The following is a 55312-nucleotide window of genomic DNA, read 5'->3' on the forward strand; positions in this document are numbered from 1 at the left end:
CAACAACACGCCCCGCCAGATCAACATCTACAAGGCGCTGGGCGCGCCGGTGCCGGAGTTCGCGCACCTGCCGATGATCCTGGACAAGGAAGGCAAGAAGCTGTCCAAGCGCACAAGCGCGGTCAGCGTGATGGACTATCGCGCCGACGGCTTCCTGCCGCACGCGATCCTCAACTACCTGGTGCGGCTGGGCTGGTCGCATGGCGACCAGGAAATCTTCTCGCGCGAGGAGATGATCGCGCTGTTCGACATCGGCGACTGCAACAAGGCCGCCTCGCGTTTCGACACCGAGAAACTGGCCTGGCTCAACCAGCATTATCTGAAGACCGACCAGCCGCAGTCGCTGGCAACCGAGTTCGAATGGCACCTGCAGCGCGCCGGCATCGATTTCAGCCAGGGTCCCGCGCCGGTCGACGTTATCGTGGCCTTGCGCGATCGGGTGCACACGCTGAAGGAGATGACAGAGCGCGCGGCGATCTGGTATGGCCCGATCACCGAGTGGGACGACAAGGCCGTCGCCAAGCACCTGAAGAACGACAGCGCGCCGGCCGTGCTGGAAGCGGCGAAGTCGCTGCTGGCCGAATGCGAATGGCAGCCCGGGCCGATCCATCAGGTGATCGAGCAGGTGGCGGCGCAGCTGGAACTGGGCATGGGCAAGATCGCCCAGCCGTTGCGGGTGGCGATCACCGGCACCCAGGTGTCGCCGTCGATCGATCAGACCTTGTACTTGGCCGGTCGCGCCGAAGCACTCAAGCGAATCGACGCCGCCATCGCGATGGCCCGCGGCTGATGCGACTTCCGTCGATGGCGCACTGAGCGCGGCATGGACGAATGGCTGGCCAGGGCCACCCAGGGCGTCGATCCCGACGCACCGGGCGCGTTCTGGCACGTCTTCTTCAACCTGTTGAATATGCTGCCGTGGGCAGCCATGTTCTGGTGGAACCTGTTGTTTGTCGCGGTGGGAGCTTTGCTGGGCTGGTGGCGCGGGCGATTGCTGGAAAGCATCGTCTGGGCCTGGGTGCTGGGGCCGATCGGCTGGATCGTGATCCTGCGCAAGCCCCGCCGGCTGCCACCGGCGAAGCCACCACCGCTGCCACAGGGCCGCCGTCCGGTACCGCGCAGGTAGCGGTGTATGATCCCCACGAGGTGACATCTTGAGCCACGACGCCGCCAGCAACCCGCATCCGCACCACGCGCATCACCACGATGATGCGAAGGGTTTTGTGCGCGCCGTGGAGCATGCCAGCGAAGAACGCGGCCTGCGCCTCACCCCGCTGCGCAAGGAAGTGCTGGAGCTGATCGCCGCCGCGCACAAGCCGGTGAAGGCCTACGACCTGCTCGACCAGTTGCGCGAGAAGCACGGCAATGCGGCGCCGCCCACCGTCTATCGCGCGCTCGACTTCCTGCTCGAGAACGGCTTCATCCACAAGCTGGAATCGATCAATGCCTTCGTTTCCTGCCATCACCCGGCCGAGGCGCACCAGGTACCGTTCCTGATCTGCGACATCTGCTCCAGCGCCCAGGAAGTCTGCGACGAGCGCGTGGCCGAACTGATCGAAGCACAGGCGAAGGCGCTGGGTTTCCGGCCGCAGGCGCAGACCCTGGAAGTGCACGGCACCTGCCGGAACTGCCGCAAGGGCTGAGGTGGGTCCACGGGGCTGGCGGGCCGTAGTGTTATAAAGTAACATGTTGCCACCGGACATGGAGTCGCCCCGTCGGGCGGCGCCGGGTCAATCGATGAATCCCGAGCAGTCGAACAAATCCCGCTGGTGGCACCTGGCTGATCGCGTTGGCGCGATGGCATCGTTCCTGTGCGCGATCCACTGTGCGCTGCTGCCGTTCGTGCTGGCCCTGCTGCCGCTGATCGGCATGGAATTCCTGGCCGACCATCGCTTCGAACGCATCTTCGTGTTGTGCGCCTGCGTGCTGGCATCGCTGGTGCTGGTGCGCGGCTATCGCAGGCACCGGCGCCGCCTGCCGCTGCGCCTGGCCGTGCCGGGACTGTCGCTGCTGCTGCTCGGCATCGCCTTCATCGACCTGGGCTCGCCGATCCTGCACAGCGTGCTGGTGACTTGCGGCGGCATGCTGCTGGCGGCGGCGCACTTCGTCAACCTGCGGCTGGACAGCCATCGTGATGGCGTCCACGTGCACGGTCCGCAGTGCGCGCATTGAGCCGCGGTGATTGTGTAACGGCCATGCCGATTCCTAGCATGCCCGCATGAATACGCCGCACCATCACCACCAGCCTCACGGCTGCGAACATGCCACGGGGCAGGCGCATGACGGCGCCCACGAGCACGTGGCGGGTGGAAGCAGCCGCAAACTGCTGCTGGCGCTGGTTCTGACCGGCATCATGATGATCGTCGAGGTGATCGGCGGCCTGTGGTCCGGTTCGCTGGCCCTGCTGGCCGATGCGGCACACATGATGGTCGACACGCTGGCCCTGTTGCTGGCCGTGGTCGGTGCGTGGATGGCCACCCGCCCGGCCGATGCCAGGCGCAGCTACGGTTATGGCCGGATGGAAGTGCTGGCGGGTTTCGTCAATGCGCTGAGCCAGTTCGTGCTGGTGGCGTGGATCGCGTGGGAGGCGGTGATGCGCCTGCGCCATCCGGGCCTGATCCTTTCCGGCGTGATGCTGGCGGTCGCCGTCGCCGGTCTGCTGGTCAATGCGCTGGTGCTGCGCACCCTGCACGGGCATGCGCATGACGACGTCAACCTCGCCGGCGCCAGCCTGCATGTGCTTGGCGACCTGCTCGGTTCGCTGGCGGCGGTGCTGGCGGCGCTGGCGATCCGCTGGTTCGGCTGGCTGTGGGCCGATCCGCTGCTGTCGCTGCTGGTCTCGCTGCTGATCCTGAACAGTGCGTGGCGCTTGCTGCGGAAGTCCGCGCACATCCTGCTGGAAGGCGTGCCCGACGGCCTGGACACGACCGAGATGGAAAGCTCGTTGCGCACGGCGGCGCCGGGCATCCGCGACATCCATCACCTGCACGTGTGGCAGCTTGCCTCGGGGTCACGCATGGCGACCGTGCATGCCGAACTGGACGAGCAGGCGGACGGCGCCCTGGTGCTGCAGTCGATCAAGCGCCTGCTGCTGGAGCGTTTCGAGGTCCGCCACGTGACCGTGCAGATCGATCCCGGGGCGTGTCCCGACCCGTCCGGGGACTGTGCGGGACATGCTCGTCGCTGACTATCCCGCCATGCCGGGACGCTGCTATGATGGCAGGCCGTTCATCCAATAAATCAAGGAGTTCCCATGGGTAAGGGCGATCGCAAGACCCGTCGCGGCAAGACCTACCGCGGCAGCTACGGCAATACCCGTGCACACGGCGCGCTGCCGGCCGTGGTCGGTGCCAAGCCGACCGTGACCAAGCCGGCTGCGGCCAAGAAGGCGGCGCCGAAGAAGAAGTCGGCCTGAGCCAGCTTCGCCCGGCATTGCTGCAAGAAAACCCCCGCCTTGGCGGGGGTTTTTGCTTTTGGGGAATCGGGAGTCGGTGTGAGACCGGCCGCTGGCTGAACCGCCAGGGCAGGGGTTCGACGAGGGTTTGCTGCATGGCCGCCTGCCATGTATGATGCGCTCCACTGTGTTAACGCGTTAGTACATTATGAAGCGTCGATCGCTCGATCCCGAATCCCCGCCAGGCTCCGCCGAGCAGAGTCTCTGCGAGGCCTTGCTGTCCCTGCGCAACAGCGAGGAGATGGGCGCCTTTCTCAGCGACCTGTGCACGCCTGCGGAACTTGAAGTGCTGGTCGATCGCTGGCGGGTAGTGCCGTACCTGCTCGAAGGCGTGCCTTACCGCGAGATCCACGAGCGCACCGCGGTCAGCATCACCACCATTGGCCGGGTCGCGCGCTACCTCACCCAGGGCAGCGGCGGCTATCTGGCCGCGGCGGCCCGGGCGGCAAGGAAACAGGCTCAGGCGGCAAGGAAGAAGGCATGAAGCCGCGCGATCGCCTGCGCATCGCGATGCAGAAATCCGGCCGGCTGACCGAACCGGCGCTGGACCTGCTGACCCGTTGCGGACTGACCTTCCGGCAAAGCCGCGACAAGCTGTTCTGCTTCGGCGAAGGCGAGCCGGTGGATCTGCTGCTGGTGCGGGATGACGATATCCCGGGGCTGATCGCCCAGGGCGTGTGCGACCTGGGCATCGTCGGGCGCAACGTGCTGGGCGAGTTCCAGCTCACCGCCGGGCGTGACGGCGAGCCGCTCGACGAATTGCGGCCGCTCGGTTTCGGCCGCTGCCGCCTGTCGATCGCGGTACCCCAGGACATGGCTTACGGGGAGCCGAAGGATCTGGCCGGCACCCGCATCGCCACCTCGTACCCCGGCCTGCTCGGCGAATGGCTGCGCAGCCGCGGCATCGATGCGGGCGTGGTGACCCTGGCCGGTTCGGTCGAGATCGCTCCCAAGCTGGGCACCGCCGACGCGATCTGCGACCTGGTGCAGAGCGGCGGCACCCTGGTGGCGAACCAGTTGCGCGAAACCGACGTGTTGCTGGAAAGCGAAGCGGTGCTGGCCGGCCCGCTGACCCTGCCGGTGGACGAACGCGGCGACATGCTGGAGCTGCTGCTGAAGCGGATGGACGGCGTGATCCAGGTGCGCGAATCGCGCCTGTTGCTGCTGCAGACCTCGCGCCACACGCTGGACGCGGTGACCCGCCTGTTGCCCGGTGGCCCGCAGCCGACCCTGCTACCGGTGGCGGGCCAGCCCGACCAGCTGATGCTGCAGGCGCTGTGCGCCGGCGAGGTGAGCTGGCGGCAGCTGGAGGAGATCAAGAAGGCCGGCGCGCGCGAGATGTTCGTGTTGCCGGTGGAGAAAATGCTGGCATGAAGAGCAGATTCGCATGAAGCGTCTGGACTGGAACGCACTGGATGAAGTCGCCCGTCGCGAGGCGCTCGCGCGACCGGCGCAGTCGCGGGCGGAGGCCTTGCGTCACGGCGTCGGGCAGATCATCGCTGCCGTGCGCGCGCGTGGCGATGCCGCGTTGCGCGAGTTCAGCGCGCAATACGATCGCTGCGCGCTGGAAGCGATCGCCGTGGACGAGGCTGAGTTCGCCGTCGCCGAGGCCGTGCTCGATCCCGCGTTGAAGGCGGCGATACGCGAGGCGGCCGAACGCATCGAGCTGTTCCATCGCGCCAGCGCACTCCAGCCGGTGGCCGTCGATACCGCGCCGGGCGTGCGGGTGGAACGGATGCTGCGCCCGATCGGCCGGGTCGGCCTGTACGTGCCGGCCGGTAGCGCGCCGTTGCCGTCGACCGCGCTGATGCTGGGCGTGCCGGCGCAGATCGCTGGCTGTCGCGAGGTGGTGTTGTGCTCGCCGGCACGCGCCGACGGCCGTTGCGACGAGGCGGTGCTGTACGCGGCCCGGCTCACCGGCGTGCACAAGGTATTCAAGCTCGGTGGCGCCCAGGCGATCGCCGCGATGGCCTACGGTACCGACAGCGTGCCCCGATGCGACAAGCTGTTCGGGCCGGGCAATGCGTGGGTGACCGAGGCGAAGTTGCAGGTGTCGATCGATCCCGACGGTGCGGCGATCGACATGCCGGCCGGTCCGTCCGAGGTGCTGGTGATTGCCGACGCGGCGGCCAACCCGGCGTTCGTCGCCGCCGACCTGTTGTCGCAGGCCGAGCACGGGCCGGATTCGCAGGTGATCCTGCTCAGCCCGTCGGCCGATCTGCTGGCCAGGGCGGCGGCGGAAGTCGAGCGGCAATGCGCCGACTTGCCGCGCGCCGACATTGCGCGACAGGCGCTGGCGCAGAGCCGGCTGGTCCTGGTCGAATCGCTGGTGCAGGCGGTCGAGGTCAGCAACCGCTACGCACCCGAACACCTGATCCTGCAGGTCGCCGAGCCGCGCGAACTGCTCGAAGGCGTCGACAGCGCCGGCTCGATCTTCCTCGGCCAGTGGACGCCCGAGTCCGTCGGCGACTACTGCAGCGGCAGCAACCACGTGCTGCCCACGTACGGCCACGCGCGCAGCTACAGCGGCGTGTCGGTGGCCAGTTTCCAGAAGCAGATCAGCGTGCAGGAAGTGTCTGCCGACGGCCTGCGCCAGATCGGCCCGTGCACCGCGACGCTGGCGGCGGCCGAGCAACTGGAGGCGCACCGCCGCGCCGTGACCCTGCGACTGGAGGCCTTGGCATGAGCGTGCTCGAGCTGGCCCGGCCGGAGATCCGCGCGATGCAGCCGTATTCCTCGGCGCGCATGGAGGCCAGCGGCGGACAGGTTTTCCTCAACGCGAATGAATCGGCCTGGCCGCCGCCGGGCGACGATGGCCTGGGCTGCAATCGCTACCCGGAACCGCAGCCGGCGGCGCTGGTCGCGACCCTGGCCGCCCTGTACGGCGTGCGCCACGAGCAACTGCTGGTCGGCCGGGGCAGCGACGAAGCCATCGACCTGCTGATTCGCGGGTTCTGCCGTGCAGGCGAGGACGCGATCCTGATCCAGCCGCCCACTTTCGGCATGTACGGTGTCTGCGCCCGCATCCAGAACGCGGCAGTGATCGAGGTGGCGCTGGCGGATGACTTCACGCTGGACGTGGATGCGGTGCTCGCTGCCGTCACACCCGCGGTGAAGCTGATTTTCGTCTGCACGCCGAACAATCCCAGTGGCCAGTGCGTGCCACGCGAGGATGTCGAGCGTCTGCTGCAGCAGCTCGACGGGCGCGCCTTGCTGGTGGTGGACGAGGCGTACATCGAATTTGCCTTCGAGCGCAGCGTGGCCGATCTCATCGATCGTTACGAAGGCCTCGCCGTGCTGCGCACCTTGTCCAAGGCCTGGGCGCTGGCCGGTGCACGCATCGGCTGCCTGCTGGCCAATCCCGAAGTGATCGCGCTGCTGCGCCGGATCATGCCGCCATACCCGCTGCCGCTGCCGTGCGTGGCTGCCGCGATGGCGGCGCTTTCCGAAGCGGGGCAGGCGCAGGCGCGCGAACACCTGGCCGTGCTGCGCAACGAACACGAACGGGTGCGCGGCACGCTGGCCGCGCTGCCCTGCGTGCGCGGCGTGCTGCCGTCACAGGCGAACTTCCTCGCCGTGCGCTTCGACGACGCCGGCGCGATCTACCAGCGCCTGCTGGCCGCCGGTGTGGTGGTGCGCGACGTGCGGCGCTATCCGAAGCTGGGTGACGCCTTGCGCATCACCATCGGCACGCCGGCCGAGAACGACCGGATGCTCGCCGTCCTGGAGGGTGCGGCGACGCAAGGCCGGGATCTTTCCGGGGGAGCGGCATGAAGCAGACAAAGTTCCTCTTCGTCGACCGTGACGGCTGCCTGATCGAGGAGCCAGCCGACGAGCAGATCGACAGCTACGCGAAGCTGGCCTTGCTGCCGGGCGTGATCGCCGCGTTGCAGCGTTTCGTGGCCGCCGGCTACGAATTGGTGATGGTCACCAACCAGGATGGTCTGGGCACCGACAGTTTCCCCGAAGCCGATTTCAACGGGCCGCATGACTTGCTGCTGGGCATCCTCGCCTCGCAAGGCATCCGCTTCCGCGAGGTGCTGATCGACCGCAGTTTCCCGCACGAAGGCCTGGACACGCGCAAGCCCGGCATCGGCCTGGCCCGGCATTACCTGGCCGATGACAGCTGGAGCCGGGCCGCCTCGGCGATGGTTGGCGATCGCGAGACCGACCTGCAGTTCGCCGCCAATCTCGGCGTGCGCGGTTGTCGCGTGGGGCCGCTCGGAGTGAGCTGGGAAGCGCTGGCCCACGAACTGCTCGACGCGCCGCGTACCGCCACGGTGGTGCGCAACACGAAGGAAACCCGCATCACGGTCAGCGTGGATCTCGATCGCGTGGCCGAACCGAAGGCACATACCGGCCTGGGCTTCTTCGACCACATGCTGGAACAGATCGGCAAGCACGGCGGCTTCGCGCTGGAGCTGGCCTGCGCTGGCGACACCCACATTGACGAACACCACACCATTGAGGACTGCGCACTGGCGCTGGGCCAGACGCTGAAGCAGGCGCTGGGCGACAAGCGCGGCATCGGCCGTTACGGCTTCACCCTGCCGATGGACGAAGCGCAAGCCAGCGCGGCGCTGGATCTGTCCGGCCGTCCCTATTTCGTGTTTGAAGGCAGTTTCCCCCGCGAGCGCGTGGGCGAGGTGCCGACCGAGCTGGTGCCGCATTTCTTCCGCTCGCTGTGCGAAACGCTGGGCGCAAACCTGCACCTGAGCGTGCGCGGCGACAACGCGCATCACATGGTCGAGGCCTGCTTCAAGGTGGTGGCGCGCAGCTTGCGCCAGGCGCTGCGCCGCGAAGGCAGCGAGCTGCCCAGCACCAAGGGTGCGCTGTAATGAGCGTGGTGCTGGTCGACGCGGGCGGCACCAATATCGGTTCGGTGCGCTATGCGTTGCAGCGGCTCGGCGTGGACGCCGCGCTGACTTCCGACGCGGCGACGATCCGCTCCGCCGACAAGGTGATCCTGCCCGGCGTCGGCGCGGCTGGCCCCGGCATGGCGCGGTTGCGCGAGCTGGGCCTGGTCGAGGTTTTGCGCGGGTTGACCCAGCCGGTGCTCGGCGTGTGCCTGGGCATGCAGTTGCTGTGCGCGCATTCGGAGGAGGGCGATACCGCATGCCTCGGGGTGATTCCCGCGCCGGTTCGACGCTTCGTCGAAGCGCCCGGCCTGCGCGTGCCGCACATGGGCTGGAACGCGTTGTCGATCCGGCGGAAACATCCGCTGCTGGCCGGGCTCGACGACGGCGAGCAGGCCTACTTCGTGCACAGCTACGCCGTGCCGACGGGGGAATGGACGCTGGCCGACAGTGATTACGGCGAGCCGTTCTCCGCAGTGATCGCCCGCGACAATTTCCACGGCATGCAATTCCACCCCGAGCGCTCCGCCGCCGTCGGCGCGAAGCTCCTGCAGAATTTCCTCGACCTATGAGTTTCGACATCATTCCCGCCATCGACCTGCGCGGCGGCCAGGTGGTGCGCCTGAAGCAGGGCGACTATGCGCAGCAGACGACTTACGCGGCCGATCCGCGCGAGCTGGCAAAGCGCTACGCGCAGGCCGGCGCAGCATGGCTGCACCTGGTCGACCTGGACGGCGCGCGCTCGGGCCGGCTCGACAATCTCGCGGTGATCGCGTCGATCGCTGCCGACGGCATGGCGATCCAGGCCGGCGGCGGCGCGCGCGAGGAAGCCGATCTGCAGCGACTGTTCGATGCCGGCGTGCAGCGCGTGGTGCTGGGCAGCGTGGCGATCCGCGATCCCGAACGCGTCGCCGGATGGCTGGCCAAATACGGCACGGAACGCCTGACCCTCGCGCTGGACACGCGCCATGTCGACGGACGCTGGGCGCTGCCCAGCGCGGGCTGGACCGAAGTCGAGGCGCGTACGCTGGACGAACTGGCGCCGTGGTATGCCGCCCGCGGTGCGCGCCACCTGCTGTGCACCGACATCGACCGCGACGGCATGCTGGCCGGTTTCAATCTCGATCTCTATCGCCATCTTGCCGAGTCCGTTCCGTCGCTGGCGGTGCAGGCTTCCGGCGGCGTGCGTTCGCTGGACGACATCCGCGCGGCGCGCGAAGCCGGCGCATGTGGCGTGATTCTCGGCCGCGCGCTGCTGGAAGGACGCTTCACGGTCGAGGAAGCACTCGCATGCTGAGTCGCCGCATCATCCCCTGCCTCGACGTGCGCGATGGCCAGGTGGTCAAGGGCGTGCGCTTCCGCGATCACGTGGTGATGGGTGAGATCGTGGATCTCGCGCTGCGCTATCGCGACGAAGGCGCCGACGAACTGGTGTTCTACGACATCACCGCCAGCCCCGAAGGGCGCAGCGTGGATCGCGGCTGGGTCGAGAAGGTTGCCCGCGTGATCGACATTCCGTTCTGCGTCGCCGGCGGCATCCGCTCGGTCGACGAGGCCCGCGCCGTGCTGCACGCGGGCGCCGACAAGATCTCGGTGAACTCGCCCGCGCTGGAACGCCCCGCGCTGATCGACGAACTGGCTGCCGCGTTCGGCGTGCAGTGTGTGGTGGTCGGCATCGACTCGTTGCGCGACGCCGATGGTGAATGGCGCGTGCGCCAGTACACCGGCGACCCCACGAAAACCCAGGCGCTGGCACGCCGCACGCTGGACTGGATGGTCGAGGCACAGCAGCGCGGTGCGGGCGAGATCGTGCTGAACTGCATGGGCAGCGACGGCGTGCGCGCGGGTTACGACCTCGAACAACTCTCCGTCGCCCGGGCAATCTGCCACGTGCCGCTGATCGCCTCCGGTGGCGCCGGCGCGCCGGAACATTTTCGCGATGCCTTCGTTGATGCCGACGTCGACGGCGCGCTGGCCGCCAGCGTGTTCCACTCCGGCGCCATCGCGATCCCCGCACTCAAGCACTACCTGCACGAATGTGGCGTAGTGGTGCGCCTGTGAGGAAGCAATGATGAGCGATAATACCGATACCAGCCGCCTCGACTGGGCCAAGGGCGATGGCCTGCTGCCGGCGATCGTGCAGCACTGGTTCACCGGCGAAGTGCTGATGCTGGGCTACATGACGGCCGCGGCGCTGGCCGAAACGCAGCGCAGCGGCCACGTCACCTTCCACAGCCGCAGCAAGCAGCGGCTGTGGACCAAGGGCGAAAGCTCGGGTCACGTGCTCGTGCTGAAATCCATCCGCATCGACTGCGACGCCGACACCTTGCTGATCCAGGCCGACCCACGCGGCCCCACCTGCCACACCGGCACCTCCAGCTGCTTCGGCGACAGCGCCGACGTGCGCCCGCCGCTGGGCTTTCTCGCCGAACTCGATGCATTGGTGGCGCAGAGGCACGCCGAGCGCCCCGAAGGCAGCTACACCACCAGGCTATTCGACGGCGGCATTCGCCGCATCGCGCAGAAGGTGGGCGAGGAGGGTGTCGAGACGGCGCTGGCCGCCGTGGCGCAGGGAGATGACGAGTTGCTGGGCGAAGCTGCGGACCTGGTGTTTCATCTCACCGTGGCGTTGCGGGCCCGCGGGTTATCACTGGCGGATATGGCGGACGTGCTTGCCAGGCGGCATCGGCAATCAACGTGATGCTGCGCCGGCCTCCCGGCTGGGTCGATATCGCTGCTGCAATCACCATGCACTCATGACTCGTTGAGTCCATGGATATCCGCAATGATGTCCTGCTTTCACGGTGGCAGGGCGTAGCGAGCATCGACAGGTTTCGTCGATCCGGTAGGATCATGACAGGGCGGCGACGCTGGCGGCCAGGGTCGGCTTGGCACGGTGCACCTCCAGTTCGATGCTGCAGAGGTCTAACGCCCGTATGCTGGTGGTCACGAAGTCGATGAATGCCCGGATCCGCTTGGGCAACTGCTGCCGGCTCAGGTAGCACAGGTAGTGCCCGCGGTCGTCAGGTGCGAGGTGTGCCAGACAGGCCACCAGTGTGCCGTCGCGCAGCGCTTCGCTCGCCTGGTATGCCGGCAGTTGGGCCAAGCCCTGGCCATCAAGCACCGCCCGCATGGCAAGTGACGAGTCATTGACAACGATGGCCCCGTTCGGCGTGATGCTGCGCTGCTGGCCGTCGATCTTGAAATCCCAGCTCTGCAGGCGGCCATTGGCAAGACGCTGGTTGATGCATGAGTGGGAGGCCACCTCATCGATCGAATGCGGCAAACCATGCTGGCGTGCGTACTTGGGCGACGCGCAGACATGTAGTTGCATCGGGATCAGTTGCTTGGCGATGATCTGGCTGTCGTCCAGACGGCCGTTACGGAAGGCGACATCGAAGCCGTCGCTCGCCAGGTCCACCATGCCATCTTCGAGCAGCAACTCAAGCGTCACTGCGGGGTAACGTGTGCGAAATTCGGCCATCAGCGGCGCGACAACCTTGCGGCCAAATCCGTGGGGAGCGCTGATCTTCAACCGTCCGCGCGGAGGGCCATCGCGCAGATCGCGCATCTCTTCGAGTGCCTGCAGGATTCGATCGACCCCGGGACGGCAGTTACGGTAGAACAGCTCGCCTTCGCGAGTGATCGATGTGGCGCGCGTGGTACGGCAGAACAGGCGGGTGCCGATCTGGCCCTCGAGCTTCTGCACGCTACGGCTCACCGCCGATCGGCCAATCCCCAGCCTGTCGGCAGCACGGGAAAAACTGCCTTCGTTGGCTACGGTGAGGAAGGCGATCACGCCGGCATAGCTGGCCGTAAGGCTGGATGCCAGGAGATCCTGGTGGTCGGATTCGGACAGCCACGGTGGCGACGGGATATTGGGCATGGCAAGACTCATTCTGGTCCGTGCGGTTGTGTCAGGCTGGCAGCAATGTCCCTTCTGCGATATCCCATGTCAGGTCAGTCGTCGGCCCCTCGATCCGGGGTGTGGGTCTTGATGTGGATGACTCGACGGCCGTAGCGCCGGGCATCGATCGAGAACGCGCCGGGGCCGATCAGCGCGATCGCCGCACAGCAGCCGACATGCCCGGCAAGGAGCAGTTGCTGAGTTGGACCGACCGCGGTCAGAACGACGGCAACACCCGAGCCGAGAAGCAGGGCGGCCCATGGTGTTGCCAGCCCGAGCAACAGGAGCAGGGCCACCAACGCGGCGGCCAGGTAAAGGATGCTGGTGTCGAGAAGGCCAATTGGCAGCATTGCCGCGATACCAAAAGCGACAAAGGCATAACCCGTGCGTACCAGCAGCAAGGCCAGCCCGGCGGCACCATCAGGGTAACGGCATGCGTAATTGCTCATGCCGCGAAGATATCGCCATATCGGTTGTTCGCGAGGCCCCTGTCGAGGGAGGTGTGATCCCCCCGATCGAGGGTAGGATATCCGTCGCCCATCAGGTGGATGGCAAGGCTGGCTCGCCGGGCGAGGCCGGGGATCGATCGAAGCGATGTGGCTATTCAAAACCTTTTTGTTCGCAGTCTTGGCCACGCTACCCCTGATGACGGCTGCGGAAGAGCCTCGCTCCCTTGCGCACTATTCTCACCAGCGCTGGATCGAGGGAAGCGAGGCGCCGGTACCCGTGCAGGCCATGGCGCAGGGAAGGGACGGCTTCCTTTGGCTTGCAACGGGCGAAGGGCTGTTCCGCTTCGACGGGATCCGCTTCGAACGGATCGAAGCGGAAGGCAGTGACCGGAAGAACGACCTGCCAAGCGCGCTGCTGGTGACGAAAAGCGGCGACGTCTGGACCAATTTCGAAACCTCGTACCGTTTCGGAGTCTATCGACTGGGCACGCTTCACATCCTGGATGGCCCACCTGCCCCGAGCCGGATCGTCGAGATGGTGGAAGGGTTAGATGGCTCGGTATGGGCGCTGACAGCGAATTTCAATGCGGAAGTGCTCCGTTACCGCGACGGGCGATGGAGAACGTTCAACGCGGCCGATGGTCTTCCGCTGAGCAATTCCGCGAACATGCTGGTGGCGGTCGATGGCGCGATCTGGATCGCATGCAGCGATGCAGTCGCGCGACTGGCACCGGGCGCCGAGCGGTTCGAGATCTATCGCCGGACGTCCCCAGCCATGCTGTCGCAGGACCCGGATGGGCGGATCTGGCTCACGGAGGGTGGCAAGAGTTATCCCATTACCGGACCGGGCGGGCAGGGCGCACCGGTATCGTTGCGCGCACCCTATCGCACTGGCGACGGAGATACCCGGGGAGCGCCGCTGTTCGACCGGGAAGGAAATCTCTGGATCGCGACCCGCCATAACGGCGTGCGGCGCTTCGCGGTGCCGGCAGCTACGCCCGGCGGTGGCGGCAATGAGCCCGAATCCTTCACCAGCCGGGACGGCTTGTCCTCGGATGTGACGAACCAGATTCTGGAGGACCGGGAGGGAAATGTATGGGTGGGAACCGAAGGTGGCCTCGACAAGTTCCGCCCCGCCACCCTGGTCGCCGAGCCGTCGCTCGGGTCTCCCGCGGTCTTTGGCGACAAACTGCTTGCTGCGTCCGATGGCAGCGTCTACATCGGCCAGGCGCGCACCGTCTATCGCGTCAAGCCCGGCGGAGTGCCCGAGCCGATCCTGCGCCATGTCGTGGAGCCCGAGAGTCTTTGCGAGGCCCCGGGCGGGGCGATCTGGATTGGTTTTTCGAAGCAGATCGTGGTGTGGGCCGACGGCGCTGTCCGCAAGACGATCGAACGCCCTGATCGGGACGCCAGTCACAACGTCATCTACGATTGTGCCTTTGATGGGAGCGGCGACTTCTGGATCTCCGCGGCCGGGGGAGGCGTGCACCGATACAGCAACGGCACATGGGAGGCAGTGCTGGCGCCAGGCGATCGTGCCGACTTCTATCCGACCTCCATGGTCCGAACGCCACAGGGAGGCGTCGTTGTCCAGACCGGAGACAGGCTGGTCTGGATCGATCATTCCGGCCGACACTTCACGCATCTCGACTTCGGGCTGGGCCCGATCAAGGTCCTCACGCTCTGCTCGAATGCAGACGATGTCCGTGCCGCCGGCGCCTTCGGACTGTCGCGGTTCCGCGCGGGGGAGGTTGAAACGCTCCGGGCGGAGCCGGTGTCGGCGAGGAGCCGCATCAACGGGATGGTGCGAACGGCGGAAGGTGATACCTGGCTCGCCTATCCCAAGTCGCTGGTCCGCTTTCGGTCCGGCGAGCTTGAGCGTGCGTTCCGCGACGGGAAATTCCCGACGCCGCAGCTGTCGCTCGGCTTTGGCGACGGTCTGAGAAGCCGCCCGCATTCGCATTCTCAACGTTCCATGGTGCGCGGCGGCGATGGGCGCCTGTGGGTCGCGACGGAGACGGGGACGCTGTGGATGGACCCCGCTCACATTGTCCGCAACGAGCTGCCTCCGGGGGTTGCGATCAAGTCGATCACCGTCGATGGGCACATGCACCGGGATCCCGGAGGGCTGGAATTGCCTGCGGCGGCGGCCAATGTCCAGCTGGATTTCGCAGCGCTGAGCTTCGCCGATCCTGGCCGTGTCAGTGTGCGGTACAAGCTTGAGGGTTTTGACCAGGACTGGGTCGACCCCGATGCGCGACGGCAGGCGTTCTATACCAACCTGCCGCCCGGCAAATACACGTTCCGCGTCATCGCCGCCAACAACAACGGCGTCTGGAACAGGGCTGGCGCATCGCTGGACTTCGAGATACCGCCCACCTTCATCCAGTCGACGTGGTTTCTGTTGTTCTGCTCCGTGCTGGCAGTCTTCGTACTATGGGTCCTGTATCGGCTGCGAGTGGCCCAGATCAGCCGCCGTATCCATGGCACGCTGAATGAGCGGGTCAAGGAGCGCGAGCGCATTGCACGCGAGCTGCATGACACTCTGCTGCAGGGCGTCCAGGGATTGATGCTTCGTTTTCAGGCAACTGCGGACCGGATTGCCGGTGACGAAAAATCGCGGGTGCAACTCGAGATGGCGCTGGCGGCGGCCGACGACGTCGTGGTCGATGCCAGAAACCGCGTGCGGGACCTGCGTGGCGCGGAAGACCCGAGTGACCTATGCATGCTGATCGAGCAGCTTGTCGCTGACGTACCGTTCGATCCGCCCATCCCCGTTCGCATCGTGGTCGAAGGAAAGCCGCGGCTGCTGCATCCACTGGTCGCTGCGGAAATCAAGAGAATAGTGCGCGAGGCGCTTCTCAACATCGCCAATCACGCTGGTGCCTCGTCTGCCGAAGTCGCGATTGGCTTCGAGCGCAGACACCTGGCCATACGCACACGGGATGACGGCATCGGCATCTCCCCCGAGGTACTGGCGCTCGGACACCGCGACGGGCACTTCGGCATGATCGGCATGCGCGAACGCGCCGAGAAGATCGGGGGAGTCATGACGATCAGCAGCAGACGCGGCATGGGCTCCGAGATCACGCTCACCCTCCCGGCAAGACTGGCTTTCGTGAGGCGCAGGCCACACCATCTGGTCTGGCTGCCGTGGCCAAGGCGAAGGAACCCGATCGATGAGTGACCAGAAGATCCGAATTCTCGTTGTCGATGACCATCCCGTCCTGCGGGACGGGGTGGCAGCCATCCTGGAGAACCAGCTCGACATGGAGTTGGCGGGTGAGGCGCGCAACGGGGAGGAGGCGGTCGAGCGTTTTCGCGCGCTGCGCCCGGACGTGACGCTGATGGATCTGCAGATGCCTGGAATGAATGGCGTTGACGCGATCGCCGCGATCCGGGCCGAATGTCCTGGCGCCAGAATCATTGTGCTGACCACCTACAGCGGTGACGCGCAGGCAGTGCGCGCATTGAAGGCGGGTGCGGTCGGGTATCTGCTCAAGAACAGCCTGCGGGTCGAACTGATGGATGCAATTCGTGACGTCCATCGCGGCCAGCGCCGGGTGCAGCGCGACATTGCCGACGAGATTGCGCTGCATGTGGTCGACGAAGCGCTTACCGAACGTGAAACCTCAATCCTGCGGCTGGTGGCGATCGGAAAGGCGAACAAACAGGTGGCGTCGGAGCTTGGCTTGTCCGAAGAGACGATCAAGGGGCACCTGAAGAACATCTTCTCCAAGCTTGATGTCGCGGATCGTACGCATGCGGTCACGGTGGCGGCGCGACGGGGCATCATCGAGCTGTGAACTTCGGCCGCAATAGTCGGGGCATGATCCACCTGTGGCGTGTGAACAGCGTGGTGCTGGAGTACGCCGGGTCAGTCTGCGACCGCGCGCATCACCGTACGACGCGAGGGGATGTCGGCGCAGGGATGGGTGATCCGGCTGCTTCCAGCGCGTGCAGGAAACCTCTCTGCCATTTGCCCGTGTCGTTCTCCCGCAATCGATTGATCAACACATGCCAGCGTTCCACGCGTTCACCGAGCGGCATGTCCGATGCAGTGGCGATGGCATCGGCGACGTCGTCCAGGTCCAGCGGGTTGACGATCAGTGACTCCTTCATTTCGCAGGCGGCTCCTGCAAAGGCCGATAGCACAAGTACCCCGGGATTCTTCCCGTCCTGAGCGGCGACAAATTCCTTCGCCACCAGGTTCATGCCATCACGCAGTGGCGTCACCAGGGCAACGCGTGCCATGCGGTAGAAGCCGGCCAAGGTGTCGTGGGTGAAGTTGCGATTGACGTAACGCAAAGGCGTCCAGTCGGGTTCCGCATGGCTGCCGTTGAGGTGGCCCGCAATCTGTTCCAGCTGGCTGCGCAGTGTCTGGTATTCGGTCACTTCGCAACGCGAGAGGGGAGCAATCTGTAGAAAGGTCAGCTTGCCCTTCCGCGTGGGGTGGCGTTCCAGGTAGCGCTGGAAGCTCTGGAAGCGCTCAGGCAATCCCTTGGAGTAGTCCAGGCGGTCAACGCCGATGGCCAGTTGCCGCGGCATCACGCTCTTGCCGAGGGCGCGTACGACGGGTTTGCGGGTGGCCTCGGCGGCTTGATGGGCGATCAGCTCGGTATCGATGCCGATTGGAAAGGCACCAATGCGAAAGCCGTGGCCATCGGCGGCCCGCAATTCGGTGGGGCCAGCTTCTGCGCACCCGCCAAACAGTAGTGCATAGGTCCGGAAGCGCTCGACATCACCCTGGGTCTGGAAGCCCACCAGATCGCACGCGTGGAGAAGGCAGATCAGCCGGCGGTGATCCGGCAAGGCCTGGACCAGGTCAGCCGACGGCATCGGTACGTGCAAAAAGAAGCCGATCCTGCAGCCGATGCCCAACTCGCGGAGCATCGATGCCAGCGGAATCAGGTGGTAGTCGTGGATCCACAACGTGTCGTTGTCGCGCAGCAACGGTGCCAGCTTCCCGGCGAACATCCGGTTCACGCGCAAATAGCCGTCGCGGCTTTTCCGATCGCAATCGACCAGGTCGACACGTGAGTGCAGCAACGGCCACAGCGTGCGATTGGAAAAGCCGTTGTAATAATCGTCATGATCGCACTGGGAAAGGTTCGTGGTCACGAAGCGGATGTTCCCGGTGCGCTGATGATGGAGTTCACCGTTTGGCTCCGACGTGATCTTTCCGCTCCAGCCGAACCACACGCCACCTCGTGCATGCAGCGCAGCGAGCAGACAGATGGCCATTCCGCCGGCGCGATTCTCGCCGGGAAGGGCCACCCGATTGGAAACCACGACCAGACGGCTCATGAGGTTCTCGCTCGCGTGCAGAGAGGTGGTGGGTACATGGCAGCCCGCCGCGAGCGCGGGTCAGGCCGATTCCCTAAGCGACAAGGCCTGTTCCGGCGATGCTTGTTGACTGGCGATCGACAACTTCAGTGCGAAGTCGGTCCTGTTGCCGATGGCACGGAACGGTTCGCTCAGAAGCTGGCCAGGATCCACCGTCTCCACGCTGGTGTCCTTCAGGAGCCGCCGATAAAGGCCTTGCGGCGTCCAGGCCCAGTACGACCTGCCGAGCAGAAAGGCCATCAGCACCGCGCAGTTCGACCATCCGCGCAGCTGCGTGCCCCGGCCCGGAATTGCCTCCCGTACCTTGAGGACATGACCGGTTGCGCCCCAGCGCAGGAACCTGCCCGCTTCCTCGAACGTGAGGACGTTGACCATCAGGCGGGTCCACCATGGCTCAACCAGCAACCAGCTGTTGTCGTCGAGTTTGCGGATGGCGAACACGTGCTTGTGCTTCTTGTGGGCGAAACGGTGCCACCACTGCGGATACAGGCCCGGGACAAAGCAGATCAGCCATTCGGCTGCCGGCAAAGTGACCGGGGAGCCGTTCTCATCGATATCGATGTTGGGCTGGTTGATCGCATCGGTCACATCGTCGGGATCACGAACGTCGAAAGCTGCGAATGTCGGCCTCAGCGTCATCGCTTTCAAACTGTTGAGCAGGGCGAACATGTTTGGCTCCTTTTTCGATTCCGTAACAGGGCCATTCGACGGACCGGGTGCAGCCCTGTTGAGATCACTTTAGGATTGCGGCCGCGGCGTCGGAAGCCATGGACGTGTGTTCGCCGTGTTCCATGCGCGGAACCAATACCCAAGACGTGCATCGTGGCGAAGCTTCGTCATGACTGCGGGAAGATGGCGCAGGGCCGATTGACGGACCGCGACAGGGTGCGGAACAATCCGGGCGATCCTCTTCGATGCGCCCTTCATGTCGCGATGAGTTGCCCGATCTCCTGCGCGACAAAGTCCGTGAGTAGCCTGACCCTGGAAGGCGTGAGCTTGCCGAAGGCGTGCAGTGACAGCAGCGGCAGCGAGGTCAGGCGCTGATTGCGCATGAGCTGGATCAGGTCGCCGCGATCGAGATCCGCCTGCACTGTGCACGTCATCAAATGGGCGACGCCCATGCCGCTGAGCGCGGCTGCGCGCAATCCGAAACCCGTGTCCAGGCCGATGCGGCCCCGCGGCGTGATCGTGCTGCCGTCCGCGAACGTGAGCGGCAGTGTCCTGCCGGCAAGCAGGTAGCGGACAAATGGCAGTTCGCGCAGTTCCCGGATGGAGCGTGGCATGCCTGTCTTCCGCAGCAATGCCGGAGCTGCCACCAGCGACATCTCCAGCCGGGCGAGCGTCCGCATCTTCAGCTCGCTCTCCACGGTGGTGCCCACGCGGAACACCACGTCGTACCCCTCGCCGATCACGTCGACGTGGCGATCCGACAGCGCCAGGTCCAGTTCCAGCTGCGGATGCAGCGCCATGAACTTCGTGGTGATCGGCTCCATCAGCAGACGCCCGAGCTCGCTGGGCATGCTTACGCGCAGGCGACCATGGACGCCACCCCCGGAACGGATCGCATCGGCCGATTCCTCGATGTCGCGTACCGGTGACGCGACGCGATCAAAGAACGCCTGCCCATCCGGAGTGAGGCCAAGTGTGCGCGTCGATCGACGGAACAGCTGCGCGCCGAGTTCGGCTTCCAGCCGCCGGATCGCCTTCGAGATCGCCGACGGCGTGGTGCCCGTGTTGCGCGCCGCCGCACTGAAGGAGCCGGCTTCCACCGCCCGCACGAACGCGACGAGGCCGGCCGACTGATTGAGCAGGCTGGACACTATGGCCTCCGTGGCACAGCTGATGTGCCGGATGCGGGACTGGTTGGTGGCGAGGACCGCCGCGTATCTTGCCCACCATCAACTACACGGGACACGAGATGAATCGTCTGCAAGGCAAGACCGCCCTGATCACGGGTGGCAACAGCGGGATCGGCTTGGCGACGGCGGAACGGTTCGCCGCCGAAGGCGCACGGGTGATCGTGACCGCACGGCGGCAAAGTGTCCTCGACGCAGCAGTCCGGCGCATCGGGCACGGTGCGATCGGCATCCGCGGCGACGTCGCGGACATCGAACACCATGCCGCCTTGGCCGATGAACTCCGCGAGCGTTTCGGCGCACTCGACATCTACGTGGCGAACGCGGGCGTCAACACGATCACGCCCAGTGCGCAGGTGACGCCGGAGGAGTTCGACGCCCAGTTCAACGTCAATGCGCGCGGCGTGTTCTTCGGTGTCCAGCACGTCGCGCCGATCATCCGCGATGGCGGCAGCATGGTGTTGATCAGCTCGCTTGCCGCCACCAGGGCGCTCGATGGTCATGCCGTCTACGCCGGCTCGAAGGCCGCCATCCGGGCGTTTGCGCGCCATTGGGCGCTCGAGTTCAAGGCCAGGAGGATACGCGTCAACGTGCTCAGCCCGGGGCCGGTCGATACATCGATCCTGGAGAAGATGGGCATCCCCGAAGCCGATCGGCCCGGCTTCGTCAAGGCGATGGCCGGGATGATTCCGGCCGGCCGCTTTGGCGAAGCGGACGAGTTGGCACTGGCCGCCCTTTACCTGGCTTCGGACGAAAGCCGCTTCGTCAACGGCATCGAACTGCTGGTCGACGGCGGCATGTCGCTGAACTGATCCCACCCATCCCGAACACAAGGCAGGAAGAACATGACAACCACGCACAATCCGGAAATTCTCGATTTCATCGAACGACTGGCCGACACCGGAAGCCATTACCGCATGGAGGAAATGGAGCGCCTCTACCTGGACGATCTCGGTTTCCTCGTGCTCACTCCCCAAGGAAGCATCGCGCGTTTCTCGAAGGCGGAAATGCTTGGCGAGTTCAGGAGCCGTCGTGACGCCGGCGAACCGCCGTTGTCGACCGAGAAGCGCGTTCTGCACGTTGAGGAGCAGGGCGACGACGCGACCGCCGTGCTGTATCGGCGGATGAGCGATCAGGCCGACCCGGCCCTGTACGAGCTGCGCCTGCGCAAGGTTGATGGCACGTGGCTGGTCGCCGGGGAGACGGTCATGCCATGGCCGGACCTGGCCACGGCCCGGGGCTTCCTGCCGCCGCGCACGAAATAGGTCGGCAGGCTGGCGAGTGGGGGATCCGTACCTGCGGATTCCGCATTTTCCCGGTTGCCATCCGGCGTGATCCTGCAAGGCTTGGCGAGGTGCCATCTTCAGCCGGCTCAGGGATCGAGCGAAACCACGCAATCGATACCCGCGCGCGCCATCTTGGCGTACGGACAAAGGCGTTCGGTATGGCGCACCAGTTCGCCGGCCACGGTCCGATCGACACCGGGAAGGCGAATGCGGATGTCCGCCGACAGCATGAACATGCCGTCGACCGGGTCCCTGCCGAAGGCAACCCTGGCCACGACTTCGGCATCGGGAATGGCTACCTTGGCCCGTGCTGCAAGCAGGCTCAACGCGCCATGGAAGCAACCGGCGAAGGCCGCTGCGAACAGCTGTTCCGGATTGGTGCCGCCGCCTGAGCCACCCAGTTCTTCAGGCATGCGCAACTGCACGTCGAGCATGCCGTCGTCGGAACGCGCCACGCCCGACGCGCGCGCGTGCCTCGCCTCGCCGCCGTTGACGAAAACGGTACCGATATAGAGCGGCAGGAATTCCGTCCCGAAGTGCTTGTCGAGCAGGGAAACGGGAGGCGGTTGCGGCTTGGTCATGGATAAGGTTCGTCGTGCGTTGGAGATGTGCTGCGGGTGATGTGTCGTGCATGGATGACACGCTGCGCCGAATGGTTCGTCACGGGGAGCCGGCGTTACCGCGTACATGGTTCCGGGCAGTTCGCACCGCGTTGCCGCCGAAATCCTCATCGACGGATGCTCAGCGGGAAACTGCGCGAGCGGTCGCCGGGCCCTCGGCAGTTGCCAGGCGGTCGGCGAATGGCGAGCGGCTGAGCCAATCGTGGAAGTCCAGCACGCCGATGCGCGCTGGATCGGTGGGCAGCAGGGTGTCCGGTTCCAGCCTGGCGCCGAAATACAGGGCGGCGGGATCGGCAATCACATGTCGCGGATCGCCGATGATCGCCAGGAAGCGGCGGACCCATTCAGCCAGCGGCGCCTTGTCCGGCCCGGCGATCTCCACCACGTCGTTGCGTGGTGTGCCGCGTGCATAGTCACTCACCGCATCGGCCACGTCGTCGGAGGCGATCGGCTGCATCAGTCCGGTCGAAAGGTGAACCTCCCGATCGCCGGCGCCTTCATCGGCGATGCCGTTGAGGAACTCGAAGAACTGGGTGGAGCGGACGATGGTGTACGGCACGCCGCCCGCACGCACCAGCGCCTCCTGGGCCATCTTGGCGCGGATGTAGCCGCTGGCCGAGAACGCCGGCCGGTCGGTGCCCACTACCGACAAGGCCACGTGGTGTTGCACGCCGGTTGTCCGTTCCGCGGCGAACAGGTTGCGTCCCGATTTTTCGAAGAAGTCGAGCACGGCCCGATCCTCGAACGATGGTGAGTTGGCGAGATCGATCACCGTGTGCACGCCAGACATGGCTGCGTCGAGGCCTTCGCCGGTCACCGCGTTGACGCCGGACGACGGCGAGGCGGCGAACACTTCATGGCCGAGTTGGCGCAGCCGGTCCACCACCTTGCTTCCGATCAGGCCGGTGCCGCCGATGACGACGATTTTCATGATCCACCTCTTGCTGGTGACGGCGCCATCGGGCGCCTTGACGCCATCCTAGGTGCCGGTGCCGGCGGTCGATAGGTCACGCGCTGGCAGCAGCATGTTGCCCCGAGCGCAACAATCCACCGGATCACGACACCTTGCCGAGCGTCGATTCCGCATTCGTGTCAACAACGGATTTGTCGGTTTATTGGTGCGCCGCAATCAACACGGAGCGTCGGTTTCCGTGGCTACCGACGGGGTTGGTAGGCGCCTAGGCTGAAAGCCGTCACGCCATTGAGCGCGAGCGGGCCCTCAGCCGATCTGGGGACAGCATCACTCAACGAGGAACGCAACCATGACCCAACGTGTCGATTATCAAAAACAGGCGCCCGAGCTTTTCCATGGGCTGGTCGCCCTGAACATGCTGGTGAACAAATCCAGCATCGAGGAATCCATCTGCGACCTGGTCGATATCCGCGCATCGCAGATCAACGGCTGCGGCTTCTGCCTGGACATGCACATCAAGCAGGCCGTGATGCACGGCGAGCGGCCGCTGCGCCTGCATCATCTGGCGATCTGGCGCGAATCCACGCTGTTCTCGCCGCGCGAGCGCGCTGCGCTGGCCTGGACCGAGGCGCTCACCCAGTTGTCGCCGCAGGGCGTTTCCGACGAGGTCTACGAACGCGTGCGCACCCAGCTGTCGGAAAAGGAGATCACCGATCTCAGTTACGCGGTGATGGCCATCAATGCCTGGAACCGCATCAACGTGGCTTTCAGGAGCGTTCCCGGCTCGCTCGACAAGGCATTCGGCCTGGACAAGGCCGGCCTGGCTTGACCGACTCACAACGCGGCGATGATTCGTCCGTCGCCGCGGCCATCCACTGCAAGGAGACAACCATGCGAGCATTCAGGATTCTGGGGCTGTTGAGCCTCTTCGTAGCTGGCGCGGCTCTCGCGCATTCGCCGGCACCGGCGCACGGGCCGGCGCAACCACCAGCCGCCGAAGTCGCGGCATTGATGACCAAGGCGCTCTCCGACTATCCGGGCAAGGAGGCGCTGATGATCAGCGTCACCTATCCGCCGGGCGCGGTCGACCCGGTGCATCGTCACGATGCTCATGCCTTTCTCTATGTTCTTGAAGGCTCGATCGTGATGGGTCTGAAGGGCGGCAAGGAAGTCACCCTGACGCCCGGCCAGACGTTCTATGAAGGACCGAACGACATCCACACCATTGGCCGCAACGCCAGCCTCACCAAGCCGGCGAAGTTCCTGGTGGTGCTGCTGAAAAACCAGGACGAGGACGTGGTGCTGCCGGTCGATTGAGCAGGTCGCCCAGTGTTCATGACCTGCCCGGAGCCTGGCGAGGGCAGGTTTGGCGTGCTGCTGGGCCTGCGTACACGGCCACGCCGGGAGACTCCTGACAGTCTCCCGGCGTGGCCGCGTCGCGGGCGCGGGATGCAGCAGCACTGCGTCCCGCACGGCAACTCAGTTTCCTCCGCTCGCCCCGGGACGGTTCTGCGTATAGCTCAACGGCACGTAGACGTAGCCGCTGCCGTCTTCGGCTCGTGCGACGTGACCGAATGACGGGAATGACAGATGTGCCGCGCCGATCAGGTAGCCCTGTCTTGCCGCATCGGCGAACGCCGCCTCACGCACGCGTTCGGCCTCGCGGTTGTCGCTGTCCCAGACGATGCGCACGGACGGATCGCGGAACTGCATCACCGCCGAATGCACCACGTCGCCCCACAGGACCAGCTTCGCGCCCTTGCTCTCCACTGCGAAAAAACTGTGGCCAGGAGTGTGCCCCGGGCGGGGGATCGCGCGGACGCCGGGGGTGATCTGCGTCTCGCCGTCGAACAGCTGCAGCTTGCCCGCAGCGACATAAGGCTCGAACGTCTTGCGGGCAACGTCGAAGCTGACCCGGACGGCCGCCGACGCCCCGGATTCGTTCGCGTGATTCATCCAATAGTCGTACTCGGCCTTGTCGACGTGCAGGGTGGCGTTTGGAAACGCCCGTTGGCCGTTCTGCAGCAGGCCGCCGATGTGGTCGACGTGCATGTGAGTGATCACGACCTCATCGACCTGCTCGGGCGCATAGCCCGCAGCTCGCAAACTGGCGATGGTGTGTCCCAGGTCGGGACCATAGAACTTGCCGGCGCCCGCATCCACCAGCACCAGCCTGGTGCCGGTGTTGATGAGGAACTGGTTCATCGATGATTCAACCGGAAGCTTCTGAAAAGCCTTCCGGTACTGCGTCCTGATCGTGTCGGGGGAAGCGCCGATCAACAACTGGTCCATCGGGAAATCGATCGTGCCGTCACTCAGTGCAGTCACCTCGAAGTCGCCCAGCATCAGGCGGTAATAACCCGGTGCCTGGGCGCGCACCAGGGGTGCGGCGGATGCGGCGCCGGCGGTGAGCATCGGGCCGATGCCAAGGGCCAGCGCGCTGGCCAGCATGGTGCGGGCGAATCGATAGGTTGGGAACATCATGAATCCTCCGGGAAAGGGCAGTATTGGGTGAGTCGAAACGTTCAACGGACGTCTTTCGGGACGTTCCGGCGATGCGGTTTCGATGTGTTGACAACCGGCGTGCGCACGGCTGTTGCGACGAAGCAGAGAGAGGCAGCAGTTCACCGCGCCGTCTGTGGCGGCGCTCCCGCTTCCGGCGACAGGGACGGGCCGATGTGGAAGACCACGACGGCATCCATCGCAGGCTTTGGTGGCGAGTCCATCGCTGTCTCGAAATGCCTGCCCGGGCGATTTCCGGCAGGGTCTTCCAGGGTGCCGCGCACGGCCAGCCGATAGGTGCCGGCCTGCCATGGGGCGTCCGGGACAAACGTCCATGTGGTCTCGCCATCCTTCAGCGCCGCATGACCGTCCACGATGCGATTGTCGGCGGCGACGATCGTGACGTAGTCCGTGTCGCGGCCATCGATCGGAGCATCCAGCGCGACGACCAGCGGCTGGCGGGTCGCAACGCGGACCGGGGACAGTCGCCACGCCGATACCATCGGGCCGTTTGCGTCCGTCGATCCGACATGCCACCGCCGGACGGGATGTTCATCGAGGGTGAGGAGCACATCATCTCCCGTACTCAGGATCGGTCCCAGCCTTTCCCTCGCGACCAGCCCGGTCTTGACCCGCCCCGGATGGAACAGAAGGGTCAGGATCCGGCCGTCCGGGGACCACAGTTCCTGCGGCAGGAACGGCTGCTGCAGCAGCGTTCCGTCGGGATGCGCCAGTCCGATCCTTGGCAGCACCGGCCCTTCGACCGGTGCTGCGAACTCGATCGACAGCCGCAGCAGGTTCGCAGGCACTTCGGCTGCGGACGGCCACACCTGGATGACGCGCGCTTCCGGGACCCCGGCATGGGCCAGCGGCAGTGCGAGCGCCCACATGGCGACACCTGGCAGCAGGCGCATGGTTCTACTCCGGCGCCTTGATCAGGTCGGGCAGGCCCTCGTCCTTCAGCAGCATGTCCTGCCTCGGCTTGATGTTCCGTTGCTGGAACGTGTTGCCCTTGAAGCTGAAGTCGGGGAACGCGTACTCGGACACGTGGTCGGACATGCGGAAACTGAGGTCCTTGCCGATCGAAACGAGTTGCAGCAGGTCCTGCTGGAGATCGCGGCGGACCACGGCGAACGACTTGTCGTCGAGGTTGTCGATGCGCAACGCTCCGGCGAGCGGCGCTTCCATCACGTCGACGCCGCTGATCTGTCCGAACGGCACCTGGGTCTCGATGCCCGGGCGGACACGTGCCGCCTCCAGCTCCGCGACCGGAATGACGTTCGACACGCGGTTGAAGTTCACCAGCATGAGGAAGTTCTCGGTCTTGCCCCGTACGGTGATGGAATACGGGATCATCCCGGCCGGCGTGTTGCCATAGCCGAGCTCGGCGACCGTCTTGCCGCGCACGTGGGCACCATCCCTCAACGCGTCGAGCGGAATGATCACCAGCGGCGTACACGTATAGGCGGCTACCAGGTAGGGCTTGCCGCCCAACTTGGCGAAGCTCATTGCGCGGATCGGCGCGCGCGTCTCGAGCAGGTTGTGGCCGCCGTGGAAGATCTCCACGGACGTGATCGACTGCTTCGCGTCGAACGGGTAGCGCACCCGTCGCAGGGTGGAGGCGAAGTCCTGGTTCGAGAGGCCGGCGACGAAGAGTTCGCCGTTGCGCCATTTCATGTCGGTCACCGTGAAGCTGCGCTCAGGCGTCTGCTTCCAGAATTTCGCGTTGGAAGTGGGTGCGTCGCGCAGTGCCGCCGATGTTGACGGGGCGGCCTTCAGATCGAAGCGGCGAGCCTTTCCGTCGCTGGTCACCACGAACAGCGCCGGGGTCTTTTCGGCGCCGTAGCTGACGGCGACGTAGACCTCGGCCGTGCCCGGTCGAACTGCCATGTCCTCGACGGACACCCGGACTCCGCCGACCTGCCTCGAGAGCAGCGTCTCGAGGTCGAGGATGTTGAACGCGGTGCCGGCCGGTTGGCGGGGTGCCGGCGGAAGTTCGATCGCATGGACCTTCGCGGCCTTCCAGTCGGCGACGAAGAGAACGTTGTCGGGTCCGGCGGCGAGGCGGGAGATCGATTCGACGTTGGCCGCAAACGCGCTGGCGGGCAGGGCCAGAAGACAGGCGATGGCAATGAGCTGGGGACGCATGATGATTCCTCGATACGGTGGTGACGCGGGCTCGGAAAGCGCGACCGGGATTCACATCCGGACGCGAGCCGGGATCGGCTCTCCCGTAAGGTAGGGTCGGCGACACCGCGCCGCGGCGGTAGCCACGTGAGGCGAATCATCGTGATGATGACGGTGCACCAATGCGGCGCGATGCTGGCACGTCGCCGCAATGCATGGAATGAATGCGCAACTAGTGCCTCGGCGCCTCGCAGCGGAAGTTTTTCGCCTCGTCCGTGCTGCCGCTGCCAACATGGGCGGCTTCCTGCGGATAAGGGCAGACCGGGCGGGTGCGGTCGCTCGCGTTCGGCGGGTTGCTGACGACGATGCGCCGGGGCGCGTTGCCCGTCGCCACCCACTGGTCGATGGTGGCGATGGCATCGAACACGTAAGGGCCGTCGCCACCCCCGCAATGACCCATGCCGGGGATCATGAAAAGGCGGACGTTCGCTGCCTGCTTCGCTTCCAGGCGTGCGTTCACTGCCGTGTAAAAATGGACGCTCGTCATCGGCGGTACCAGCGGGTCCGACCAGCCGTGCGACATCAGCAGCTTGCGTCCGGCCGCGAAATACTCGTCGAGGCCGGTTGGCGAAACGTCGACGACGCGACCGTGCGCGGCAAGCGCGCGGGTGACGTCCCGGTCATAGTCGAAGGAACGAAAGTCCCACTGCGGGTCGTGGAAAACGAGGTCCCGGAAATAGCTGAGCACCGGCGCGATCGGGCCGGTGCCCGAGGCCTGGATCGAAAGCAGGCCTTCGCTGCCGGGCTCGAAGCCCGGAAAGATCGACGCGCCCGTGCGCGGATTGCGCGGACCCTGATAGATCGCGCGCAGGGCGGCGACCTGCGGCTTCGTCAGGCAGCGATCGGTGCCGTTGCCCGTGCGTCCGCATCGCAGCGACGCCAGGTCGAAGCGGCAATGGTCAGGCGCGGCAATGATGCCGTCGCTTACGCCGTCGTCGGCATCGCAGTCCGCCAGCACGGCCTGGTGCACGAAAGCAAACGTCGCGGGAGATATCCGGCTCGCGGCATCCTTCGACGTAGCCGAACTGGTCCACAGCGAACCCACCATGAGCCCGACGGTCGGATTTGCCGGCGCCATCGCCGAGATCCCGTCGTAGTCGTCCGGATAGCGCGAGGCTTCCATCAACGCCTGGCGGCCGCCGGTGGAACAGCTGGCGAACAGCGACCGGTCGACCGGTCTTCCGTAGAACGCCTGGATGATCGACTTGGCGGCAACGGTCATTTCATGGGGCCCGCGGTAACCGAAATCGATGAGCTTTTCCGGATGGCCGGCCGCGAAGCCGGCATCGAGGGAGCTGCCCTGGTGTCCGCTGTCGGTGGCCGCGGTGGCGTAGCCTTTCAGCAGCGGCTCGATCATCGAGGCGTAGGTGATCGAACCCGCCCATGCACCATTGCCGACCCCGACGAACTTGCCGCTCCAGCCGGAGGTCGGCATCCAGACTTCGAAGCGGATGTCGGAGTCGGCAGTGGGATGGCTGCTACCGGCCACGCGGCAGAACGAGGGCAGGTGCGAGTAATCGACAGGCTGTGACGCGGTGATCCCCGGGGCGTAGGCCGGCGGTGCGAACGCGCCGGACGCGACTACGCCGGCGAAGGTGATCCTGGTGTGGGGAATCCCGATGTCCTTGAGGCTGGCGCACTCGGCGGCGCTGGCCTTCGGCACGTGCAGCAGGGCTAATGCAGCAGCCATGACGAATCCGCATGCAAATCGGCGACGGTTCACGTTCGATCTCCTTCGAGGGGCTGGAAACCTTCCGGCAGCGGCTCCCGGTCACGGGAAGGCAGCCGGCTGGACTCGTGGCTGCGCCTGCCGCGCCATCGCTTGATTGGCATGTCCACCAGCTGCAGGCACAACGCCGCCATGGCGAATGAAAATAACGTCGTCGCCGTGAGGGTGATCCACCAGGGTTGCCGGTAGGCGTCGTTGAGCAAGACGGCCACCGGGAAGTGCCAGAGGTAGATGCCATAGGACAGCTTTCCGACGTAGACCATGGGCCTGGAGGCCAGGAATCCGCTGTTGTCATGCTCCGCCAGGTGGCAGATCAGCAGGAAGGCCGAAAGCTCAGCCAGGGTAAGCTCCAGCGTTACTGCCTCGATCGGAAGGTAATGAGGCAGCGACGGCATGATCGGGCAGGCGACGCAGAAGGCGAGCACGGCACAGGCGATCAGGGCTACCGGCCTCGACACGTGCAAGCCGGCCAGGGCGGCCATCGCACCGAGCACGATGCCGCTCATGCGTGTATCGAAGGAGAAATAAGCCTGGAGCCAGCCCCATGACAAGGCCGCGGCGTATCGCCAGGCGGTGATGCAGGCGAATGCCGCCAGCAGCCAGGCGAGCGGTCGTCGGGTTCGCAGCAGGAGTGGCAGCAGCAGCGGCCATAGCAGATAGAACTTCTCCTCGACGCCCAGCGACCAGGTGTGCCCGATCGTCTTTGTCGCCTGCCCCAGGACCAGCGCATAGTCCATGACGTAGAAGCTGGCAAACGCGGCGAGCAGCCAGCGGTGTTCGTTCGGCCACAGCACGGGGGCCACGACCACATAGGCAGCCACCATCAGCAGCAAGGTCGGGTACAACCTGAGCGCGCGCCTGGCGTAGAACGCGCCGGTCCGGATGCCGCCGTTGCGGTGCTCCGCCATGAGCAGCGAGGTGATGAGATAGCCGGACAGGACAAAGAACACGTCCACGCCGAGGTATCCGCCGCGGCCCCACGGCGCTCCGCAATGGAAGGAAACGACGGCAAGGATCGAAAGGGCTCGAACACCGTCGAGCGCGGGGCTGTATCGCATGGATGGATCCCGGCAGGAAGCAGGCGTCTGAGCGGCAAATACGGTAGGTGCTTGCTTTGCGCCAAGGCGGTCGCGAATGCCTTGGCCGGCCTTCTCAATGCCCGGGTGGGAGCCGATCCGGCACCGGCCGGGTCTTCTCGTGGCCGAAACGCGTGTAGAACCACAGGAATGCGAAGAAGCCGAAGTAGCCCAGCACCATCATGCGTCCGAAGGCGTTGTCCCAGGCGGTGACATCCGCGTGCGGGAACCACGCCTGGATGAGTTCGGCAGTCACGCCCGCGCCGCTCAACCCCAGGCCGAGGAACGAACAGACGAGCACAGCCAGGGCCACCCGGAAACCGCGGCCGCGGTAGCGCACGGAGTGAACCTTGCCACGGTCGATCCAAGGCAGCAACGGCAGCAGGATGATGGCGCCGAACATGCCAAGCACGCCCCAGAACGCCGTGCCGAGGAACGAGGGAATCATGCGCAGGATCGCGTAGAAGGGCGTGAAGTACCAGCTGGGCTTGATGTGCGCCGGCGTGGCCAGATTGTTGGCCGGAACGAAGTTGTCGTGTTCGAGAAACCATCCGCCCATGGTCGGCGCGAAGAACACGATGAAGGCCGCGACAATCAGGAAGAAAGACACGCTGAGGATGTCCTCCACCGTGTCGTAGGGGTGGAAGGGGATGGTATCGACCGGCACCTTCGCGCCCCAGCGGTTGCCCTTCGGTCCGTGCTTGACGTCGACGCCTTCCGGGTTGCTCGAACCCACCTCATGCAGCGCGGCGATGTGCAGCACCACCAGCAGCAGCAAAACGATCGGCACCGCGATGACATGCAGGGCGAAGAAGCGGTTGAGCGTGGCATCGCCTGGCAGGAAATCGCCCATGATCCACTGCACCAGCGAGTCGCCGATGTAGGGAACCGTGCCGAACAGCGAGATGATCACCTTGGCGCCCCAGAACGACATGTTGCCCCACGGCAGCACGTAACCCATGAAGGCCTCGGCCATCAACGCCAGGAAGATGATCGAGCCCAGCAGCCAGACCAGCTCGCGCGGCTTCTTGTACGAGCCGTACATGATGCCGCGGAACATGTGCAGGTACACGGTGATGAAGAACAGCGATGCTCCGGTGGAATGCATGTAGCGGATCAGCCAGCCCCATTCCACGTCGCGCATGATGTATTCGACCGAGTCGAACGCATGCGCCACGCTGGGGTTGTAGTTCATGGCCAGGAAGATGCCGGTCACGATCTGGTTGGCCAGCAGCACGATGTTCAACACGCCGAAGTAGTACCAGAGATTCAGGTTCCTCGGCACGTAGTACTCGCTCATGTGCTTGCGGTACAGGGACTGCAGGCCTGGCGCCCGCTCGTCGATCCAGTCGGTAGCACGGGTAATGAGGTTCATGGTGGTGATGCCTCTGTGGATATGGGCGGGTTGCCGGATCGGATGCGCGCGGCAGCGATCAGGCAGGCATCCGGTCCAGTGGCCGCCTGCGGGGAATGTGGTAGCGGGATATCCACGGCCGGGCCAGCTCGAAGGCGGCGCTCGCCGCCAGCACGTCACCGTCACCGCCACGGCCGCCGATGAGCTGCATGCCGATCGGAACGTCATCCCAGTTCCCGGCGGGCACGAAGGCCACCGGGTGGCCGGTGAAGTTGGTGAGATAGCTCAATGCCCAGCCGATCAGGGGATCGACCGCTTCCGCCTCGACGTCGTCGGGTCCCAGGGTCAGGCCGCGTACCGCGTTGCGTACCGGAAAGCTGCCGACGGTGGGCGCCAGGACCAGGTCGACGTCCCGAAACGTCGCTTCGAATGTTTGCCGGATGGACGTCCGCATGGCCGACGCGGCATGCATTTCGGCAAGCGACATGCCACGGGCGCGTTCGATCCAGCTGCGCACGGGAGCCGGCAGCGGGTTGTCATCGCCGAGCAGATCGATGCCTGTTTGCGCGAGACCTTCGGCCGTTGCGAGCATGCGTGCGCCCATCAGCTGGCACCACATGGATGAGATCTCCTGCTGGGAATGGGGCAGGGCAAAGTCGATCACTTTTACGCGGGCGCCAAGGGTTTCGAAGACGATCGCTGCCTGCTTGACCAGCTCGGCGATTCTCGAGTCGACCGGAAAGATGCCCAGATCCATCGACAGGCCAATCCTCATGCCCGTGACGGGACGCCTCGTCTGCATGAGCCAATCTGTCGACGCGCCGCTTTCCGGTACGCTGGCCTGACCTGCGCGCGTGAGTGCGCCAAGTACCAGGGCGGCATCCTCGACGGTGCGGGCAACCAGGCTCTCATGGGTGTAGGGCGCCAGCTGCCCGGAGCCTTCTGCACCGGCGACGCCAACGATCAGGCCGCGCGACGGCTGAAAGCCATAGACGCCGCACCAGGCGGCTTCGATGCCGGCCGAACCGCCACCATCGTTCGCGCCGGCAACGGGCAGCAGGCCATCGGCAACCGCCGCCGCGCTACCGCCGGACGAACCGCCGCTGTTGAAGTCCGTGTCGAACGGGTTTCGTGTCGGGCCGAACAACTCGTTGTCGCAGGTGCCGCGAAAGCCAAGCGTCGGACTGTTGGTGGTGCCGATCATGATCGCACCGGCATGCTCCATCCGCGCCGGGTAGAGGCTGGTCGCTTCTGCAAGACGATCCCGGAGCATCGGTATGCCGCCGAGCGTGGCGGGCCAGCGAGGGTATTCGCCAAACAGATCCTTCATGGCCGTCGGCACGCCGGCAAGCGTGCCGATGTCCTCGCCGGATGCCATGCGCCGTTCGAGGTCCAGTGCGACCTGCCGCGCGTGCTCGAAATTGGTGTAGACCAGCGCGTTCAGCGAAGGATTGCGCGCCTCGATGCGCGCGATGGCCGCATCAATCACTTCGATCGGGCGCAACTCGCCGCTTCTTACCTGTCGCGCTGTTTCGGAAGCGGACAGCTCTCCCAGGTCGTGCTGATCCATCTCGCTACCCTCTCGCCAGACGTGGCACGACCTGGCCGCTATAAGTCGATATCCCGAAGTGCGAGACCTCGAGCAGAACGTGCGAGTGCGAAGGGTCCGGAACGTAGTCCCCGGATCGGATCTCAATCGGATCCGGGCTGACGGCATGGAGGGTGGTCGCGGTCATGGGCAGGAGTCGGTAGATCGATGCGGTGTAGCGCAAATCCTGGATGCGATGGGCGAATGCCGCTAGCCTCGTCCGGGTGTCCGCCGTGTTGCCGAGCGGACAACAATCGCCCCGATGCAGCCGCGCCGTGAGTTCAGGTCACGCCTTCCAGCAAATCCCACAAGCCGTCTTCGTCACCCTCGGCCAGCAGGTCGTACGGAATCTTTCCGCCGGTGAGGCGCTGGGGCGCGCACATCCAGTGGGCTGCGCGCTGTCTGCTTCCGATGTATTCCCGGACTTCGCCCGCGAGCACCGGGTGACGCGCCTCAAGTGCCTCGAACGCGCTGGACACCAGGGCCTCGCGTTGCGCCGCCAGCCGGGCGAGTTCGCTGGCGACGTTGTCGAATTTCATGACGGATGAACGCATCGTACTGTTCCATGAGGTGGGCGGGATGGTGGGTGGCCACTTGCGCGCAATCAGTCGCGGCTACCTTCGCGAATCGATTGCAGAAACGCGATGAGTGCGTCGGTGCGGCCCAGCGCCACCAGCTGTTCTGCGGTGAGGTGTCCCAGTTCCGCGATCGGCGTCTGCCGATACCAGGCCATCATGGTGGGCGGGTCCGGTTCGATCCCGGCGGCTATCCGCAGCACGGCCAGTGCCGCCGGTATCAGGTGGAACAGGGTGCTGTAGCTGCAATCGCCTACCGGCGCTATCAGCTGGTCCGCCGGATCGGCGAGGTAGGCCGCATCGATCAGGGAGCTTAACGAAGGGACAGCTTGGCGACGCATCGAAGTGACTTGAGTCATGGTTACGAACTCCTGCAGAGAGCCGGGGGAATCCTGTCTTCGAAATTTTCCGGATGGGCGATCGAGGCGGCATGGCCGCGGCGGACAGCTTGTCGGAGTACCCGTGCCAGCGTTGCTAGCCCAAGTGAGCTTCTCGTTCATGGCGTCGTCGTGTGGCTGATTGGTACTCCGCGGGGACACCGCGCCAACGTGGGTTCGTCCCGTGCACGAACGGGTGGAAAGTGCACGACCCATTACAGCCGCCTCGACGAGCTGACACCCGTCATCTTCGTTGCCATGAAGAAGAAGCCACGCCATTCTCGACCGCGATCGGCAGTGGCGGTAGAGCTGCCAGGGGACGCGCGGTGTTGCCATGGCGGCAACAGGAAGCCGCGGCTTCCATGCCGGCACGCAGTCTTCATTCGAGCTTTCGAGTCGGCTTCGCGGGCCGCGGCGCCTGATCGTCGCAAGGGCGCAAGGGATCCCGGCCACGCGTCGCCCCACCGCGGTCATGCGGCGAAAAAGAAGGGCGTGCAATGCACGCCCTTCGCTGCTGGATTGGCGTGTGCCTCAGCCTTGGAGGCCTTCCTCGGCGAGCAGCGCCGCCTGCGTCCCTTTATCGGCATCCATGTGGGCCTTGAAGCGGGCGAGGCTGTGCAATCCTTCCATGTCCACACCCTTGGCAGCGGCCCAGCGCAGGACCACGAACAGGTAGGGATCGGCGACTGATCTTGTGCCGGTCAGCCAGTCGCGTCCTTCGAGCTGATCGTCCAGCCGCTGGAACAGCGATCGCAGGTGGACACGCGCGGTATCGCCGAGCACGTCCACGAGCGAGCGGTCGTCGATGAAGCGGCACGGACTGAAGATGGGCTTGAACGCGCCATGCACATCGGAGTTCAGAAAGGCCAGCCAGCGCGAGACCTCGGCGCGGGAACGGGGGCTGCCGTCGCCGAACAGACCCGCCTGGGGATGCAGGTCCGCGAGATAGCCAAGGATCGCCGCGTTCTCGGTGAGCCTTAGATCGCCGTGCTCCAGCAGCGGGACCATGCCACCCGGATTGATGGCGAGGTAATCGGCTGACTTGGTGTCGACGTAATCCATCCGCTTCGCCTCGTAGGAGGCGCCGACCCACTCAAGCACGATATGGTCGGCTAGCGAGCAGGCGCCGGGCATGTAATAGAGCTTCATGGTCTCGCTTCCGCTCCGACCAGTCCCGTCCGTTCCAGCCACGCCTGGAAGTTCAGCGTGCCGAGATGGGCGCCGGGACCGGGAAGCAAGGTGTCCTGTTGCAGCTCGGCGCCGAAATAAGGAGTGTGTTCATCCGCCACGACATCGCGCGGATCACCGATGACCTTCAGGAACTGCTGCACCAGGCCGGAGAGAGGGAACGTTTCGGGGCCGGCAATTTCGACGGTGCCGTTGACCGGTGCGGAGACAGAGAGCTTGGCCACGGCCTTGGCCACGTCGTCGGAGGAGATGGGCTGGATCGAGGCTGTCGACAGATGGATAGACTCGCCAATCGCGCTGGCCTTGACGATGCCGTTGAGGAACTCGAAGAACTGGGTGGAGTGGATGATGGTATAGGGCACGCCGGACTCGCGGATGAGCTTTTCCTGCGCGATCTTGCCCCGAAAATAGCCGCTGGCGGCGAGCCGGTCGGTGCCGACCACCGACAGGGCGACGTGGTGCTTCACGCCAGCCTTGTGTTCGGCCGAGAACAGGTTGCGGCCGGAGGTTTCAAAAAAATCCAGTACGGCCTGATCCTCGAACGAAGGCGAATTGGCCACGTCGATGACGACGTCCGTGCCCGCCATTGCGGCGTCCAGCCCTTCGCCGGTGATCGTGTTGACACCGGTGGCGGGGGAGGCGGCGTTGACCTCGTGGCCGTGTTCGCGCAGGTGGGCGACAGTCTTGCTGCCGATGAGTCCGGTACCGCCGATAACAAGAATTTTCATGGTTGACCTCTGCTTGGTTGAGCTGCACAGCGAACGTTTCCGGTCGATGGCGCCGGCGATATCGCGCGGCAGATCCCAATCCTAGGTTTCGCATGGTTTCGCGGGTAGGTCCGTCGCTGGCCTCACGATGTTGTTTCTGGCGCACCAACGCGAGTGCCGGACCGCACCGGCGTGAGGCGTATCGCATTGGCGGACGCAGGCCTGATCGCCGACGCCGCAACCGCATTGTTGCCCGCCGTAAAACATGGTGGTCTGCCCTGGCCGGCTACCTGGGCGGTGCCGGCGTTCCTACCATGCATGCCGCCGCCCCGGATTCACGCCGTGTGGATCTTCAACGCGAACAAGCGGGCGCTCCTTCAAGGGCATCACTCATGAAAGCACCGACCTTTTCACGCGGGATGCGCAGGGCGTCGCGCGATCGGCTGGCCGCGGTGGCCGGGGTCGCCGCCGCGATCGAAGATCTGGCGATCATCATTGCGGACCGGAACGGCAGCATCATCGTGTGGAATCCCGGCGCCCAGCACCTGCTGGGCTACCACCCGTCGGAAATGATCGGCCGGACGATCGCCGACATCGAGCCGCCGGCAGGTGAGCCGGTCTGCATCGCCGCCGGCTGTTGCGCAATGGATCAGGCCGGGCCGATTGAGACCGAGCGCCGTTATCAGCACAAGAGCGGCCGGTCGATACGTTGTCGAAGCAGGCGCATGCCGCTGGGCGATGATGGTGCGCTGGCCTGGCTGGTGCGTGACGCGAACCCGAAGCACGAGCAGCGTCCGGCACTCGAACAACGTTTGCGCGAGCAGCAGGTGCAGCTGGACGACGCGCTGGCGGCGAACGCGGCACGGGATCGCTGCCTCGCGGTGATGTCGCACGAATTGAAGCAGCCACTCACGGCGCTTCTGTTGAACCTCGATCGACTGCTGGAGAGAACGGCGCGAATGGATGTCCAGGGTGCGCAAAGGGTGGCCCAGGCGATGCGCGATTCGATCCGCCGACAGGCGCGGATCATCGGGGATCTGCTCGATCTCTCGCGGATGCGCACGGGCAAGCTGGGACTGGAGCTTGCGATGGTGGACCTTGACGAGGTCGTCCGGGCGATTACCGCTGATGTAGCCATCGCGGCGCCGGATCGGAAGATCCACATGGAGGTCGATGCGTCGATTGAGCGCTGGTGCCTGGCCGATCCGGTGCGACTGGAACAGATGCTGTCGAACCTGCTGAGCAACGCGGTGAAATTCACTGGCACCGGTGGGCGCATCGGAGTGTGTGTCACCAGTGTCGACGGCTTTGCCAGGGTATCGGTCGCCGATGACGGTTGCGGCATCTCTCCGGAATTCCTGACGGACATCTTCCGGATGTATGGCCAGGAGCGACGCGTGGATACGTTCAACGATCCCGGCATGGGCATCGGTCTGGCGCTGGTGCAGGAACTGGCGGAGGCCCATGGCGGCAGGGTGGAGGCGCGCTCTAAAGGGGCGGGGCGTGGTGCGGACTTCACGATCTGGCTGCCGCTATTGAGTTCCGCGCCCCGGTCGTTGCCGGTCCAGACCGATACCACGACCGCGCCATTGCCCCTGTGCGCGTCTGCGCCGTGAGTGCCCGGGTCGTTTCGTCGTCGCGTCGTCCGCCGCTCGCGCCCGTAACGGCGCGAAAGTCGTGACTCGCATGGACTGATGACATGCGCAGGCGCCGGCCGCGCCGGATCGCGGCGCGGCAGACGCTTGCTGCCCGACGGGCATTTCGGACGAGGGCCGACCTTCAGTCCTGGCGATCCCGCCAGCTGGAGGTCGGCGTATGCGTGACTCAGCTGCGGATGAAGGCCAGCAGGTCGCGATTGATCACGTCGGGATGAACGGCAAACATGCCATGCGGATAGCCCGGATAGATCTTCAGCGTGGCGTGCCTGAGCAGCTTGGCCGAGAGCGGTGCGGAGTCAGCGACCGGAACCACCTGGTCGTCGTCACCGTGCATCACCAGGGTGGGCACGTCGATCGCCTTGAGGTCATCGGTGAAGTCGGTTTCGGAAAAGGCCTTGATGCCGTCGTAATGTGCCGTGGCACCACCCATCATGCCCTGGCGCCACCAGTTGTCGACGCAGCCCTGGATCGTCTTGGCGCCCGGACGGTTGAAGCCGTAGAACGGGCCCGAGGCCAGGTCGCGATAGAACTGCGAGCGATTGCTGGCCAGTGCGTCGCGCAGGTCGTCAAAAGCCTTTCGCGGCAGACCGCCAGGGTTGTTCGTCGTCTTCAGCATCAGAGGCGGCACGGCGTTCATCAGCACCAGTTTGGCCACGCGGCCAGCGCCGTGGCGGGCAACATAGCGTGCAGCTTCGCCGCCACCGGTGGAATGACCGATATGGACCGCATCGCGCAGGTCGAGGTGGTCAGCCACCGCGGCTGCGTCGGCCGCGTAGTGATCCATGTCGTGGCCGGTGGCGCCCTGCGACGATCGGCCATGACCGCGGCGGTCATGCGCCACGACGCGATAGCCGTTGTGGAGGAAGAACAGCATCTGCGTGTCCCAGTCGTCGCTGGACAAGGGCCATCCGTGATGAAACACAATGGGCTGGCCCGAGCCCCAGTCCTTGTAGAAGATTTCGGTGCCGTCTTTCGTGATGATCGAGTTCATGTTCTGGCTTCTCTGTCGGGTTGGAGTGTGACCTGCCGCGGCCTGGGTGGCCGGCAGGATCGCGGGCAGGGAGGTCGCTGCGGCGGCAATCAGGCCGGCAGCCATCAGCTGTCGACGGCGGGGATCGGCAGGAGTCATGTCGTCTGGGTGATGCATCGGGTTGCTCGCTTTTGATGGAGTCGAAAGGAATCCACCCTCTCCTGGCGCCGTGACGACGCGGTTGCGGGAGGTGCCTTGGCCCGGTCGCATCGAACATCGAACATCGACACGTGCGACCAGACACGCGTCCAGCCTAGGCTTGCCGGCCCGGCGACTGTAGAGACACACGGGTGCCCACCGTGTTGTCGAGCACACACCAATCCCCGGCGGGGGGGCTCGCGTACCCGAAGCGTTGGCGCGCGTCGTCACGTCGACCAAGGGGGAATGCGCCGCGCAGGGGTGCGTCAAGTATGCTGATTGATACGCTGCGTCGCGGCCCCCATCCTTGGGCGCAAGCCGATCCGTGGCATGTGGTCATCACGGAATGGCACCAGGCGAGCCGAAGATTGTCCCACGATGAAGAAGCCCTACAGCAAGCATTCCGGCTCGTCGTCGCCCGCACCCGGGGCGCCACCGGCGTGGACCGAGGTGCGCTGGGGTTTCGGTTCCTTCCTGGTATGGGAGGAACGACGCCATCTCGAATCATTCGGGCAGGCGATCAAGCTGGGGTCGCGTTCGTTCGACCTGCTGGTCCATCTGCTCAAGCGCGCTGGTGAAGTGGTCAGCAAGGACGAGCTCCTTTCTGCCGTCTGGGATACGGTCGTGGTCGACGAAGCCAGCGTGCGCGTCCACATGTCGCAACTTCGCAAGGCACTGGGAGAACCAGGCGAAAGCGACGAATGCAAGGAGTGGATATCCAACATCCCGCTGCGCGGGTACCGGTTCAATGGCCGCGTCCTGCGCGAGCTGATCGACACCTCGTCCGCGGTCACGGCACGACCGCCGACCGTGTTGACCAAGTTGCCGCTGCGGATGAACGGACTCATCGGTCGCGAGAACGACGTGGCCCGGGTGCTCCAGGCACTGGACACCCATCGGCTGGTGACCCTCGTCGGCGCGGGAGGTATCGGCAAGACCAGCGCCGCAATACGCGTGGCGGAGCGTCGTCAGCAATCGTGTGCCACGGAAATCGCCTTCGTCGACCTTGCGCCGCTGATCTCGCCGGAGCACGTACTTGGAGCGATGGCTCGGGCTCTGGGTGGCGCTGCCGACTTGCCTGACCCGGTACTGGCCATCACACAGAGCCTGACGGGGCGCAACGTGCTGGTGCTGATCGACAACTGCGAACAGGTGGTGGATTCCCTGGCATTGCCGATTACCCGCCTGCTGTCGGCCTTGCCCGGTTTGCGCATTCTTGCCACCAGTCGGGAGACGCTTCGACTGTCTGGCGAGTATGTCTATCGTCTGCCTCCGCTGGGCGTTCCCGAGTCCGACCATTTCCTGTTGGCGCAGGCCATGCAGTGGCCTTCGGTGGAGCTGTTGGTCGAGCTCTCCCAGGCCGCGGGCGCCGGCGCATTCATGGATTCGGACGGTCCTCTGCTGGCCCAGATTTCGCGACAGCTGGAAGGTGTGCCGCTGGCCATCGAGCTGGTGGCCGCGCGCATGGGCGTCCAGTCGGTCGGTGATCTCGCGCTGCGGCTCGAGGACCACATGCGGCTGCTTTCCATCGACAACCGGGCGGCCGCCACGCGGCATCAGTCGCTTTCGGCCGCGCTCGACTGGAGCATTGCCCTGTTGAGCGATGACGAGTTGAAGGTATTCCGCCGCCTGTCGGTTTTCAGGGGGCGCTTCGGCCTGCAGCCGGCACTTGGTGTCATCGCCGGAGACATGGGCCAGGAGGTCGCGTTCGATGCATTGATTTCGCTGGCGAACAAGTCACTGGTGTTCTTCGACAACAGCAATGCCAGCTCGCCTTACCGCCTGCTGGATACGACCAGAAGCTACGCCGGCGCGCTGCTTGCGCAGAGCGACGAGCGCCCCGCATTGTTGCAGCGGCACGCGAAAGTCATGCTGGATCTGATGAATACCGCAACCACCGAACTTCCGGACCTGAGCGAGCAGGACTGGAGTGAGCGCTATGCCCATTACTTGGACGACGTGCGTGTCGCGCTTGAGGTCTGCCTGACGGAACCGGCAGATGGGCGGACCGCCACGATGCTGGTGATGGCTTCGGCGGCCTTGTGGTTTCACGTTTCCCAGGTCGCCGAATTCCGCGACCGGATCGCGGCGGCGCTCCAGCTGATCGACCGACAACCCGAGCCGGATACGGAGATGGCCGCCTGGCTGGCGACCGAACTGGTGATCGCGATGCTGCACACGAACGAGCCGGGGGGCGATCTGGATGCGATGTGCGATCGGGCGCTCACCGGGGCGCTGACCGCCGGCGTGCGCGTGCTGGAACTGCAAGCGCGTTGGGGACGCTGTACCCACGACATGTTCAGTGGCGAGTATTCGTCCGCGTTGCGGGATTCCCGCAAGCTGCTTGCAGTGGCGGAAGCCTGGTCCGACCCGGCATCGCTCAATCTTGCCCATCGGGTGAGCGGGATGGCGAACCATTTCAGCGGCATGCTCGACGTTTCGATACGGCATTGCGAAGCATCGCTGCAGATGAGTGCGGAGGCAGGACGCTCACGCGCGAACATGGTCGGCGTGGATCCGACCGTTGCGGCGAAGGCCGTGCTGACCCGAACGTTGTGGATCAGGGGAGAAACGGCAAAGGCATTGGAGACGGCCCGCGATGTCGTCGATCGGGCGGAGTCGGCGGGTCACGCTGCGTCGCTGTGTGCCGCGCTCTATGGGGCTTGTCCCGTGGCCTTGTGGTCGGGCGAATACGAGCTTGCCAGCAAGTGGATCCACACGATGATCGACGTGGCTCGCCGCAAGGGGCTGGTGAGGTGGCTGCGGTACGCCGAGTCCTATCTGCAGGGCTTGCAGTTGGCCGTATCCGGCAATCCCGACATGCAAATTCGCCAGGTGTCTGAGCGACTCGCGACCTATGACGCGCCCAGCAAGGAAATGCTCGCCACCTTCTGCCCCGACTGGATTGATGATGACATGGTCGGGCGACTTGAGCGCGGCGAAGGCCTCTGGTGCGCGGCGGAGATCTGGCGCGGCATGGGTTTGCGCAGCGAACGGCAGGAAAAGATCAGCGAGGCCGAAGGTTTCTACCTGCGCGCGCTGGAAACCTCGCGGGGGCAGGGTGCCCGGGGCTGGGAGCTGCGAGCTGCCACCAGTCTGGCCAGACTGTGGGCTGGCGGTGGGATGTCGCAGCAGGCATTGCAACTGCTCGATGAAACCTCCCGAAGCATCGGCGCTGACGGCAACCCCACGGGAATCGTGCAGGTTCACGAGCTGCACGGGAAGATAGCCCGCGGCCTGCCGCCGCGTGGCGGACGCTGATAACAAGGTTTTACATGCATTAACTGGCTTCGACGAGCGGGGGCGAGCAGGGTGATCGGGTGATCCGTGTCGACAGATACGAAACACAGTCTTCTCTCAGCCGGGAACCGCCGTCATGATCTCTTCGCCACTCGTGGACCCGTCCGCCGACGCGCTGGCCGCCAGCTTCGCAACCACCTATGCCGGCGTCGTGGCCTTCATGGCCGTGGTCGCGGAAGGCAGCTTTGCCCGTGCGGCCGACCGCCTTGGCATCGGGCGTTCCGCGGTCAGTCGCAATGTCCAGAAACTGGAAGGCCAACTCAGTGTCCGGCTGTTCCATCGGACGACGCGCAGCACCACGCTCACCAGCGAAGGCGACAGGTTCCATGCCAGTTGCCATGCGGGGGTCGAGCAGATCGTGCAGGCCATCGAGGAAATGCGTGACCTTCGCCACGGCTCGCCTCGTGGACAGCTTCGCGTGGTGTCGCCCGGGGGCTTCGGTCGCCGGGTGGTGGCGCCACTGCTGGGCAGGTTTCAGGACGCTTGTCCCGAGGTTCTCGTCGATCTGGTCCTGGCGGACAAGCCGGTCGATTTCACGTCGGACCGGGTGGACGTCGCCTTTCGCGACGGGCGCCTGGAGGATGCGCAGATCATCGCCAGGCAGATCATCCCGATGCAGATGATGGTCTGTGCCTCGCCCGAATACCGGGAAATGCACGGCTTGCCCGCCACGCTGGACGAACTTTCAGGTCACCAGGGCATCAATTTGCGCACCGGCCTGGGTCGCATCGCCGAGTGGGAGTTCAAACTGGATGGCAAGGTGCAAAGATTCGTGCCGCAGGCCAGGCTGACGTACAACGACCCCGAACTGGTACTGCAGGCGGTGCTCGACGGCAAGGGCATCGCGCAGATGCCCGGTTACCTGGTCTGTGACTCGCTGGCATCCGGCGCCCTGGTTTCCTGCCTGATGCAGCATGCGCCCGATGACCGGGGCCACTACATCTGCTACCAGAGCCGACAGCACATGCCCACGCGGATGCGTGCGTTCATCGACTTCATGACACGGGAAATCCGGGCGGCTGATCTCCAGTGTGCGACGGAGCTGCCGGCGCGATCGCCTGAGACCGAGCGCGGGCGCCCCGCGCATGCAGGCAGCAGGGTCTCCGTTCTGGCCTGCTAGGCTGTGGGGCGCCATGACATCCGGACGGGAGAGCGAGACCGCCATGCAGAACCTGCTGCTGCAGACCACCATCGAGGGCGATCAGGATGACTGGAACATCGGGCGCTTCGGCCTTCTGAAAGCCTTCCTGGAGAGCGTTCGCGACGAAGCCGGGGCACCGGCGTTCCACGTGACCGCACGCAATCGTGGTCCAAGGGGCGAGCCGGACCCGGTGTTGTCGCGGCTCGACGAGTCGGACTTCCAGCAGTTGTGGCTGTTCGCCGTCGACGTGGGCGATGGCCTCACCGAGGAGGATTGCGCAGGCATTGGCAGGTTCCGCCGCAACGGCGGCGCGCTTCTGGTCACTCGCGATCACATGGATCTGGGTAGTTCCGTGTGCACCCTGGCCGGCGTCGGCGCAGCCCATCACTTTCACACACGCAACCTGGACCCCGATGCGAGCCGGCATTGCATCGACGACGGTGTCACGACCGATATCTCCTGGCCCAATTACCATTCGGGCGCCAACGGCGACTATCAGCAGGTACGTGCGGTGGGCGAGGTGCATCCGATTCTGCTTGATCCGGCCTCGGAAACGGGTGTGATCGGCTACCTGCCGTCCCATCCGCACGAAGGCGCGATCAGCGCGCCGCCGGATGATTCAAGCAGCCGCGTGATCCTGCAAGGTCGCAGCCAGGCCACGGGCCGGGTCTTCAATCTGGCCGTGGCCTTCGAGCGTTCAGTCGACGGCGGGCGGGCGCTTGCCGAGTCCACCTTTCATCACTTCGCCGATTACAACTGGGACATCGCCGCGGGTTGTCCATCGTTCGTATCCGAAGCACCTGGCGACGGGATGCAGCGCTTCCCGGCGGCGCTTCAATCCACCCAGCGATACGTCCGCAACATCGCACTGTGGCTTGCGGGCTGTTGACGACGCCAGGTGATCACATCGGGGTGCCTAGACGGTTCCATTGGTGCATTCGTGGAACCACGGCCGTCAGTGCCGCGGACCTACCGACCTCGGCAAGCGCTGCCTAGTATCGGGATGCACAAGCCGGGGATGCGGATCGCCGGCACACCAACCGGATACGGCAGCATGAGGCAGGCATGAAGATCATCGTCATCGGCGGACGAGGGCTGGTGGGAAGGAACATCGTCGACAGGCTGCAGGCAGCGGGTCACCAGGTATCGCCCGCTTCCCGCTCCACCGGTGTTGACCTGATCACCGGGCAAGGCCTGGTGGAGAGCCTGGCCGGTGCCGAGGTGGTCGTCGACGTCAGCAACTCGCCCACCTTCGACGATCTTGCCTCGTTCGATTTCTTCAAGACGGCCATCTTCAATCTGCTCGCCGCCGAGAAACGTGCGGGAGTGAAGCACCATGTTTCGCTTTCGGTAGTGGGCACCGGTCGCCTCGAGGCAAGCCCCTATCTTCGCGGAAAGGCGCTGCAGGAGCGGGCCGTGGCGGCGTCCGGGATGCCTTTCACCATTGTCCACGCAACCCAGTTCTTCGAGTTCCTGTTCGATATAGTCAATTACGCCATCCGCGGTCAGACCATCCATCTGTCGCCCGCCTTTATCGAGCCGGTGGCGTCGGATGACGTCGCGGCGACGATCGCGCGAGTCGCTGTCGGGCCCCCGCTAAACGGCTCGATCGAGGTTGCGGGCCCGCAACGGGGAAGGATGTCCGAACTGATCCAGCGCCTGATCGTCGACATGGAAGCACCCTACGATGTGCGCACCGACGTGCATGCAGCCTATTTCGGCGCCGTACTCGACGAATACGTCTTGCTTCCCGGCAAGGACGCCGAGCGCGGCGAACTGGATTTCGAGGCCTGGTTCAGGTGCTCGGAATATGCGCGCGCCGATTGGTGACGCCGTCGCGACGTCTGCACGGTGCCTCCGCCTCCTGGCCTCGCCTGTTCAGGGCATGGCACAAGCGACGCCACTGGCGGAGGCGATGGTCTCGCCTGGCTGCAGCGGTGCCAGCCACGCCTGATGCATGCCCTTGCTCCACCATTGCCAGTGATCGTCCACGTAGCGCGCGCCGCTGGCGGACACGGCGATGTGCAGGTGGTGGGTCCGGTCGTCGAAGGTGAGCGTCGCGGTATCGGTGTCGGGATAGACGGCTTGCACGGTGCGTCCGTCATCGCAGGCATAAGCCATCGGCTTGGCCATAGTGGACAAGGGCGCCGCGACGGGCGTGAACGGGCTCAACGCATAGGCGGACGGTTGGCCGCCGGCGCCGCACAGGCGGCCGGTGAACGCGGCGGAAATCCGCTGCTGGCCGAGCGCGAGCGTGAGCCGGGCCGGTGCTTCGCAATGGCCGTTGTCGTAGACGTCGCCCGACACCCAGCGCATGTCGCTGGTGACGACCGCGCCCGGCGCGAGCGTGATCGGGGAATGCGAGGCGGCATCCGGCCCGGTCGGAGTTTGCGCCACGATGTTCAGCGTCTGCCCGCCGGAATCCGCGAAGCTCGGCAGCGGGCGCGCAGGGATCGTGCAGGCGGCCGCGCCGGTGTTGCGCAGGACCAGCATCGTGCCCGAATGCGACATGCCGTTGAAACGCCCGCCAGCGGAATCGAGGGTGAGGGCGAGTTGCGACGGCGCGCAGGCAATGATCCGTGCATTGGCCGCGCCTGGCGGGGCCGCGTCGGCCTGGGTGGCGTCGGTTTGCGGCGGCTGTGAAGTACAGGCCATCAGCGTCAGCGCCAGGGCGGCGATCGGGAACGTACGCAACATCGCCCGGTCCGGCGTGGCTCCTGGCAGACGACGGCCTGCCTCGGCAGGAGTCCTGTTTGCAGTGGGTCTTTTCATTGCCGGGTTCCCTGGAAGACGGTCGACGACGTTAGCACCCGGATCGCGAAGCTCTTGTCAGAGCCTGGCGATCACTGTGTTACTTCCGGCACTCAAGGGACGATCTCGCTGCATCGACACTGCCGAGAGGACGCCGCAAGGCGAGGTGATGGATCGCGGGGGTCACATGACGAACGAAAACCGGCTGGCCCGCTGTGCGGGGCTGGTCTATCTGGTGGTGGTCGTGACCGGCTTCTTCAGCCTGGGCTATGTGCCGGGCAGGCTTGCTGCGCCAGGCGATCCGCCGGCCATGCTGGCCAATATCGTGGCGCACGAAGCCTTGTTCCGCGCGGGCATCGTCTCCTTCATGATCGAACAGGTGGCCTTCCTGCTGCTGCCGTTGTTGCTGTTTCGCCTGCTTCATCGCGTTCACCAGCGCGCGGCCGTCGCGATGGTCGTGCTGGCGGTCACGGCCGTGCCGATCGCCCTGATCGGGGTGATGCATCGACTCGATGCACTGTGGCTGTTGACCGATAGCCATGGCTTGCCGATAGAGACGATGACGCCGCTGGCATTGCTTGCCCTGAGGTCGTATGGCCACGCCATTTTCGTGGCCAGCCTGTTCTGGGGGCTGTGGCTGTTGCCGTTCGGCTATCTCGTGTGCACCAGCGGCATGCTGCCGCGCCTGGCTGGCTTGCTGCTGATGCTGGGCGGTATCGGCTACCTGGTGGACGTGTTTGCCGACTTGCTGCTGCCGGGATATGCAGACACGGCGTTTTCCAACTACGTCCACCTGCCGGCAGCCCTGGGCGAGATCGGCACCTGCCTGTGGCTGCTGCTGATGGGCGTGCGGGCAGGTGGTGCACAAGCTCATCCGAGGAGTGCGACATGAGCGCCACATCCCTGGTCGACATCAAGTTGCACGTGCGCTTCAAGCTGTCGGCGCTGTGGACGGCGCTGATGTTCTGCTACATCTACGGCGACTACTTCGGCCTCTACGTGCCGGGCAAGTTGCAGGGCATGCTGGGCGGGGAAGGGCCGGTCGGTCCGGTGAGCGAGGCGACCCTGGTCGGCACCGCCCTGCTGCTGGCCGTGCCGGGGCTGATGGTGTTCCTGTCGCTGCTGCTGCCGCCCCGGCTGTGCCGCTGGCTCAACATCGGGCTGGGCCTGTTCTATACGGCGATCATGCTGCTGACGATGCCGGGCGCGTGGTGGTTCTACATCGTGCTGGGCGTGATCGAGGTGGCGTTGTCGCTGCTGATCGCCGCCATGGCGTGGCGCTGGCCACGGAGTTGATGCGGCGGGCTAGGGCGTCGGGCGGCTGCCGGCCGCCGCCGGTGCCGCGGGTTCGAACGGTATCGCCGGCCCGGGAGTGATGCCCTTGCGCCACCGCGCCAGCTGATCGCGGATGCCGCTGCCGATATCGATCTGCGGTTCGGACGGGGTGAGGTTGTCCTGTTTTTCCCACGCGGCGATATCGTTGCGAGCCCGGGTGAATGCGTCGGCGAAGTTGTCGCTGTGGTTCAGCGCATCGACCAGCCAGGCCTTGCCGAAATAGGTGATGTCCGAGTCGCTGCCGCAGCCGAACGAGCTGCGATCGCTGCGGGCGGCGGTGAGCACCATCGTGCCGGGGCCGCGCAGTGGCGGCAGGAAGCCGCCGGAATAGCAGGCGTTGATCACCACGACCTTCCACTTGAACGGATGCAGGGCGAGGATGCCGGCGAGGTCGCTGGCGCCGATCGGGTCCAGCGGCAGCGGGTCCATGTCGACCAGCAATTGGTGATCCTCGCTGCCGTGGCTGGTCACGTAGAGCAGCAGGATGTCGTCGGGCTGCATCACCTTGCCCAGTCCGTCGAGCGCCATTTCCAGATTGCTCCAGCTGGCCAGCGGACGGGTGGACAAGGTGGCCGGGTTGTTCTCCAGCACCAGGCTGTGCGTGCCGGGGCCGAAGCGCCGGGTGAACAGCCGGGCGGCGTATTCGGCTTCGTTGCGGAACACGTCTTCGCCGCCGTCGCCGGCGAAGGTCAGCAGGTACAGGTTCGGCCTGCCGGGCGTGCGCGGGCCGAGTTCGGCCAGCGCCTGGCGCATCATCCGTGGTTGCGCGTAGAGCACCTGCTCCGGTGTCGGCGCCTGGTCGGGCCAGCGCTCGCCATCGTCGACCGTCATGTCCGGATCCGCCACGTCCTGCGGCAGGATGGCCGAAGTGGCGGCTGCGGGAGTGGCGGCCGCATGCGGCGACGCGGCGGGTCGGCCTGACCACCAAGCGTTCAGCAGCACGCCGGCGGCGAGTGCGAGCAGGATGGTCAGGACGTTGCGCATGGCGGACGTGCGTGCCCGGTCAGACGGCGATCGTGTCGAAATCGCGATGGACCGGGTGGCGCGGCGTGGCCGGCAGCGCCTGCGGTTCGCGCACCAGCCATGCGGTCTGGAAACCTGCCTCGCGGGCGGCGTCGAGTTCCTCGACGATGTCGGACAGGAACAGCAGGTGCTGCGGCTGTTCGCCGACCGCCTCGGCGATGCGCCGGTACGACCCGGCTTCGCGCTTCGGTCCGGTTTCGGTATCGAAGTAGCCGGCGAACAGCGGGCCCAGGTCACCTGCCTCGCTGTACCTGAAGAACAGCTGTTGCGCGGGCACCGAGCCGGAGGAGTAGACGTACAGGCGCAGGCCGTCGGCGCGCCACTGGCGCAGGCGGGCGGCGACTTCCGGGTACATGTGGGCGCGGTAGTCGCCGGCCTCGTAGCCGTCCTTCCAGATCATGCCCTGCAGCGCCTTCAGCGCGGTGGACTTGCGGTCCTGGTCGATCCAGCCCAGCAGCAGTTCGATGATGTCCTGGCGACTAGCCTCGATCAGCCCGGCTTCGCGGGCCGCCTCTTGCAGCCAGTGCTGCACTTCGGGCCGGTCGCCGTGGGTTTCGACGAAGGCCGGCAGGCGTTTGCGCGCGTACGGGAACAGCACGTCGCGGACGAAGTCGATCGAGCTGGTGGTGCCCTCGATGTCGGTGACGATGGCGCGGATTTCGGTCATGGATTCGGGATTCGGGATACGCGGGAGCAGGGCGTCGTCTGCGTGCGGGCTGGTTACTGTTTCGCCTGCATGCGGGGGAAGCCGGCGGCGATGCCGTCGCCGGTGAAGTTCGCCACCCAGCCTTCCTTGTTGGTGAACAGCCGGATCGCCACGAAGTACGGCGACTCGCTCATGTCGAACCAGTGGCGGGTGCCGTCGGGCACGCCGATCAGGTCGCCCTGTTCGCACAGGATGTCGTAGACCTTGCCGTCGACGTGCAGGGTGAACTGGCCGGAGCCGGCCACGAAGAAACGCACCTCGTCCTCGCTGTGGGTGTGTTCGCTGAGGAATTTCTGGCGCAGCGTGGCGCGGTCGGGGTGGTCGGGGGTGAGGCTGATCACGTCGACCGCCTGGTAGCCCTTCTCGCCCATCAGGCGGTCGATGTCGCCGCGGTATGCGGCGATCACCTCGTCCTGGCTGGCACCGGGCACGATCGGCTGGGTGGCGGCCCACTGTTCGAAGCGCACGCCGATCCTGCCCAGTTCGGCGGCGATGGCGCCGTGGTCGTCCAACACCGCCAGCGGGGATTGCGGGCGGCTTTCGTCGAAGATGCGCAGTCGGCTCATGATGCCCTCAGCTGTTTCAGGTCCAGTTCGCAGGCCAGCAGGAACTCCAGCGCTTCCAGGTGGCGCCGGGTTTCGGCCATGTCGCGGCCCCAGGTGTAGATGCCGTGGCCGTCGATCAGGTAGGCATGCAGGGGCTTGCCTGCATCGAGCCAGGCATCGACCCGGACGACCAGTTCGGGCATGTGCTGGGTGTTGGGGAACACCGGGATTTCCAGCACGCTGTCATGGCTGTGATAGCCGCTGATGGCCTTCTGCAGCTCCCAGCCCTGCAGGCGGATCACGCCGTCATCGGCGTACAGGCGCGAGGCGACGCTCTGCGTGCGCGAATGCGTGTGCAGCACGGCCTGCATCTGCGGCCAGCGCCGGTAGATCTGGGTATGCAGCGCTGTTTCCGCGCTGGGACGCGCATCGGTGCCCACGGCGTTGCCGGCCAGGTCGATCAGCATGATGTCTTCGCGACCGAGCCGGCCCTTGTGCTTGCCCGACACCGTGATCGCCGCGTGTGCGTCATCGACGCGCATCGAGAAATTGCTGCTGGTCGCGGGCGTCCAGCCGAGCTCCGACAGTTCGCGCGCGGCTTCGACGATGGCGTCGGCACGCTGCTCGAACAGGCTGGCAGGTATCGTGGCCGGAAGTGTCTGGATCATGCGTTTTGGACGTCCAAATGGAGGCCGACTATACCACGCGGCCATTCTCGCCCTGGCTGTAATGAGAGCCATTCTCGCAAGTCAGGAAAAATTTGCCCGCGGCGCGTAACATCAGCGCGAGTCCGGGGCAGGGTGCGCCGGATAGTTACGACGGAGGCTTGCCCATGTCGAAAGAACAAGATATCGAATCGCGTCGCCGATTCCTCAAGGTTGCCGCCGGGACCGCCGCTGCGGCCGTGGTCGTCGGCGGCCTGCCGCGCCTTGCGCGTGCGGCCGACCTGCCGCCGGTGACCGAGGCGGACCCGACCGCCAAGGCGCTGGGCTATGTCGAGGATGCCAGCAAGTCGACGAACGCGAAGTACAAGGCCGGCGACGACTGCGCCAACTGCCAGTTCTATACCGGTGGCGCGACCGGTCGTGGTCCGTGCCAGCTGTTCCCGGGCAAGTCGGTGAATGCCAAGGGCTGGTGCGTGTCGCACACGCCGAAGAAGGCCTGATCGCGCGCATCAGCGGTCGCATCATCGCTCATGAAAAAAGCCGGCTCTCGCCGGCTTTTTTCATGAGCGCCCGCATGGAGCGAAAGCGCGAAGCGGATTCCGGACAAAAGTGCGGCTCGGACACGTCAGGCTGAGGAGCTACCCACCTGACAAGCCGAGCCGCGATCCGGGGCCCACTGCCAAGTGATCAACCCGCGGACTGGCGATGATACTCCCGACTTCGCCGAATGGGCGGCCAGCTCCTCGATTTCTCTTGAAAAGTTATCGTTAAATAAAGCAAAAACAATAAGTTGCAGCTCAACTTCTCAGAAAATTTATGAAACAGGCCTCGTGAGAGCAAGTTTTCCCGTAGTCATCATTTCGACGCAATTGATCGACATTTGGCGACATTTGGCGCCAATCGCCGACGTCAGCTTTCCGTGCTGGCCGCCGCTGCCGCCAGCCGCAAGGCGCTATGCCGGCGGCTGTACAGGAAGTAGATGGCGAAGCCGAGCAGGGTCCAGATCCCCAGGATGGCCCAGTTGAACCAGTCCAGGCTGAACAGCAAGGCGAAGCAGCTGGCCACGCCGGCCAGGCAGGTGAACCAGACCCACGGCACGCGGAACGTGCGCGGCAGATCGGGCAAGGTGTGACGCAGGATCAGCACGCCCGCGCACACCGCGGAGAAGGCGATCAGCGTACCCATCGAGGTGAGGTTGGCCAGCAGGTCCAGCGGGAACACCGCGGCGAGCAGGGCGATCATGGCGCCGGTGATCAGGGTGTTGATGTGCGGCGTACGGTAGCGCGGATGCACCTTGGCGAACACCTTCGGCAACATGCCGTCGCGGGCCATGATCATGAAGATGCGCGGCTGCGCGATGATCATCACCAGGATCACCGAGGACAGGCCGATCATCGCGCCGATCTCCACCACCAGACGCAGCCAGCCCAGCTGCGGGATGGCGGCCACTGCGGTGACCACCGGCTCGGAGGTATCGAGCAGGGAGTAGGGCACCAGTCCGGTCAGCACCGCGGCCATGGCCAGGTACAGCACGGTGCAGATCACCAGCGAGACCAGGATGCCGAAGGGCAGGTCGCGCTGCGGATTCTTGCATTCCTGGGCCGCGGTCGAGGTTGCCTCGAAACCGATATAGGCGAAGAACACCATGGCTGCGCCGCGCATGATGCCTGACCAGCCGTACTTGCCGTCGCCCTGCGGTTCCGGAATGAACGGATGCCAGTTCTCCGGGTTCACGTAGCGGTAGCCGGCGACCACCACGATGACGATCAGGCCCACCTTGACCAGCACCATCAGCGCGTTGAGGCCCGACGACTCGCGAATGCCGATGTAACACAGCCAGGTGAGCGCCATCACGATGGCGACCGCGGGCAGGTTGAACAGGTGGCCGGTGACCACCAGGCGCCCGTCGGTGAACGCCAGCGGCGCCTCGGTGAGCGCCACCGGCAGGTGCAGGCCCATGTGATCGAGCAGGCTGGTGAAATAGCCGGTCCAGCTGGCCGCCACGGCCGAGGCGGAGATGCCGTACTCGGCCACCATGTTCCAGCCGATGAACCACGCAGCCAGCTCGCCCAGCGAAGCGTAGGCGTACGAATAGGAGCTGCCGGAGATCGGGATCACCGTGGCGAATTCGGCGTAGCACAGCGCGCTGAAGCCGCTGCAGATCGCCGCGATGATGAAGGAGATCAGCACCGCCGGACCGGCATGTTCCGCCGCCGCCGTGCCGGTGACCACGAAGATGCCGGTGCCGATGACGGCGCCGATGCCCAGCGCGGTGATGCCCCACGGACCGAGGGTGCGGCGCAGTCCAGGGCCGTGACCGTGGTCGTCATTGCTGAAATCGGTCTTGCGGGCGAGCAACTGCTTGAGCATGGGATTCGTCTTCGAAGGCGGACATCAGGCTCCGTCGACGGAACCCCTCAAACGCAGCGGCCGGCGTGGTGGGCGCCGGCCGCCGGGTGTCACTGCGCGCTCTGGCGCAATTTGCTGTTGCGGTAGCCGTAGAAGGCGTAGACCAGGAAGCCGATGACGATCCAGCCCACCAGCAGCGGCCAGCGTACCTTGAAGGCCTGCCAGAACAGGAACATGCAGGCGAAGGCACCCAGTGGGCAGACCAGCCACGGCAGCGGCACGCGGAACGCGCGCGGCAGTTCCGGACGGGTACGACGCAGCACCAGCACGCCGATGCATACGGTGGCAAAGGCGAGCAGGGTGCCCATCGAGACCAGGTCACCGAGCACGTCCACCGGGAACAGGCCGGCCAGGAGGCAGGCGATCACACCCACCAGGATGGTACCGATGTACGGGGTGCGGTGCTTTGAATGCAGCTTGCCCAGCGCCTTGGGCAACAGTCCGTCGCGCGACATCGAATAGAAGATGCGCGGCTGGCCCATCAGCATCACCAGGATCACCGAGCTCAGGCCGGCCAGTGCGGCGAACACCACCAGGACCTTCAGCGAGCCCAGCAGGTAGCTGGAGGCGGAGCCGGGGGCGACATTGCCGAGCACATAGTTGATCGCGGTAGCGACCGGCTCGGGCGTGTTGAGCATGCGGAACGGCGTGGTGCCGGTCATGACTGCAGCCATCGCGATGTACAGCACGGTGCAGATCAGCAGCGAACCGAGGATGCCGATCGGCATGTCGCGCTGTGGATTCTTCGCTTCGCCGGCGGCGGTGGAAACCGCGTCGAAGCCGATGTAGGCAAAGAACACCAGGGTGGCGCCGCGATAGATGCCGCTCCAGCCGAACTTCGAACCGCCCTCGTTCGCCGGGATGAACGGATGCCACAGGTCGGCATTGATGTAGTTGAACATCACGATCAGGAACAGCACGATCACGGTGACCTTGATCGCCACGATGATCGCGTTGACCGTGGCCGACTGGGTGATGCCCATGTAGCACAGCCAGCTGATCGCCCCGACGATGAGGATCGCCGGAAGGTTGATCAGCGCGCCAGTGAAAACCAGCTTGTGACCGCCTTCGGCGAAGGTGAGCGGCGCCGACGAGAGCGCTGCGGGCAGGGTGAAATTCACGCCCGTCATCGAGCTGAGCATTCGCAGCATCTCGCCGAAATAACCCGACCAGGCGACCGCCACGGTCGATGCAGCGAACAGGTATTCGAGCACCAGCGCCCAGCCGATGAACCAGGCCACCACTTCGCCGAGGGTCGCGTAGGAATAGGAATAGGCACTGCCGGACACTGGCAGCATCGCGGCGAACTCCGCGTAGCACATGCCGGCCAGACCGCAGGCAAACGCTGCGATCAGAAAGCTGAAAATGAGTGCGGGGCCGGCGAACTGTGCCGCCGCCGTGCCGGTGATGGCGAAGATGCCGGCGCCGATCACTGCACCGATGCCGAGCATCACCAGATGCCGAGCCGTCAGTACGCGCTTGAGAGTGACTTCGCCCTCGGCGCCGCCTTCGACGGGTTCGCCAGCGTCCACGTGAGGCATTGCCTCGATCGTGTGAGTGGCAAATAGACCTTTTATCATCAACTTCCCCTCAGGTGATTTTGCCCGCGTCCGCTCTGCGGCGGATGGATGAAACGGGTGGGCAATGGCGGGCCAACATAGCCCATGCGGCAAAGGTTGTACAAGCTTCACTCATGTTGCGGCGAAACATGCCGCGACCGGCTTTCAGGCGGTCATTCGACTCATCGCGGGACATTCATGCAGCAACCGATCATCATCATGTTCGAAGCTTTCCAGCGCTACCGTGACCAATGGCAGGGGGAGTCCGCGGTCGTCGCGCAGTTCGAAAGTTTTCTGCATGCGCACGCGCATGGATTCGAGCGGAGCAATGTCGCGGGCCACTTCACCGGCTCGGCCTGGCTGGTCAGCGGCGACGGCACACGCGTGCTGCTGATGCATCACCGCAAGCTGGACCGCTGGCTGCAGCCGGGTGGTCATGCCGATGGCGACACGGATCTTGCCCGGGTCGCCCTGCGCGAGGCGGAAGAGGAAACCGGCCTGACCGGTCTTCGCGTCGAAGGCGACATCTTCGACATTGATCGACACCGCATCCCCGCCCGCGCGAACGAGCCGGAACACTGGCATTACGACGTGCGCTACATGGTGCGCGCGGGGACCGACGAATCGTTTGTGGTCAATGCCGAATCGCATGCGCTGGCGTGGCGACCGGTGGGCGAGGTGGCCGCTGACGAGACACTCGATGCGTCGCTGCGACGGATGGCGCGCAAGTGGCTGGAGCGGTAGCCCGCCCTACGCGTATTTTTCCGGCGCCGGATGGACCTGGCCGCATTCGCTGCAGGTGCGCGCATCGATCGAGCGATAGAAGCGTTCGAACACCGGCGGGAAATCACTCTCGATGCTGTCGAGGGTGAAATACTCCTCGTACAGCTTGTGGTTGCACTGCTCGCAGAACCACATCAGGCCATCCTTCTCGCCGGTCATGCGGCGACGCTCGATCACCAGCCCGATCGAGCCGGAGGCGCGGTTCGGTGAATGCGGCACGCGCGGGGGCAGGTAGAAGATTTCTCCGGCGCGCAGGGGGATGTCGCGGGCCACGCCGTCGTCCTGAACTTTCAGCGTGA

Annotated in this window: 57 protein-coding genes (2 of these 57 running past the window's edge); 30 read left to right on the forward strand and 27 right to left on the reverse strand. The window is 65.3% G+C overall.

All coding sequences use genetic code 11. The features are described 5' to 3' along the window. The 15 genes from gltX to hisIE form a co-directional block, all read left to right on the forward strand. Window positions 1-790, forward strand: the 3' portion of a protein-coding gene (gene gltX / locus ASD55_RS09840; RefSeq protein WP_056765784.1) for a glutamate--tRNA ligase. The gene continues 626 nt to the left of window position 1, outside the view; only the last 790 of its 1416 coding nucleotides appear in the window; its start codon lies off the left edge, out of view; it ends in the stop codon at window positions 788-790. 33 nt (window positions 791-823) lie between these two features. Next, window positions 824-1126, forward strand: coding sequence for a hypothetical protein (locus ASD55_RS09845; protein WP_056718736.1), 303 nt, complete (start codon window positions 824-826; stop codon window positions 1124-1126). A 28-nt stretch (window positions 1127-1154) separates the two neighbouring features. After that, window positions 1155-1643: a transcriptional repressor gene (locus tag ASD55_RS09850; protein ID WP_056718737.1), complete on the forward strand. Its 489-nt coding sequence runs from the start codon at window positions 1155-1157 to the stop codon at window positions 1641-1643. 94 nt (window positions 1644-1737) lie between these two features. Continuing rightward, window positions 1738-2172 (forward strand): MerC domain-containing protein, encoded by a 435-nt coding sequence (locus ASD55_RS09855; RefSeq protein WP_056718738.1) that lies wholly within the window; start codon window positions 1738-1740, stop codon window positions 2170-2172. Between the two features lie 46 nt (window positions 2173-2218). Beyond that, window positions 2219-3187, forward strand: a complete 969-nt coding sequence (locus ASD55_RS09860; RefSeq protein ID WP_056718739.1) for a cation diffusion facilitator family transporter — start codon at window positions 2219-2221, stop codon at window positions 3185-3187. 66 nt (window positions 3188-3253) lie between these two features. Then, window positions 3254-3415, forward strand: a complete 162-nt coding sequence (locus tag ASD55_RS18090) for a 30S ribosomal protein THX (RefSeq protein ID WP_007805033.1) — start codon at window positions 3254-3256, stop codon at window positions 3413-3415. A 187-nt stretch (window positions 3416-3602) separates the two neighbouring features. Then, window positions 3603-3938: a YerC/YecD family TrpR-related protein gene (locus ASD55_RS09865; protein ID WP_056718740.1), complete on the forward strand. Its 336-nt coding sequence runs from the start codon at window positions 3603-3605 to the stop codon at window positions 3936-3938. Then, a complete protein-coding gene (hisG, locus tag ASD55_RS09870; protein ID WP_056765786.1) occupies window positions 3935-4828 on the forward strand; it encodes an ATP phosphoribosyltransferase in 894 nt (297 codons plus the stop codon). The genes ASD55_RS09865 and hisG overlap by 4 nt, the downstream gene beginning before the upstream one ends. Window positions 4829-4841: 13 nt before the next feature. Next, a complete protein-coding gene (hisD, locus tag ASD55_RS09875; protein WP_056765789.1) occupies window positions 4842-6140 on the forward strand; it encodes a histidinol dehydrogenase in 1299 nt (432 codons plus the stop codon). Then, window positions 6137-7228, forward strand: coding sequence for a histidinol-phosphate transaminase (hisC, locus tag ASD55_RS09880; RefSeq protein ID WP_056718743.1), 1092 nt, complete (start codon window positions 6137-6139; stop codon window positions 7226-7228). The genes hisD and hisC overlap by 4 nt, the downstream gene beginning before the upstream one ends. Further along, window positions 7225-8292: a bifunctional histidinol-phosphatase/imidazoleglycerol-phosphate dehydratase HisB gene (hisB, locus tag ASD55_RS09885; protein WP_056765791.1), complete on the forward strand. Its 1068-nt coding sequence runs from the start codon at window positions 7225-7227 to the stop codon at window positions 8290-8292. The genes hisC and hisB overlap by 4 nt, the downstream gene beginning before the upstream one ends. After that, window positions 8292-8882, forward strand: a complete 591-nt coding sequence (gene hisH / locus ASD55_RS09890) for an imidazole glycerol phosphate synthase subunit HisH (protein ID WP_056718745.1) — start codon at window positions 8292-8294, stop codon at window positions 8880-8882. The genes hisB and hisH overlap by 1 nt, the downstream gene beginning before the upstream one ends. Then, window positions 8879-9607: a 1-(5-phosphoribosyl)-5-[(5-phosphoribosylamino)methylideneamino]imidazole-4-carboxamide isomerase gene (hisA, locus tag ASD55_RS09895; protein ID WP_056718746.1), complete on the forward strand. Its 729-nt coding sequence runs from the start codon at window positions 8879-8881 to the stop codon at window positions 9605-9607. Before hisH ends, hisA begins: the two co-directional genes overlap by 4 nt. Then, a complete protein-coding gene (gene hisF, locus ASD55_RS09900) occupies window positions 9601-10371 on the forward strand; it encodes an imidazole glycerol phosphate synthase subunit HisF (RefSeq protein WP_056718747.1) in 771 nt (256 codons plus the stop codon). Before hisA ends, hisF begins: the two co-directional genes overlap by 7 nt. 10 nt (window positions 10372-10381) lie before the next feature. Next, on the forward strand, window positions 10382-11011 hold the full coding sequence (hisIE, locus tag ASD55_RS09905) for a bifunctional phosphoribosyl-AMP cyclohydrolase/phosphoribosyl-ATP diphosphatase HisIE (protein WP_082542745.1): 630 nt from the start codon (window positions 10382-10384) through the stop codon (window positions 11009-11011). A gap of 150 nt (window positions 11012-11161) precedes the next feature. Here hisIE and ASD55_RS09910 read toward each other — a convergent pair whose 3' ends face one another. Then, window positions 11162-12196, reverse strand: coding sequence for a LysR family transcriptional regulator (locus tag ASD55_RS09910; protein ID WP_056766064.1), 1035 nt, complete (start codon window positions 12194-12196; stop codon window positions 11162-11164). A 74-nt stretch (window positions 12197-12270) separates the two neighbouring features. Then, window positions 12271-12666, reverse strand: coding sequence for a hypothetical protein (locus tag ASD55_RS09915; protein WP_056718749.1), 396 nt, complete (start codon window positions 12664-12666; stop codon window positions 12271-12273). Between the two features lie 145 nt (window positions 12667-12811). Between ASD55_RS09915 and ASD55_RS09920 the strand changes: the two genes are divergently transcribed. Together ASD55_RS09920 and ASD55_RS09925 are read left to right on the forward strand one after the other, a co-directional pair. Continuing rightward, complete coding sequence (locus tag ASD55_RS09920; protein ID WP_056718750.1) at window positions 12812-15853, forward strand: sensor histidine kinase; 3042 nt, start codon at window positions 12812-12814, stop codon at window positions 15851-15853. Beyond that, the gene (locus tag ASD55_RS09925; RefSeq protein WP_056718751.1) at window positions 15846-16472 is read left to right on the forward strand and encodes a response regulator transcription factor; all 627 of its coding nucleotides are present in this window, start codon (window positions 15846-15848) and stop codon (window positions 16470-16472) included. The genes ASD55_RS09920 and ASD55_RS09925 overlap by 8 nt, the downstream gene beginning before the upstream one ends. Before the next feature lie 91 nt (window positions 16473-16563). Here the strand turns inward: ASD55_RS09925 and ASD55_RS09930 are convergent, their stop codons facing one another. From ASD55_RS09930 to ASD55_RS09940, 3 genes are all read right to left on the reverse strand, one after another. After that, window positions 16564-17973, reverse strand: a complete 1410-nt coding sequence (locus ASD55_RS09930; RefSeq protein ID WP_056765793.1) for a trehalose-6-phosphate synthase — start codon at window positions 17971-17973, stop codon at window positions 16564-16566. Between the two features lie 60 nt (window positions 17974-18033). Next, window positions 18034-18681 (reverse strand): hypothetical protein, encoded by a 648-nt coding sequence (locus ASD55_RS09935; protein ID WP_056765794.1) that lies wholly within the window; start codon window positions 18679-18681, stop codon window positions 18034-18036. A 254-nt stretch (window positions 18682-18935) separates the two neighbouring features. Continuing rightward, entirely contained in the window at window positions 18936-19832 is an 897-nt protein-coding gene (locus tag ASD55_RS09940) for a LysR family transcriptional regulator (protein WP_056718754.1), read from the reverse strand. A 98-nt stretch (window positions 19833-19930) separates the two neighbouring features. Between ASD55_RS09940 and ASD55_RS09945 the strand changes: the two genes are divergently transcribed. Continuing rightward, complete coding sequence (locus tag ASD55_RS09945) at window positions 19931-20680, forward strand: glucose 1-dehydrogenase (RefSeq protein ID WP_056765796.1); 750 nt, start codon at window positions 19931-19933, stop codon at window positions 20678-20680. 33 nt (window positions 20681-20713) lie between these two features. Then, on the forward strand, window positions 20714-21133 hold the full coding sequence (locus tag ASD55_RS09950) for a hypothetical protein (RefSeq protein WP_056718756.1): 420 nt from the start codon (window positions 20714-20716) through the stop codon (window positions 21131-21133). 107 nt (window positions 21134-21240) lie between these two features. Here ASD55_RS09950 and ASD55_RS09955 read toward each other — a convergent pair whose 3' ends face one another. Both ASD55_RS09955 and ASD55_RS09960 read right to left on the reverse strand, forming a co-directional pair. After that, a complete protein-coding gene (locus ASD55_RS09955) occupies window positions 21241-21843 on the reverse strand; it encodes an Ohr family peroxiredoxin (RefSeq protein WP_235577774.1) in 603 nt (200 codons plus the stop codon). Window positions 21844-21895: 52 nt separating this feature from the next. Beyond that, window positions 21896-22705, reverse strand: a complete 810-nt coding sequence (locus tag ASD55_RS09960) for an SDR family oxidoreductase (protein ID WP_056718758.1) — start codon at window positions 22703-22705, stop codon at window positions 21896-21898. Window positions 22706-23036: 331 nt separating this feature from the next. Here ASD55_RS09960 and ASD55_RS09965 point away from each other — a divergent pair, with 331 nt between their 5' ends. Then, a complete protein-coding gene (locus tag ASD55_RS09965; protein ID WP_056718759.1) occupies window positions 23037-23516 on the forward strand; it encodes a carboxymuconolactone decarboxylase family protein in 480 nt (159 codons plus the stop codon). After that, window positions 23513-24004, forward strand: a complete 492-nt coding sequence (locus ASD55_RS09970) for a cupin domain-containing protein (RefSeq protein WP_235577775.1) — start codon at window positions 23513-23515, stop codon at window positions 24002-24004. The genes ASD55_RS09965 and ASD55_RS09970 overlap by 4 nt, the downstream gene beginning before the upstream one ends. Window positions 24005-24166: 162 nt before the next feature. On the opposite strand, the gene ASD55_RS09975 is transcribed toward ASD55_RS09970, so the two are convergent. The 11 genes from ASD55_RS09975 to ASD55_RS10025 all read right to left on the reverse strand — a co-directional run bounded on the left by ASD55_RS09975 (window position 24167) and on the right by ASD55_RS10025 (window position 35991). Beyond that, complete coding sequence (locus tag ASD55_RS09975; RefSeq protein WP_200946141.1) at window positions 24167-25138, reverse strand: MBL fold metallo-hydrolase; 972 nt, start codon at window positions 25136-25138, stop codon at window positions 24167-24169. A 173-nt stretch (window positions 25139-25311) separates the two neighbouring features. Continuing rightward, window positions 25312-26103 (reverse strand): hypothetical protein, encoded by a 792-nt coding sequence (locus ASD55_RS09980; RefSeq protein ID WP_056765801.1) that lies wholly within the window; start codon window positions 26101-26103, stop codon window positions 25312-25314. Window positions 26104-26107: 4 nt separating this feature from the next. Continuing rightward, window positions 26108-27337: a hypothetical protein gene (locus tag ASD55_RS09985; RefSeq protein WP_157598947.1), complete on the reverse strand. Its 1230-nt coding sequence runs from the start codon at window positions 27335-27337 to the stop codon at window positions 26108-26110. A gap of 211 nt (window positions 27338-27548) precedes the next feature. After that, a complete protein-coding gene (locus tag ASD55_RS09990) occupies window positions 27549-29066 on the reverse strand; it encodes a tannase/feruloyl esterase family alpha/beta hydrolase (RefSeq protein WP_082542734.1) in 1518 nt (505 codons plus the stop codon). Window positions 29067-29095: 29 nt separating this feature from the next. Beyond that, a complete protein-coding gene (locus ASD55_RS09995; protein ID WP_056718763.1) occupies window positions 29096-30163 on the reverse strand; it encodes an acyltransferase in 1068 nt (355 codons plus the stop codon). A gap of 94 nt (window positions 30164-30257) precedes the next feature. Then, the gene (locus tag ASD55_RS10000) at window positions 30258-31556 is read right to left on the reverse strand and encodes a cytochrome bc complex cytochrome b subunit (RefSeq protein ID WP_056718764.1); all 1299 of its coding nucleotides are present in this window, start codon (window positions 31554-31556) and stop codon (window positions 30258-30260) included. Between the two features lie 58 nt (window positions 31557-31614). Further along, window positions 31615-33105 carry an amidase gene (locus ASD55_RS10005; protein ID WP_056765805.1) on the reverse strand — a complete coding sequence of 497 codons (1491 nt, stop codon included), beginning with the start codon at window positions 33103-33105 and terminating at the stop codon, window positions 31615-31617. A 299-nt stretch (window positions 33106-33404) separates the two neighbouring features. After that, a complete protein-coding gene (locus ASD55_RS10010; protein WP_056718767.1) occupies window positions 33405-33677 on the reverse strand; it encodes an antitoxin Xre/MbcA/ParS toxin-binding domain-containing protein in 273 nt (90 codons plus the stop codon). Window positions 33678-33727: 50 nt separating this feature from the next. Then, window positions 33728-34057, reverse strand: a complete 330-nt coding sequence (locus tag ASD55_RS10015; RefSeq protein WP_056718768.1) for a hypothetical protein — start codon at window positions 34055-34057, stop codon at window positions 33728-33730. Between the two features lie 549 nt (window positions 34058-34606). Further along, the gene (locus tag ASD55_RS10020; protein WP_056765809.1) at window positions 34607-35224 is read right to left on the reverse strand and encodes a glutathione S-transferase N-terminal domain-containing protein; all 618 of its coding nucleotides are present in this window, start codon (window positions 35222-35224) and stop codon (window positions 34607-34609) included. Beyond that, entirely contained in the window at window positions 35221-35991 is a 771-nt protein-coding gene (locus ASD55_RS10025) for an SDR family oxidoreductase (protein WP_056765812.1), read from the reverse strand. Before ASD55_RS10025 ends, ASD55_RS10020 begins: the two co-directional genes overlap by 4 nt. Before the next feature lie 371 nt (window positions 35992-36362). Between ASD55_RS10025 and ASD55_RS10030 the strand changes: the two genes are divergently transcribed. After that, the gene (locus ASD55_RS10030) at window positions 36363-37586 is read left to right on the forward strand and encodes a PAS domain-containing sensor histidine kinase (RefSeq protein WP_162248785.1); all 1224 of its coding nucleotides are present in this window, start codon (window positions 36363-36365) and stop codon (window positions 37584-37586) included. A 208-nt stretch (window positions 37587-37794) separates the two neighbouring features. Here ASD55_RS10030 and ASD55_RS10035 read toward each other — a convergent pair whose 3' ends face one another. Beyond that, on the reverse strand, window positions 37795-38619 hold the full coding sequence (locus ASD55_RS10035; protein ID WP_056765815.1) for an alpha/beta hydrolase: 825 nt from the start codon (window positions 38617-38619) through the stop codon (window positions 37795-37797). A gap of 555 nt (window positions 38620-39174) precedes the next feature. On the opposite strand from ASD55_RS10035, the gene ASD55_RS10040 reads away from it, so the two are divergent. The 4 genes from ASD55_RS10040 to ASD55_RS10055 all read left to right on the forward strand — a co-directional run bounded on the left by ASD55_RS10040 (window position 39175) and on the right by ASD55_RS10055 (window position 45067). Then, window positions 39175-42057, forward strand: coding sequence for a winged helix-turn-helix domain-containing protein (locus ASD55_RS10040; protein ID WP_082542738.1), 2883 nt, complete (start codon window positions 39175-39177; stop codon window positions 42055-42057). 115 nt (window positions 42058-42172) lie between these two features. Continuing rightward, entirely contained in the window at window positions 42173-43216 is a 1044-nt protein-coding gene (locus tag ASD55_RS10045) for a LysR family transcriptional regulator (RefSeq protein ID WP_056765816.1), read from the forward strand. Between the two features lie 43 nt (window positions 43217-43259). Beyond that, window positions 43260-44126, forward strand: a complete 867-nt coding sequence (locus tag ASD55_RS10050) for a hypothetical protein (protein ID WP_056718774.1) — start codon at window positions 43260-43262, stop codon at window positions 44124-44126. A 176-nt stretch (window positions 44127-44302) separates the two neighbouring features. Next, window positions 44303-45067 carry an SDR family oxidoreductase gene (locus tag ASD55_RS10055; protein WP_056718775.1) on the forward strand — a complete coding sequence of 255 codons (765 nt, stop codon included), beginning with the start codon at window positions 44303-44305 and terminating at the stop codon, window positions 45065-45067. A gap of 48 nt (window positions 45068-45115) precedes the next feature. Here ASD55_RS10055 and ASD55_RS10060 read toward each other — a convergent pair whose 3' ends face one another. Beyond that, window positions 45116-45934 carry an MliC family protein gene (locus tag ASD55_RS10060; protein WP_056718776.1) on the reverse strand — a complete coding sequence of 273 codons (819 nt, stop codon included), beginning with the start codon at window positions 45932-45934 and terminating at the stop codon, window positions 45116-45118. 241 nt (window positions 45935-46175) lie between these two features. On the opposite strand from ASD55_RS10060, the gene ASD55_RS10065 reads away from it, so the two are divergent. Beyond that, a complete protein-coding gene (locus tag ASD55_RS10065; RefSeq protein ID WP_056765818.1) occupies window positions 46176-46880 on the forward strand; it encodes a DUF4386 domain-containing protein in 705 nt (234 codons plus the stop codon). Continuing rightward, complete coding sequence (locus ASD55_RS10070) at window positions 46877-47284, forward strand: DUF6326 family protein (protein WP_056718778.1); 408 nt, start codon at window positions 46877-46879, stop codon at window positions 47282-47284. The genes ASD55_RS10065 and ASD55_RS10070 overlap by 4 nt, the downstream gene beginning before the upstream one ends. Window positions 47285-47293: 9 nt before the next feature. Here the strand turns inward: ASD55_RS10070 and ASD55_RS10075 are convergent, their stop codons facing one another. The 4 genes from ASD55_RS10075 to ASD55_RS10090 are packed head-to-tail and all read right to left on the reverse strand — an operon-like array spanning window position 47294 to window position 50265. Further along, the gene (locus tag ASD55_RS10075; protein WP_056765821.1) at window positions 47294-48307 is read right to left on the reverse strand and encodes a C13 family peptidase; all 1014 of its coding nucleotides are present in this window, start codon (window positions 48305-48307) and stop codon (window positions 47294-47296) included. A gap of 19 nt (window positions 48308-48326) precedes the next feature. Next, window positions 48327-49013 carry an acireductone synthase gene (gene mtnC, locus ASD55_RS10080; RefSeq protein ID WP_056765822.1) on the reverse strand — a complete coding sequence of 229 codons (687 nt, stop codon included), beginning with the start codon at window positions 49011-49013 and terminating at the stop codon, window positions 48327-48329. A gap of 53 nt (window positions 49014-49066) precedes the next feature. Further along, window positions 49067-49618 (reverse strand): acireductone dioxygenase, encoded by a 552-nt coding sequence (locus ASD55_RS10085; protein WP_056765824.1) that lies wholly within the window; start codon window positions 49616-49618, stop codon window positions 49067-49069. Further along, window positions 49615-50265 carry a methylthioribulose 1-phosphate dehydratase gene (locus ASD55_RS10090; protein WP_056765826.1) on the reverse strand — a complete coding sequence of 217 codons (651 nt, stop codon included), beginning with the start codon at window positions 50263-50265 and terminating at the stop codon, window positions 49615-49617. The genes ASD55_RS10085 and ASD55_RS10090 overlap by 4 nt, the downstream gene beginning before the upstream one ends. A 164-nt stretch (window positions 50266-50429) precedes the next feature. Here ASD55_RS10090 and ASD55_RS10095 point away from each other — a divergent pair, with 164 nt between their 5' ends. Further along, window positions 50430-50762 (forward strand): high-potential iron-sulfur protein, encoded by a 333-nt coding sequence (locus ASD55_RS10095; protein WP_056718783.1) that lies wholly within the window; start codon window positions 50430-50432, stop codon window positions 50760-50762. 409 nt (window positions 50763-51171) lie between these two features. Here the strand turns inward: ASD55_RS10095 and ASD55_RS10100 are convergent, their stop codons facing one another. Then, the gene (locus ASD55_RS10100; RefSeq protein ID WP_056718784.1) at window positions 51172-52632 is read right to left on the reverse strand and encodes an amino acid permease; all 1461 of its coding nucleotides are present in this window, start codon (window positions 52630-52632) and stop codon (window positions 51172-51174) included. Between the two features lie 89 nt (window positions 52633-52721). After that, window positions 52722-54251 carry an amino acid permease gene (locus ASD55_RS10105; protein ID WP_056718785.1) on the reverse strand — a complete coding sequence of 510 codons (1530 nt, stop codon included), beginning with the start codon at window positions 54249-54251 and terminating at the stop codon, window positions 52722-52724. A 198-nt stretch (window positions 54252-54449) separates the two neighbouring features. On the opposite strand from ASD55_RS10105, the gene ASD55_RS10110 reads away from it, so the two are divergent. Further along, window positions 54450-54974 carry an NUDIX hydrolase gene (locus ASD55_RS10110; protein ID WP_235577777.1) on the forward strand — a complete coding sequence of 175 codons (525 nt, stop codon included), beginning with the start codon at window positions 54450-54452 and terminating at the stop codon, window positions 54972-54974. 6 nt (window positions 54975-54980) lie between these two features. Here the strand turns inward: ASD55_RS10110 and ASD55_RS10115 are convergent, their stop codons facing one another. Further along, window positions 54981-55312, reverse strand: partial view of a 3-hydroxyanthranilate 3,4-dioxygenase gene (locus ASD55_RS10115; RefSeq protein ID WP_056718787.1) — the 3' portion only. It continues 190 nt past the right edge of the window; only the last 332 of its 522 coding nucleotides appear in the window; its start codon lies beyond the right edge, outside the window — the gene reads right to left on this strand; the stop codon is at window positions 54981-54983.

It is taken from the genome of Rhodanobacter sp. Root561, assembly GCF_001427365.1.
Taxonomy (GTDB): domain Bacteria; phylum Pseudomonadota; class Gammaproteobacteria; order Xanthomonadales; family Rhodanobacteraceae; genus Rhodanobacter.

Excerpts from the sequence above, each read along its gene's own strand:
- ASD55_RS09845 (WP_056718736.1), top strand. The coding sequence starts at position 824 with ATGGACGAATGGCTGGCCAGGGCCACCCAGGGCGTCGATCCCGACGCA.
- ASD55_RS09855 (WP_056718738.1), top strand. The coding sequence starts at position 1,738 with ATGAATCCCGAGCAGTCGAACAAATCCCGCTGGTGGCACCTGGCTGAT.
- ASD55_RS09860 (WP_056718739.1), top strand. The coding sequence starts at position 2,219 with ATGAATACGCCGCACCATCACCACCAGCCTCACGGCTGCGAACATGCC.
- ASD55_RS18090 (WP_007805033.1), top strand. The coding sequence starts at position 3,254 with ATGGGTAAGGGCGATCGCAAGACCCGTCGCGGCAAGACCTACCGCGGC.
- ASD55_RS09865 (WP_056718740.1), top strand. The coding sequence starts at position 3,603 with ATGAAGCGTCGATCGCTCGATCCCGAATCCCCGCCAGGCTCCGCCGAG.
- hisG (WP_056765786.1), top strand. The coding sequence starts at position 3,935 with ATGAAGCCGCGCGATCGCCTGCGCATCGCGATGCAGAAATCCGGCCGG.
- hisD (WP_056765789.1), top strand. The coding sequence starts at position 4,842 with ATGAAGCGTCTGGACTGGAACGCACTGGATGAAGTCGCCCGTCGCGAG.
- hisC (WP_056718743.1), top strand. The coding sequence starts at position 6,137 with ATGAGCGTGCTCGAGCTGGCCCGGCCGGAGATCCGCGCGATGCAGCCG.
- hisB (WP_056765791.1), top strand. The coding sequence starts at position 7,225 with ATGAAGCAGACAAAGTTCCTCTTCGTCGACCGTGACGGCTGCCTGATC.
- hisH (WP_056718745.1), top strand. The coding sequence starts at position 8,292 with ATGAGCGTGGTGCTGGTCGACGCGGGCGGCACCAATATCGGTTCGGTG.
- hisA (WP_056718746.1), top strand. The coding sequence starts at position 8,879 with ATGAGTTTCGACATCATTCCCGCCATCGACCTGCGCGGCGGCCAGGTG.
- hisF (WP_056718747.1), top strand. The coding sequence starts at position 9,601 with ATGCTGAGTCGCCGCATCATCCCCTGCCTCGACGTGCGCGATGGCCAG.
- hisIE (WP_082542745.1), top strand. The coding sequence starts at position 10,382 with ATGAGCGATAATACCGATACCAGCCGCCTCGACTGGGCCAAGGGCGAT.
- ASD55_RS09910 (WP_056766064.1), bottom strand. The coding sequence starts at position 12,196 with ATGCCCAATATCCCGTCGCCACCGTGGCTGTCCGAATCCGACCACCAG.
- ASD55_RS09915 (WP_056718749.1), bottom strand. The coding sequence starts at position 12,666 with ATGAGCAATTACGCATGCCGTTACCCTGATGGTGCCGCCGGGCTGGCC.
- ASD55_RS09920 (WP_056718750.1), top strand. The coding sequence starts at position 12,812 with ATGTGGCTATTCAAAACCTTTTTGTTCGCAGTCTTGGCCACGCTACCC.
- ASD55_RS09925 (WP_056718751.1), top strand. The coding sequence starts at position 15,846 with ATGAGTGACCAGAAGATCCGAATTCTCGTTGTCGATGACCATCCCGTC.
- ASD55_RS09930 (WP_056765793.1), bottom strand. The coding sequence starts at position 17,973 with ATGAGCCGTCTGGTCGTGGTTTCCAATCGGGTGGCCCTTCCCGGCGAG.
- ASD55_RS09935 (WP_056765794.1), bottom strand. The coding sequence starts at position 18,681 with ATGTTCGCCCTGCTCAACAGTTTGAAAGCGATGACGCTGAGGCCGACA.
- ASD55_RS09945 (WP_056765796.1), top strand. The coding sequence starts at position 19,931 with ATGAATCGTCTGCAAGGCAAGACCGCCCTGATCACGGGTGGCAACAGC.
- ASD55_RS09950 (WP_056718756.1), top strand. The coding sequence starts at position 20,714 with ATGACAACCACGCACAATCCGGAAATTCTCGATTTCATCGAACGACTG.
- ASD55_RS09955 (WP_235577774.1), bottom strand. The coding sequence starts at position 21,843 with ATGTACGCGGTAACGCCGGCTCCCCGTGACGAACCATTCGGCGCAGCG.
- ASD55_RS09960 (WP_056718758.1), bottom strand. The coding sequence starts at position 22,705 with ATGAAAATCGTCGTCATCGGCGGCACCGGCCTGATCGGAAGCAAGGTG.
- ASD55_RS09965 (WP_056718759.1), top strand. The coding sequence starts at position 23,037 with ATGACCCAACGTGTCGATTATCAAAAACAGGCGCCCGAGCTTTTCCAT.
- ASD55_RS09975 (WP_200946141.1), bottom strand. The coding sequence starts at position 25,138 with ATGCTGGCCAGCGCGCTGGCCCTTGGCATCGGCCCGATGCTCACCGCC.
- ASD55_RS09980 (WP_056765801.1), bottom strand. The coding sequence starts at position 26,103 with ATGCGCCTGCTGCCAGGTGTCGCCATGTGGGCGCTCGCACTGCCGCTG.
- ASD55_RS09985 (WP_157598947.1), bottom strand. The coding sequence starts at position 27,337 with ATGCGTCCCCAGCTCATTGCCATCGCCTGTCTTCTGGCCCTGCCCGCC.
- ASD55_RS09990 (WP_082542734.1), bottom strand. The coding sequence starts at position 29,066 with ATGGCTGCTGCATTAGCCCTGCTGCACGTGCCGAAGGCCAGCGCCGCC.
- ASD55_RS09995 (WP_056718763.1), bottom strand. The coding sequence starts at position 30,163 with ATGCGATACAGCCCCGCGCTCGACGGTGTTCGAGCCCTTTCGATCCTT.
- ASD55_RS10000 (WP_056718764.1), bottom strand. The coding sequence starts at position 31,556 with ATGAACCTCATTACCCGTGCTACCGACTGGATCGACGAGCGGGCGCCA.
- ASD55_RS10005 (WP_056765805.1), bottom strand. The coding sequence starts at position 33,105 with ATGGATCAGCACGACCTGGGAGAGCTGTCCGCTTCCGAAACAGCGCGA.
- ASD55_RS10010 (WP_056718767.1), bottom strand. The coding sequence starts at position 33,677 with ATGCGTTCATCCGTCATGAAATTCGACAACGTCGCCAGCGAACTCGCC.
- ASD55_RS10015 (WP_056718768.1), bottom strand. The coding sequence starts at position 34,057 with ATGACTCAAGTCACTTCGATGCGTCGCCAAGCTGTCCCTTCGTTAAGC.
- ASD55_RS10020 (WP_056765809.1), bottom strand. The coding sequence starts at position 35,224 with ATGAAGCTCTATTACATGCCCGGCGCCTGCTCGCTAGCCGACCATATC.
- ASD55_RS10025 (WP_056765812.1), bottom strand. The coding sequence starts at position 35,991 with ATGAAAATTCTTGTTATCGGCGGTACCGGACTCATCGGCAGCAAGACT.
- ASD55_RS10030 (WP_162248785.1), top strand. The coding sequence starts at position 36,363 with ATGAAAGCACCGACCTTTTCACGCGGGATGCGCAGGGCGTCGCGCGAT.
- ASD55_RS10035 (WP_056765815.1), bottom strand. The coding sequence starts at position 38,619 with ATGAACTCGATCATCACGAAAGACGGCACCGAAATCTTCTACAAGGAC.
- ASD55_RS10040 (WP_082542738.1), top strand. The coding sequence starts at position 39,175 with ATGAAGAAGCCCTACAGCAAGCATTCCGGCTCGTCGTCGCCCGCACCC.
- ASD55_RS10045 (WP_056765816.1), top strand. The coding sequence starts at position 42,173 with ATGATCTCTTCGCCACTCGTGGACCCGTCCGCCGACGCGCTGGCCGCC.
- ASD55_RS10050 (WP_056718774.1), top strand. The coding sequence starts at position 43,260 with ATGCAGAACCTGCTGCTGCAGACCACCATCGAGGGCGATCAGGATGAC.
- ASD55_RS10055 (WP_056718775.1), top strand. The coding sequence starts at position 44,303 with ATGAAGATCATCGTCATCGGCGGACGAGGGCTGGTGGGAAGGAACATC.
- ASD55_RS10060 (WP_056718776.1), bottom strand. The coding sequence starts at position 45,934 with ATGTTGCGTACGTTCCCGATCGCCGCCCTGGCGCTGACGCTGATGGCC.
- ASD55_RS10065 (WP_056765818.1), top strand. The coding sequence starts at position 46,176 with ATGACGAACGAAAACCGGCTGGCCCGCTGTGCGGGGCTGGTCTATCTG.
- ASD55_RS10070 (WP_056718778.1), top strand. The coding sequence starts at position 46,877 with ATGAGCGCCACATCCCTGGTCGACATCAAGTTGCACGTGCGCTTCAAG.
- ASD55_RS10075 (WP_056765821.1), bottom strand. The coding sequence starts at position 48,307 with ATGCGCAACGTCCTGACCATCCTGCTCGCACTCGCCGCCGGCGTGCTG.
- mtnC (WP_056765822.1), bottom strand. The coding sequence starts at position 49,013 with ATGACCGAAATCCGCGCCATCGTCACCGACATCGAGGGCACCACCAGC.
- ASD55_RS10085 (WP_056765824.1), bottom strand. The coding sequence starts at position 49,618 with ATGAGCCGACTGCGCATCTTCGACGAAAGCCGCCCGCAATCCCCGCTG.
- ASD55_RS10090 (WP_056765826.1), bottom strand. The coding sequence starts at position 50,265 with ATGATCCAGACACTTCCGGCCACGATACCTGCCAGCCTGTTCGAGCAG.
- ASD55_RS10095 (WP_056718783.1), top strand. The coding sequence starts at position 50,430 with ATGTCGAAAGAACAAGATATCGAATCGCGTCGCCGATTCCTCAAGGTT.
- ASD55_RS10100 (WP_056718784.1), bottom strand. The coding sequence starts at position 52,632 with ATGCTCAAGCAGTTGCTCGCCCGCAAGACCGATTTCAGCAATGACGAC.
- ASD55_RS10105 (WP_056718785.1), bottom strand. The coding sequence starts at position 54,251 with ATGATAAAAGGTCTATTTGCCACTCACACGATCGAGGCAATGCCTCAC.
- ASD55_RS10110 (WP_235577777.1), top strand. The coding sequence starts at position 54,450 with ATGTTCGAAGCTTTCCAGCGCTACCGTGACCAATGGCAGGGGGAGTCC.